General features: G+C 62.0%; 49 protein-coding genes (1 of these 49 only partly in view). 24 read left to right on the forward strand and 25 right to left on the reverse strand.

Annotated features, from left to right (window positions below):
- From AC07RO_RS16195 to tssA, 8 genes are all read right to left on the reverse strand, one after another.
- A protein-coding gene (locus tag AC07RO_RS16195; protein ID WP_495086543.1) for a sigma-54 interaction domain-containing protein crosses the window boundary here: on the reverse strand, positions 1 to 696 show its start. It extends 822 nt beyond the left edge of the window; only the first 696 of its 1,518 coding nucleotides appear in the window; the start codon lies at positions 694 to 696; the stop codon falls past the left edge of the window.
- A gap of 10 nt (positions 697 to 706) precedes the next feature.
- Complete coding sequence (gene tssH / locus AC07RO_RS16200) at positions 707 to 3,286, reverse strand: type VI secretion system ATPase TssH (protein WP_495086544.1); 2,580 nt, start codon at positions 3,284 to 3,286, stop codon at positions 707 to 709.
- The gene (gene tssG, locus AC07RO_RS16205) at positions 3,283 to 4,305 is read right to left on the reverse strand and encodes a type VI secretion system baseplate subunit TssG (protein ID WP_495086545.1); all 1,023 of its coding nucleotides are present in this window, start codon (positions 4,303 to 4,305) and stop codon (positions 3,283 to 3,285) included. The genes tssH and tssG overlap by 4 nt, the downstream gene beginning before the upstream one ends.
- On the reverse strand, positions 4,269 to 6,056 hold the full coding sequence (gene tssF / locus AC07RO_RS16210; protein WP_495086546.1) for a type VI secretion system baseplate subunit TssF: 1,788 nt from the start codon (positions 6,054 to 6,056) through the stop codon (positions 4,269 to 4,271). Before tssF ends, tssG begins: the two co-directional genes overlap by 37 nt.
- A 108-nt stretch (positions 6,057 to 6,164) precedes the next feature.
- The gene (tssE, locus tag AC07RO_RS16215; protein ID WP_495086547.1) at positions 6,165 to 6,584 is read right to left on the reverse strand and encodes a type VI secretion system baseplate subunit TssE; all 420 of its coding nucleotides are present in this window, start codon (positions 6,582 to 6,584) and stop codon (positions 6,165 to 6,167) included.
- A gap of 13 nt (positions 6,585 to 6,597) precedes the next feature.
- Positions 6,598 to 8,073, reverse strand: a complete 1,476-nt coding sequence (gene tssC / locus AC07RO_RS16220) for a type VI secretion system contractile sheath large subunit (protein ID WP_495086548.1) — start codon at positions 8,071 to 8,073, stop codon at positions 6,598 to 6,600.
- Between the two features lie 25 nt (positions 8,074 to 8,098).
- Entirely contained in the window at positions 8,099 to 8,602 is a 504-nt protein-coding gene (gene tssB, locus AC07RO_RS16225; RefSeq protein WP_192172600.1) for a type VI secretion system contractile sheath small subunit, read from the reverse strand.
- A 26-nt stretch (positions 8,603 to 8,628) separates the two neighbouring features.
- Entirely contained in the window at positions 8,629 to 10,191 is a 1,563-nt protein-coding gene (tssA, locus tag AC07RO_RS16230; protein ID WP_495086549.1) for a type VI secretion system protein TssA, read from the reverse strand.
- A gap of 681 nt (positions 10,192 to 10,872) precedes the next feature.
- On the opposite strand from tssA, the gene AC07RO_RS16235 reads away from it, so the two are divergent.
- Both AC07RO_RS16235 and AC07RO_RS16240 read left to right on the forward strand, forming a co-directional pair.
- Positions 10,873 to 11,391: an Hcp family type VI secretion system effector gene (locus tag AC07RO_RS16235; RefSeq protein WP_192172598.1), complete on the forward strand. Its 519-nt coding sequence runs from the start codon at positions 10,873 to 10,875 to the stop codon at positions 11,389 to 11,391.
- A gap of 178 nt (positions 11,392 to 11,569) precedes the next feature.
- A complete protein-coding gene (locus AC07RO_RS16240; RefSeq protein WP_192172597.1) occupies positions 11,570 to 11,851 on the forward strand; it encodes a hypothetical protein in 282 nt (93 codons plus the stop codon).
- A gap of 11 nt (positions 11,852 to 11,862) precedes the next feature.
- Here AC07RO_RS16240 and AC07RO_RS16245 read toward each other — a convergent pair whose 3' ends face one another.
- Positions 11,863 to 12,690 (reverse strand): EamA family transporter, encoded by an 828-nt coding sequence (locus AC07RO_RS16245; RefSeq protein ID WP_495086550.1) that lies wholly within the window; start codon positions 12,688 to 12,690, stop codon positions 11,863 to 11,865.
- Positions 12,691 to 12,765: 75 nt separating this feature from the next.
- Positions 12,766 to 13,671, reverse strand: coding sequence for a transcriptional regulator GcvA (gene gcvA, locus AC07RO_RS16250; protein WP_282368395.1), 906 nt, complete (start codon positions 13,669 to 13,671; stop codon positions 12,766 to 12,768).
- A gap of 97 nt (positions 13,672 to 13,768) precedes the next feature.
- On the opposite strand from gcvA, the gene AC07RO_RS16255 reads away from it, so the two are divergent.
- The 8 genes from AC07RO_RS16255 to AC07RO_RS16290 all read left to right on the forward strand — a co-directional run bounded on the left by AC07RO_RS16255 (position 13,769) and on the right by AC07RO_RS16290 (position 23,307).
- Positions 13,769 to 14,935, forward strand: coding sequence for a YegJ family protein (locus AC07RO_RS16255; RefSeq protein ID WP_495086551.1), 1,167 nt, complete (start codon positions 13,769 to 13,771; stop codon positions 14,933 to 14,935).
- A gap of 460 nt (positions 14,936 to 15,395) precedes the next feature.
- Complete coding sequence (locus AC07RO_RS16260) at positions 15,396 to 16,556, forward strand: transporter substrate-binding protein (protein ID WP_495086552.1); 1,161 nt, start codon at positions 15,396 to 15,398, stop codon at positions 16,554 to 16,556.
- The gene (locus AC07RO_RS16265) at positions 16,553 to 17,137 is read left to right on the forward strand and encodes an ANTAR domain-containing response regulator (RefSeq protein ID WP_192172588.1); all 585 of its coding nucleotides are present in this window, start codon (positions 16,553 to 16,555) and stop codon (positions 17,135 to 17,137) included. Before AC07RO_RS16260 ends, AC07RO_RS16265 begins: the two co-directional genes overlap by 4 nt.
- A complete protein-coding gene (locus AC07RO_RS16270; RefSeq protein ID WP_192172587.1) occupies positions 17,134 to 17,982 on the forward strand; it encodes an ABC transporter permease in 849 nt (282 codons plus the stop codon). Before AC07RO_RS16265 ends, AC07RO_RS16270 begins: the two co-directional genes overlap by 4 nt.
- Positions 17,982 to 18,908 carry an ABC transporter permease gene (locus tag AC07RO_RS16275; protein ID WP_065988863.1) on the forward strand — a complete coding sequence of 309 codons (927 nt, stop codon included), beginning with the start codon at positions 17,982 to 17,984 and terminating at the stop codon, positions 18,906 to 18,908. The genes AC07RO_RS16270 and AC07RO_RS16275 overlap by 1 nt, the downstream gene beginning before the upstream one ends.
- A gap of 26 nt (positions 18,909 to 18,934) precedes the next feature.
- Positions 18,935 to 20,542 carry an ABC transporter substrate-binding protein gene (locus tag AC07RO_RS16280; protein ID WP_346625767.1) on the forward strand — a complete coding sequence of 536 codons (1,608 nt, stop codon included), beginning with the start codon at positions 18,935 to 18,937 and terminating at the stop codon, positions 20,540 to 20,542.
- A 78-nt stretch (positions 20,543 to 20,620) separates the two neighbouring features.
- Positions 20,621 to 21,568 (forward strand): acetamidase/formamidase family protein, encoded by a 948-nt coding sequence (locus AC07RO_RS16285; RefSeq protein WP_495086553.1) that lies wholly within the window; start codon positions 20,621 to 20,623, stop codon positions 21,566 to 21,568.
- Entirely contained in the window at positions 21,565 to 23,307 is a 1,743-nt protein-coding gene (locus tag AC07RO_RS16290; RefSeq protein WP_495086554.1) for an ABC transporter ATP-binding protein, read from the forward strand. The genes AC07RO_RS16285 and AC07RO_RS16290 overlap by 4 nt, the downstream gene beginning before the upstream one ends.
- A 16-nt stretch (positions 23,308 to 23,323) precedes the next feature.
- Here AC07RO_RS16290 and AC07RO_RS16295 read toward each other — a convergent pair whose 3' ends face one another.
- Positions 23,324 to 23,875, reverse strand: a complete 552-nt coding sequence (locus AC07RO_RS16295) for a cytochrome b (RefSeq protein WP_495086555.1) — start codon at positions 23,873 to 23,875, stop codon at positions 23,324 to 23,326.
- Between the two features lie 190 nt (positions 23,876 to 24,065).
- Here AC07RO_RS16295 and AC07RO_RS16300 point away from each other — a divergent pair, with 190 nt between their 5' ends.
- The 10 genes from AC07RO_RS16300 to AC07RO_RS16345 all read left to right on the forward strand — a co-directional run bounded on the left by AC07RO_RS16300 (position 24,066) and on the right by AC07RO_RS16345 (position 40,842).
- Positions 24,066 to 24,788, forward strand: a complete 723-nt coding sequence (locus AC07RO_RS16300) for a thermostable hemolysin (RefSeq protein WP_495086556.1) — start codon at positions 24,066 to 24,068, stop codon at positions 24,786 to 24,788.
- Positions 24,778 to 26,259, forward strand: coding sequence for an AMP-binding protein (locus AC07RO_RS16305; protein WP_495086557.1), 1,482 nt, complete (start codon positions 24,778 to 24,780; stop codon positions 26,257 to 26,259). Before AC07RO_RS16300 ends, AC07RO_RS16305 begins: the two co-directional genes overlap by 11 nt.
- Positions 26,256 to 26,945 carry an iron-containing redox enzyme family protein gene (locus tag AC07RO_RS16310; protein ID WP_495086558.1) on the forward strand — a complete coding sequence of 230 codons (690 nt, stop codon included), beginning with the start codon at positions 26,256 to 26,258 and terminating at the stop codon, positions 26,943 to 26,945. The genes AC07RO_RS16305 and AC07RO_RS16310 overlap by 4 nt, the downstream gene beginning before the upstream one ends.
- Positions 26,932 to 27,741: an SDR family oxidoreductase gene (locus AC07RO_RS16315; RefSeq protein ID WP_495086559.1), complete on the forward strand. Its 810-nt coding sequence runs from the start codon at positions 26,932 to 26,934 to the stop codon at positions 27,739 to 27,741. The genes AC07RO_RS16310 and AC07RO_RS16315 overlap by 14 nt, the downstream gene beginning before the upstream one ends.
- Positions 27,738 to 28,379, forward strand: a complete 642-nt coding sequence (locus AC07RO_RS16320) for a tetratricopeptide repeat protein (protein ID WP_495086560.1) — start codon at positions 27,738 to 27,740, stop codon at positions 28,377 to 28,379. Before AC07RO_RS16315 ends, AC07RO_RS16320 begins: the two co-directional genes overlap by 4 nt.
- Positions 28,380 to 28,389: 10 nt before the next feature.
- Positions 28,390 to 29,052, forward strand: coding sequence for a response regulator (locus AC07RO_RS16325; RefSeq protein WP_133770422.1), 663 nt, complete (start codon positions 28,390 to 28,392; stop codon positions 29,050 to 29,052).
- Complete coding sequence (locus tag AC07RO_RS16330) at positions 29,049 to 30,425, forward strand: ATP-binding protein (protein WP_495086561.1); 1,377 nt, start codon at positions 29,049 to 29,051, stop codon at positions 30,423 to 30,425. Before AC07RO_RS16325 ends, AC07RO_RS16330 begins: the two co-directional genes overlap by 4 nt.
- Positions 30,426 to 30,552: 127 nt before the next feature.
- On the forward strand, positions 30,553 to 39,198 hold the full coding sequence (locus AC07RO_RS16335; protein ID WP_495086562.1) for a glycoside hydrolase family 94 protein: 8,646 nt from the start codon (positions 30,553 to 30,555) through the stop codon (positions 39,196 to 39,198).
- A gap of 64 nt (positions 39,199 to 39,262) precedes the next feature.
- Positions 39,263 to 39,985 (forward strand): Crp/Fnr family transcriptional regulator, encoded by a 723-nt coding sequence (locus AC07RO_RS16340; RefSeq protein ID WP_495086563.1) that lies wholly within the window; start codon positions 39,263 to 39,265, stop codon positions 39,983 to 39,985.
- Positions 39,986 to 40,080: 95 nt separating this feature from the next.
- Positions 40,081 to 40,842 (forward strand): YoaK family protein, encoded by a 762-nt coding sequence (locus tag AC07RO_RS16345; RefSeq protein WP_346629015.1) that lies wholly within the window; start codon positions 40,081 to 40,083, stop codon positions 40,840 to 40,842.
- 127 nt (positions 40,843 to 40,969) lie between these two features.
- Here AC07RO_RS16345 and AC07RO_RS16350 read toward each other — a convergent pair whose 3' ends face one another.
- The 3 genes from AC07RO_RS16350 to AC07RO_RS16360 are packed head-to-tail and all read right to left on the reverse strand — an operon-like array spanning position 40,970 to position 44,810.
- Positions 40,970 to 42,007, reverse strand: coding sequence for a hypothetical protein (locus AC07RO_RS16350; RefSeq protein ID WP_495086564.1), 1,038 nt, complete (start codon positions 42,005 to 42,007; stop codon positions 40,970 to 40,972).
- The gene (locus tag AC07RO_RS16355) at positions 42,004 to 43,896 is read right to left on the reverse strand and encodes a hypothetical protein (protein ID WP_495086565.1); all 1,893 of its coding nucleotides are present in this window, start codon (positions 43,894 to 43,896) and stop codon (positions 42,004 to 42,006) included. The genes AC07RO_RS16350 and AC07RO_RS16355 overlap by 4 nt, the downstream gene beginning before the upstream one ends.
- A 20-nt stretch (positions 43,897 to 43,916) precedes the next feature.
- A complete protein-coding gene (locus AC07RO_RS16360; protein ID WP_282368474.1) occupies positions 43,917 to 44,810 on the reverse strand; it encodes an SH3 domain-containing protein in 894 nt (297 codons plus the stop codon).
- Positions 44,811 to 45,097: 287 nt separating this feature from the next.
- On the opposite strand from AC07RO_RS16360, the gene AC07RO_RS16365 reads away from it, so the two are divergent.
- From AC07RO_RS16365 to AC07RO_RS16380, 4 genes are read left to right on the forward strand one after another with little or no spacing between them, the layout of a single operon-like run.
- Positions 45,098 to 45,373 (forward strand): metal/formaldehyde-sensitive transcriptional repressor, encoded by a 276-nt coding sequence (locus AC07RO_RS16365; RefSeq protein ID WP_423574317.1) that lies wholly within the window; start codon positions 45,098 to 45,100, stop codon positions 45,371 to 45,373.
- Between the two features lie 20 nt (positions 45,374 to 45,393).
- Positions 45,394 to 46,329, forward strand: a complete 936-nt coding sequence (dmeF, locus tag AC07RO_RS16370) for a CDF family Co(II)/Ni(II) efflux transporter DmeF (RefSeq protein ID WP_495086566.1) — start codon at positions 45,394 to 45,396, stop codon at positions 46,327 to 46,329.
- A 32-nt stretch (positions 46,330 to 46,361) separates the two neighbouring features.
- A complete protein-coding gene (locus AC07RO_RS16375) occupies positions 46,362 to 46,718 on the forward strand; it encodes a hypothetical protein (protein ID WP_495086619.1) in 357 nt (118 codons plus the stop codon).
- Between the two features lie 2 nt (positions 46,719 to 46,720).
- Positions 46,721 to 46,891, forward strand: coding sequence for a DUF1289 domain-containing protein (locus AC07RO_RS16380; protein WP_346625750.1), 171 nt, complete (start codon positions 46,721 to 46,723; stop codon positions 46,889 to 46,891).
- Between the two features lie 218 nt (positions 46,892 to 47,109).
- On the opposite strand, the gene AC07RO_RS16385 is transcribed toward AC07RO_RS16380, so the two are convergent.
- From AC07RO_RS16385 to AC07RO_RS16435, 11 genes are all read right to left on the reverse strand, one after another.
- Complete coding sequence (locus AC07RO_RS16385) at positions 47,110 to 47,991, reverse strand: NAD(P)-dependent oxidoreductase (protein WP_495086567.1); 882 nt, start codon at positions 47,989 to 47,991, stop codon at positions 47,110 to 47,112.
- A 17-nt stretch (positions 47,992 to 48,008) separates the two neighbouring features.
- The gene (locus tag AC07RO_RS16390; RefSeq protein ID WP_495086568.1) at positions 48,009 to 49,349 is read right to left on the reverse strand and encodes an MmgE/PrpD family protein; all 1,341 of its coding nucleotides are present in this window, start codon (positions 49,347 to 49,349) and stop codon (positions 48,009 to 48,011) included.
- A gap of 61 nt (positions 49,350 to 49,410) precedes the next feature.
- The gene (locus tag AC07RO_RS16395; protein WP_423574292.1) at positions 49,411 to 50,178 is read right to left on the reverse strand and encodes an SDR family NAD(P)-dependent oxidoreductase; all 768 of its coding nucleotides are present in this window, start codon (positions 50,176 to 50,178) and stop codon (positions 49,411 to 49,413) included.
- The gene (locus AC07RO_RS16400; protein ID WP_192172563.1) at positions 50,175 to 51,014 is read right to left on the reverse strand and encodes an N-acyl homoserine lactonase family protein; all 840 of its coding nucleotides are present in this window, start codon (positions 51,012 to 51,014) and stop codon (positions 50,175 to 50,177) included. The genes AC07RO_RS16395 and AC07RO_RS16400 overlap by 4 nt, the downstream gene beginning before the upstream one ends.
- A gap of 80 nt (positions 51,015 to 51,094) precedes the next feature.
- Positions 51,095 to 51,859, reverse strand: a complete 765-nt coding sequence (locus tag AC07RO_RS16405) for a carboxymuconolactone decarboxylase family protein (RefSeq protein WP_192172562.1) — start codon at positions 51,857 to 51,859, stop codon at positions 51,095 to 51,097.
- 148 nt (positions 51,860 to 52,007) lie between these two features.
- A complete protein-coding gene (locus tag AC07RO_RS16410; protein WP_495086569.1) occupies positions 52,008 to 52,397 on the reverse strand; it encodes a cupin domain-containing protein in 390 nt (129 codons plus the stop codon).
- Positions 52,394 to 53,317, reverse strand: coding sequence for an NAD(P)-dependent oxidoreductase (locus tag AC07RO_RS16415; protein WP_346625749.1), 924 nt, complete (start codon positions 53,315 to 53,317; stop codon positions 52,394 to 52,396). Before AC07RO_RS16415 ends, AC07RO_RS16410 begins: the two co-directional genes overlap by 4 nt.
- A 27-nt stretch (positions 53,318 to 53,344) precedes the next feature.
- Positions 53,345 to 54,685, reverse strand: a complete 1,341-nt coding sequence (locus tag AC07RO_RS16420) for an MFS transporter (protein ID WP_346625748.1) — start codon at positions 54,683 to 54,685, stop codon at positions 53,345 to 53,347.
- Positions 54,686 to 54,734: 49 nt separating this feature from the next.
- Positions 54,735 to 55,139: a carboxymuconolactone decarboxylase family protein gene (locus AC07RO_RS16425; protein WP_192172558.1), complete on the reverse strand. Its 405-nt coding sequence runs from the start codon at positions 55,137 to 55,139 to the stop codon at positions 54,735 to 54,737.
- A 92-nt stretch (positions 55,140 to 55,231) separates the two neighbouring features.
- Positions 55,232 to 56,659 carry an aldehyde dehydrogenase family protein gene (locus AC07RO_RS16430; RefSeq protein WP_495086570.1) on the reverse strand — a complete coding sequence of 476 codons (1,428 nt, stop codon included), beginning with the start codon at positions 56,657 to 56,659 and terminating at the stop codon, positions 55,232 to 55,234.
- A 14-nt stretch (positions 56,660 to 56,673) separates the two neighbouring features.
- On the reverse strand, positions 56,674 to 57,555 hold the full coding sequence (locus tag AC07RO_RS16435; protein WP_423574287.1) for an NAD(P)-dependent oxidoreductase: 882 nt from the start codon (positions 57,553 to 57,555) through the stop codon (positions 56,674 to 56,676).
- Between the last annotated feature and the right edge of the window lie 116 nt (positions 57,556 to 57,671).

Here is a 57,671-nt window from a genome sequence, read left to right on the forward strand (position 1 = left end):
CACTTCCTTGCCGGTGCCCGTTTCTCCGCGCAGTAAAACGGTATACGGGCTGTGCAGGACTTTACTGATCATCGAACAGGTGTGGCGCATGGGCGCGCTTTTGCCGATCAACCCATAGGCGCTGATGCTTGGAACACTGACGCGCACGGGTGGTGAATCATCGGTACGTCGTCTCAAGCGCTGAAGCAGCTGCAATTGATGCAGCACGAACGTGCCCAGTCGACCAAGGGAGTCGGCAAAAGCCTGCAGCTCCAGGTGTCGACTGCTCGCGCAGACGAGCAAGCCTTCCACCGCCTGTTGATCACTGACGATGGGCACACACAGCAGGGACTGCCAAGGCTTCGCTCCGGGCGGCAGGAAACGGGTTTCGTGCAGGCTGCCCGGCAAATCGACGAGGCACACAACGCGGTTTTGGCACAGCGCAAACTGCAGCAGTTGCTCACCGTTGTAATCGGTTGGCAGGCTCTGAGCCTCACGGGGTTGCACGCTGCCCTCAAGGCACTCGGCAGTCATGCCCAGACACGTATGGGTCGCGTCCAGCAGATAAAGCTGAGTCAGCTCGCACCCGCTCAACTCGCCGAGTCCGAGCACGAGCCCGCTCAGCAGCGCGGCATCGTCCGCTGCGCGTGCAAGCCGGGCGAATTGCTCCAGAAACGCTTCCGCATAGGCCAGCGGTTGCGGCACCTGAATGAACATAGCGCCCACCTCAGGCAAACTCGCAGGTCACGGCGGCTTCAGCATCAAGCGTTGCGTGCACAGAGGTGAGACGCTGGCCTGCGGCCATGGCGTCGAGCAGCCGGTCAGCCACCCGGGGCAGAACGTGAAGCTCCAGCAAGTGGTCGATCAGACGTGCGCCACTGTCGCCTTGGCTGCAGCGTTCAGCCAGTTGATCGACCAGCGCCTCGGAAAAGGTGAACGTCAGCTGGCGACGGTTCAAGCGCTCGCCCAGACTGCGCAATTTGATCTCGATCAGCTCACGCAGCACCGACCCGCTCACCGGGTAGTACGGGACGACGCGCATGCGTGCGAGCAGCGCCGGTTTGAAATGTTGCGCGAGAACCGGATGAATATGCTCCTCAAGCACCTGCGCGGAGGGACGCGCGCCGTCGGCGCAGAGGTGACTGATGAGGTCGCTTCCAAGGTTCGAGGTCATCAGGATGAGCGTATTGCGAAAGTTGATCTCCCGCCCTTCCCCGTCGTTGGCCACGCCCTTGTCGAAGATTTGATAGAACAGGTTCAGGACGTCTGGGTCAGCTTTTTCGACTTCATCGAGCAGCACCACGGAGTACGGCTTCTGCCGCACCGCTTCGGTGAGCATGCCACCTTCGCCGTAACCCACGTAGCCAGGCGGCGCGCCAATCAGACGCGAGACGGTGTGCTTCTCCTGAAACTCGGACATGTTGATGGTGGTGATGAACCGCTCGCCGCCGTAGAGCAAATCGGCGAGCGCCAGCGCGGTTTCAGTCTTGCCGACACCACTCGGCCCGACCAGCAGGAACACACCCACGGGTGCATCAGGTTTGTTCAGGCCGGCTGCATTAGCGCGCATCGAACGATCAAGAGCGTGGACCGCTTGCCCCTGACCGCGAATGCGGGTGCGCAGGTCAGTTGAAAAGCTGGCGATTCTGGCGTTGTGCTCTCGCGCCAATTGCGCCACGGGCACCCCGGTCCAGGCGCTAATCACTTCGGCGACAAGACGCGGGCAGACTTCAAAGCTCACCAGCCTTTCTTTGGCCTGGGCCTGGGTCAACGTCCTGTGAGTCTCGTGGAGGGCGGCTTGCAGGACTTCGATGCTGTGTGTGTCGTCGGCATCACGGGCCTGCGCCAGTTGCTGACGAAAGTCCAGCAGGCGCTCGGCCAATCCTTTCTGTTCCAACCAGAGCGTTTCGAGAGCGAGGCTTTCTTCATCCGCAGCGCGCAAACGGTTTTCCAATGCATCCAGTGCCGGATGATCGATGGGCAGACCGGCTTCGGCGTCACGACGCAGCGCCTGATGCTGGCGGCTGCCTTCGGCCAGTTCGCTGCGCAGACGCTCAAGGCATTGCGGCGCAGCGGCGAGGCTGATGCGAACGCGCGCGCACGCCGTGTCGAGTACATCGACGGCCTTGTCCGGCAACTGGCGCCCGGCGAGATAGCGAGCGGACAACTCCGCGGCCGCCACCACCGCATCGTCACGCAAATAGATGCCGTGGCTTCCCTCGTAGACGTGAGCGAGGCCCCGCAGAATGGTCACCGCCTCATCGACGGTCGGTTCGTGCAGCCGCACTGGCTGAAAGCGACGGGCCAGTGCCGGGTCCTTTTCGATGTATTTTTTGTACTCGGTCCAGGTGGTCGCCGCGATAGTGCGCAGTTCGCCGCGTGCCAGGGCAGGCTTGAGCAGGTTGGCCGCATCGGAACCCCCTGCATCACCGCCGGCGCCGACCAGGGTATGGGCCTCGTCGATGAATAGTATGATCGGGCTGGTCGACGCCTTGACCTCGTCGATCACGCCCTTGAGGCGCCGCTCGAACTCGCCTTTGACGCTGGCGCCGGCCTGTAACAGCCCCATGTCCAGCGAAAGCACTTCAACGCCCTTTATGGCCTGCGGCACTTCCCCCGCGACGATGCGCAACGCCAGCCCTTCAACGACAGCCGTCTTGCCGACACCTGCCTCCCCCACAAGGATCGGATTGTTTTTCCGTCGGCGAGCGAGAATATCCACCATTTGCCGAATGGCCTCGTCACGGCACAGCACCGGGTCAAGTTTGCCGTCTCGGGCCTGTTGGGTGAGGTTATGGGTAAAGCGCATCAGCAATGACTCGCCGGCCGTACCGTGTTTGCCCGAGTCGGAATGCTCCTTCTGCGACAAGGCGAATGCTTTCAGTCGCTCGGTATTCAGCCGGGCGAGTAATGCCTGATAGCGGCTGCCTGCGTAACGCTCGGGGTTGCGCAACAGCGCGAGCACCAACGCCCCTTGATCGACCAGGGTCTGACTCAATTCTAGGCTGGCGACCAGCAACGCATCCTGCAGCCACTGCACCAGTTCCGGCGCAAACACCGGGCTACGCGAGGCGCTGTCTTCCATCCGCGCCTGCAGCACCGCGCCGAGTTCACCGGCGTCTATATCGGCATCCTGGAGTGCGCGGGAAAGAAGGCCCTGCGGGCGTTCCAGCAAGCACAGCAACAGGTCTTCGACGAGGACCTTGCTGCCGCCCCTTCCCACACAGCGTCCGGCAGCGTGCTCCAGGTCGCGTCGGCTTTCGGGGTCGAGCGCCCGGATAAGTTGTTGCAGATTGACGTTAGTCATCGTTGGGCTGTCCTTAATGATTTGCTCCCCAGGGTCACCACGCCGTCCGCGCGTTCTCGGCCCAGCCAGCTGGTCCATCCCAGTCGACACGCGTTCTGTCCCGCCAGGCGCAGTTCGCGAATTTCTTCACGACGCAGCGCCAGGCGAACGTCGTAATCAAGCGGGTCACGCAGCGTGAATCGCACCAATGCGCACAGCGGTTGGTAACCCGCGCCGATCGGCAGGAACTCGTGAAAGCGCTGCCAGCCAAGCTCTCGGATATGAATACGGAACTTGCCACTGCGGTCCCGAACGTGTTCGCCGAGCACCAAATCCTCGCCTAGCTGGGTGTTGGCCCGGCCAAGGCTGTTGCGCTGCTCTTCGAGAATGTCCACGCGGCGCTCCATGCATTGCTCGATCGTCAGCTCTGCGTGTTTGAAGTAGTACCGCAGCACCGCCTCGATCAGTGCTGCCGAGTGAGCGCGCAGGCTGAGCAAACCCAAGTAAGGCAGCAGTCGCTTCCAGTTCAACTCCCGTGCGCTTCGAATCTCTTCGCTGCCCAGTCCGATCAGCGCGAACAACTGCGACGAAAACGGATCGATCGCGCCGCTTTCAAAACGGGCGTGGTAGCGGTATTTCTTCCAGATCGGCAGCATCAGCCGATGGAGGCGATGGTGGAAAAGATCGAGGAACTGGCGGGTCGGATTGCCCCCCTCACCGTCACCCAGGGCTTGCTCGCTATAGAACGCAGGCAAGGGTGATCCAGACCCGACAAGCCCCAGGAGGTTGAAGCGCAGGCGTGCACGCATCAGCCCGGATTCTTCAAAAAACTCCACGCGGTCCACATCGCTGCCCGGAAAGCCAAGGCTCGGGTTGGCCTGGAATTCCAGCTGGTCATACAAGTCGTCATCGCTCAGACGCGGGTGTGCAGTGCGCAGTCTGTCGATGACCAGCAACACGACCTGAAACAGCGAGTATTCGCGTATGCCGCGGGTCAGCCCGCTCAAAGCAGGGGCTGCAGGCCCATACGGGGTGTCCATTGGTATACCTCTCCTTGTGTGCTTTTTACGCGCAGCTCGTGATACGAATTGAGGCTGGCGTAAAGTGCAAAAAACTCGTTGAGAACGGAGGCGAACACAAACACGTCGCCCTCGCCGATATAGCCTTGCGGGTCGATGGTCAGCTCGGTGCGCAACCCGCGTACTGGCAGCCCTCTGTGCAGCCGGTCGACATGCTGGTGCCTGATCGACTTGAGTCCGCCCAGCAGGCGCTTGCTGACCTTTTCAGCATGCGGGTCGTAATAGCGCGGCAGGTCGTAGGTTTCGAGGATCACCTTCAAGGCGTTTACGTCCGCGAGGGACAGGTAGTTAAGCGACATATTGCTGATCAGCTTCCACAGGAAGTCTCGATTCAGCGGCGGCGCATAACTGGGTGTGGCCGGGGTGATATTGCGGAAGGTCAGAAACTCAGGTGTCTGTTCGCAGGCGATGCAGATGTCGCCAAGCTTGAGCCTGCGCGGCAGGTTCTGGTTGGTGCACATCATCTCGATCGACAACGTTTCAGAGGCTTCGGTGTGACGGATGCCGAAGCTCAGGTAGGTGTCGAGGCCGTCGTGCAACGACGATGAACGCTGACGGATGCTGTAATGCGGACGGCGGTTCGGCACATCGAAGCTGGGGTCATGCTCGAAGGATTCGAACGGCACGTAGGCCTCGTAACCCAGGCCACCGGGCGTCCAGCCAATCACCGACTCGATCGAAAACACGCCACAGTTTTCCATGGCGTAGAGCGCCGGCATCAACAGGTACTCGTCCTGTTTGCCCTCAAGGCGGATCGGCGTGGCATCGTGCTTGAACAGGTTCACGATGGGCGTGCAATGGAGCTTGACGTTGTCCAGTGTCGGTCGCAGGCGCTGGACCCCGCCTTTGCGAATGTCGAATCGCAACTCAAGCCCGCGTATTTGTTTGAGCGTGTCTTCCGCCAGCGCAGCGAGCAGCTCCAGGCCCTCCACGTCCACGAATAGAAACTTGTCCTGAAAGGCGAAGTATTCCTGCAGGTAGCGATAACCGCGGAAGGTGTTCAGCGGGTACGGAATCAGCGCCTCGTCTTCGGCAAACCCCACGGGCTGGATACGATCGCCAGGCATTCTGAATGCCATGGGCATGCCGTTGACGCCGGGTATAGGCTTGCCGTCTCCGTCCAAAGGCACCAGCTCGATGCTCTCCAGATTGCGCAGAAGGCTCAGATAGAGCGTCTGGCTGATGTAGCGCTCGCCCGCAAAATGCAGGCGCAAACGGCTCAGGTCCAACTCACCCAAATGGCCTTCGCCGCTCAGTTCCAGCCGCAAGCTCAACAGCGCGCCGTCGCCCTTGACCGAGTACGTCAGGTCTACCAGATCCAGCGCCTGGACATCGGTTGGGTAGCAGGTGCGAAAGCGGCACTGCACGCCATCGACCGGCAGGCTGTCCACCGGCGTATCCCGCTCCACCCTCAACGCAGGCCCTGCCAGCTTCAACGGGTCAAACTGGAGGATGCTGAAAGCCGGCAGCGGCTGCATGTAATTGGGCCACAGCAGCTGCATCAGCGAATGGCTGAGCTCGGGCAGCTCATCATCGAGCTTCTGCCGCAGGCGCCCCGTCAGAAACGCAAAACCCTCCAGCAACCGCTCTACATCCGGATCCCGCCCGGCCTGCCCCAGAAAAGGCGCCAATGCCGGGCTGCGCTCGGCGAATCGGCGGCCCAACTGGCGAAGCGCCGTGAGTTCGCTTTGGTAGTAGTGGTTAAAGGACATGGTGTTACCTTCGAGCGGAGCTGTTTGGTTCAAGGGTGGGCGTTGCGGGAAACCTGCCTGCTAGCCCTTATGTCATCAGGTAAAGCCACGTGCAGTGGCGTCCTGACATCAGCATTTCCTGTGATTGACCTGTACCTGACCGCCACCCTCCAGGCGTGCGGCGAACGAGACCTGACGCTTGAAACCCTCCACCTCCAGCAACCCTTCAATACTGAAGGCGAGCCGAAGCTGATCGTTGTCATGGGGCAGCGCGATGACCTGGACACTGCTCAGGCGTGGCTCGTAGGTTTCGATGAAGACCTCGATAGCGAGCCGCGCTTTCGTTAACGCGTCATGAAGGCTCAAGCGCATGTCATTGAGATCCGGCAGCCCGTAATCGGAAAGCGTTTGTACGCTGCCCGCCCGGGTGCTGAGCATCTTGGCAAGATGGGCAGCCACCGACGCCGTCGCAGCGTCTTCGCGGCTCCAGCCGACGCGCTTTTCTGCATCGCCACCCAGGCGTTCAAAGAGGCTGCCGTATCCAGTCATGTCTTCAAGCCCTTCACTCTTTGTCCAGCTTGCCCACCAGCGACAGGGTGAAGTCGGCGCCCATGTATTTGAAATGCGGGCGCACGTTCAGGCTGACGCGATACCAGCCGGGCTCGCCCTCTACGTCACTGACGGTGATCTGCGCGGCACGCAGAGGACGACGACCACGGACTTCGGCGCTTGGATTTTCCTGGTCGGCAACGTACTGACGTATCCACTTGTTCAGTTCCAGTTCGAGGTCGGTGCGTTCTTTCCAGGACCCCAGTTGCTCCCGTTGCAGAACTTTCAAATAGTGAGCAAGGCGGTTGACGAGCATCATGTACGGCAGCTGGGTGCCGAGTTTGTAGTTCAGCTCCGCGGCCTTGCCTTCCGCGCTGGTGCCGAAAAACTTCGGCTTTTGTACTGAGCTTGCGGAGAAGAACGCCGCGTTGTCCGAGCCCTTGCGCATGGTCAGGGAGATGAACCCCTCCTCCGCCAGCTCGTATTCACGCCGATCACTGACCAGTACCTCGGTAGGGATCTTGGTTTCGATTTCACCCATGCTTTCGAAGTGGTGCAGCGGTAAATCCTCGACTGCACCACCGCTCTGCGGGCCGATGATGTTCGGGCACCAGCGGAATTTGGCGAAGCTGTCGGTCAGCTTCGTACCGAAGGCGTACGCCGTGTTGCCCCACAGATAGTGCTCATGGCTATTGGCAACGGTTTCCTTGTAGACGAACGACTTGACCGGGTTCTCTTCCGGGTCGTACGGGTTGCGCAGCAGGAAGCGCGGCACCGTCAGGCCCACGTAACGAGCGTCTTCCGACTGACGGAAGCTCTGCCATTTGGCGAACTGCGGGCCCTCGAAATGATCCTTCAGATCTTTCAGGTCTGGCAGGCCGGTGAAGCTTTCCAGGCCAAAGAACCTGGGACCGGCGGCGGCAATGAACGGCGCGTGGGACATGCAGGCGACGCTGGAAACGTACTGCATCAGTTTCACGTCCGGCGAGCTTGGGGACATGAAGTAGTTGGCGATGATCGCCCCCACAGGCTGCCCACCGAACTGACCGTACTCGGCGGTGTAGATATGTTTGTAGAGGCCGGCCTGCATGACTTCGGGTGAATCTTCAAAATCTTCAAGCAGGTCCTCTTTGGACACGTTGAGGATTTCGATCTTGATGTTCTCGCGGAAGTCGGTCCGTTCGACCAGCAACTGCAACCCACGCCATGACGACTCCAGAGACTGGAAGGCCGGGTGGTGCAGAATTTCATCCATCTGGCGGCCGAGCTTGGCATCGATCTCGGCAATCATGCGGTCAACCATTGCCTTCTTGACCGGCTCACCCGCATTTTGCGGTTTGAGCAGCTCTTCGATAAACGCCGACACGCCGCGCTTGGCGATGCCATAGGCATCCTCATCTCGAGGCAAACGTGTTTCGGCGATGATGCTGTCGAGAATGCTGAACTCGCCGGACTCTCTGCTGTGCTGCTGCGATGGTGTAGTACTCATGGTGTTGGCTCCTTGGCGGGTGGACTCAGGTGTCCTGGGCGGCGGCATTCAAACCCAGCTCGCCGAGCACGCGACCGCGTGACTCGTCATCGGCGAGGACGCTTTCGATGGCCTTGCGGAAAGCAGGCGCGTTACCCAGCGGTCCTTTGAGCGCCACCAGGGCGTCGCGCAGTTCCATGAGTTTTTTCAGTTCGGGTACCTGGTCCACCAGCGAGGCGGGATTGAAGTCCTTCATCGATTTGACGTGCAGTTGCACCGCCAGCTCTTCATTGCCTTCATCCTCTTGCAGACGGTTTGGCACGCTCAGCGTGAGGCTCAGAGCCTGCTTGGCCAGTACCTCGTCGAACGTCATCTTGTCGATGCTGATCGGCTTGCGCTCTTCGACTTTTCGCTCGTCTTTGCGCAGGGTGTAATCACCGATTGCGAGCAGCTTCAGCGGCAGCTCAATCTCTTCCTGCGCACCACCCGTAGCGGGTTTGAACGTGACATTGATGCGTTCTTTGGGGGCTACCGATCCTTCTTTGGCCATGGCCGTTCTCCTGGTAATTAGGGCCCTTAGGCCTGTTCAAGTACGACTTCGAGGTCGAGGTGGCAGAGCCTGCGATAAACCTCTTCCTTGCGCTCCCGGGCCCCGGGAACCTGAGGAACCAATTCGAAACAGCTGTGCAAGAGCGCCAGCACTTCCAGCGCAAGATCAGGCTCCCAGGCATTGATGCCTGAGTCCTCCAGCGTCAAGTCGAGGGTTTCGAGTTGGGTCTTGGCGAGTTCGTATTTCCTGGCGGTGAAGCACAACCGCGCCAGGGCGAATTGCCAGAAAAATCGTGCACGCCCGCGCTGAGCGCTGTGCAGGCCTTGCTTGAGCAGCTGTACAGCAGCTTTGAGGCCTTTATCGCGCAACACCGAGACCGCGCTTTCCAGGGCGGCCTCCCAGGCTGGCTGGTTATCAGCGGTTTCGACTCTGCGAGGCGTACTGGCGGCCTGCAGCCGAGGCATGACGGTGGCACTGATCCAGGCGCGAGTCGCTGGATCCGCAAACGGCGTGCCGTCGTGAAAACGCAGCTCGATGACCTCCGGCAGCCGCTGAATCAAGAGCGCGAATTGAATTTCTACCTCGCGCATTGCCAGCTCGGCGTTCAGCGCGTGCAGACACTCCCAGGCCATTTGCTGGCCATCGAACCAGAACGGCGCCTTTGCCAGACTCGCCTCCAGCTCGACCAGCAGATCGGCGTAGTTGCCCTGATCGTATTGGTCTCGATAGCACTTGAGCTTGTCTGCCGGAAGCCCGCGCAGCGCTGTGATGTGCTCTGAGTTGCGCTCTGGCAATGCCTCGATTGGCAGCCACAGCAATGTTCGGTTGAGGCGCAACGCGCGCAGGTCGCTGGCTTTTTGCTTGAGCCACCAGGCACACAACGAGCGTGCGCTGTCCTGCTGAAGTCGCAGTGACTTGTGCGCGTCTTTCTCGCTGTCAATCAGCATCGGTGAGAGGAATGACGGTGCAGGAGGCGGCTTGGCTGGCGCGTCAGCGCCCCCAACGACACCGGCGTCGGGCAGGTTGTCAGTTACCCGTTGGGCCATATTTTTCAAACGCCGGGAGATCGGCAACAGCAAAGGTGCGTCGTCGCCCATGTGCTGGGTAAACACCGCATCAAGGTCTTCGAGGATCTCGACGAGGCGACTGAACAGCGGTAAATGCGCCTTGATTGCGACGTGATCAAAAAGCACGTGCTCAAGGCGGGGAAGCAGCCAGCCGATGGCTGCGGAGCGGGTGCGAATCTTGACGGGATGTACTTCAACCCAATGGCACACGCAAAGATGGTGAATAAGCCCTAGTCCTGCCAACAGCCCTTGGAAGGATTCGCGCTGATACAAGGCCCACGCAAGCCAGGCGGCGACGCGAAGATCTTTGGATTGGGTGCGAAGCAGGTGCTCACTTTGTTCACGCACCTTCTGCCAGTCGATCTGAACCGTTTCGTGCATGGATTGAGCTTTATTAACCTCGCTTTCCAGCGCCTCGTATTCGTTTGAAAAACGAACGTCTTCGCCCGCGAAGCTCTCTGTGGAGATAGAGGCTTGAGCACTTTCAAGATAATGATCGGACAGTGGAGTTGAATAAGACATTCGAGATCTTCAGTGTAAAACCGCGCCGATTTTAGACAATTAAATTGGCGGGCCTAACGGAATTAGAATAAGGACTAGTTGTGCGGCCGACATGTAACAAAACATCTACCCTTCAGAGGCCGGGAATAATACTCAGCGCGAATAACACTATCAAGCCCTCTATAAACGCGATAACCCCACTCATGTTGTAGGAAGTTTCTTCGAATATACGAGACTCAGGGTAACTTCTTTCATACATCTTCTTTCTCTCGTTGCTAAGGCGGCGGGAAATATCCTGTCCAGCGTTCAGGACCGGGAAATCGCGATCATGCAACAGCTGCAAGGGGGCGCGCGTTCTTCCTCAGACAGTCTGCAATCATCCGCGCCGAGCAATGGCATGAGGCCTCCATGCGCAAAAAACTGCGCACTTCTCCACCGATAAATCACTGAATGATACTGGCCAGCCCCTATAGAGCGGACCCTGCAGGTAAGTGAGCAAGAAGTTGCGCAGCACTGCGCAACTTCTTGCGCAGATTTACGCCACAAAGTCGTTCGATAGATGGCAGTGAACCGTTAAACGCCCACCAGACCGATGTTTAACATGAACCAACCCTTACTTGGCACGATGCTTGAAATAACACTTTTGCCCGCCAGGCAAATTCGCTGGCGGGTATTTTAATTTATGAGGCAAGGAGCATTTTCATGGCGACACCAGCATATATGTCCATCACAGGCACCAAACAGGGCCTGATCACCGCGGGCGCGTTCACCGCAGACTCGGTCGGCAACACGTTCCAGGAAGGTCATGAAGATCAGGTCATGGTGCAAGGGTTTCAACATGAAATGATCATTCCGCGCGACCCACAGTCAGGGCAGCCAACCGGTCAGCGTGTTCACAAGCCGGTCAAGATCACCAAAGTGTTCGACAAGTCTTCGCCCCTGTTGCTGGCAGCGTTGACCTCGGGCGAACGCCTGACCGAAATCACCATCCAGTGGTATCGCACCTCGGCAGCGGGCACACAGGAGCATTACTACACCACCAAACTCGAGGACGCGATTATCGTCGACATCAAGGACTACATGCATAACTGTCAGGACCCGTCGAATGCCCACTTCACCCATCTGGAAGACGTGGAGTTCACCTACCGCAAGATCACCTGGACCCACGAAGTCTGCGGCACTTCGGGCTCCGATGACTGGCGCTCCCCGGTTGTTGGCTAAGTTCAGCTGACCATCAAAATCCCGGCTGGTAATACTGGCCGGGATTTCTGAGCCTTTGCGGCGCGGGCTAGCGGATTTTGCGGCAGATGCGCTGTCCAACCCCATGTTCGTGGGATCTAGCAGCAAACTACTCCCGCGTCTTTTCAGCCCGCGACCGCTGTGCTTGCCTGGAGGCTCAATGAATCTGCACACGCCCCTGACCGATGACGCAGGCTCTGCGCCTCAGCAGGACTGGTTCTCACATGAGCACTACGCCCGGATCGGCGAGCTGATTGCCCGGCTCAACACCAGTGACACTCGGGAAAGCGTGTCGCGTTACCACGCCATGGCCGAGGGGTATTTGCTGGGACTGCTGGACAGCTATCACGTCAGCGTCGAGCATCACGACGCCGTACGCCAATACCTGCACAACCTCGCCATTGCGCGGTTGAAGGCGGTCAAACCGAAGCTGCGCAAGTAACCATGCGCCGCTCAGCCAATGATGATCGTGCCGGCCGCAATGACCACGCACGCAAGGATCTTGCGCACGGTCAGCGACTCGCCCAAAAACAGATACCCGAGCAAGGCGGCAAACAGCACGCTGGTTTCACGCAGAGCCGACACCGCTCCCATGGGCGCAAGGGTCATCGCATAAATGACGATGCCGTAAGCGAGCAGCGACACCACACCTCCGCCCAACGAGGCGACCAAACCGGGCCGGACCGTCAATAGACTGCGTGCGTCCCGCAGACAGATATAAGTGATCGGCATCATTACGCCCCACAGGGCGCACATCCAGGCGGTGTACGCCATCGGCGCGCCGGACAGACGCCCGCCGATGCCGTCCGTCACGCTATAGGCCGCGATGAAACACCCGGTGCCCAGCGCATAAGGGAGGCTGGTCATGTCCAGTTTCCGGCCCTTGAACGCATGAGAAATAATCCCCGCTGACACCAGTGCGATGCCGATCATCGCGCCGGTCTCGACCACCTCCCCCGCAAATATCGACGCACACAGCGTGATCAGCACCGGCGATGAACCCCGTGAGATCGGATAGGTTTGCCCGAGGTCGCCGCTGCGGTAAGTACGTACCAGAAACAGGTTGTAGCCGATATGCAGCAGCGCCGAGAGCACCGCGTAAGGCCAGCTCTCCGGCGCCGGGGCGTCCATGAACAGCGCCCCGGCAATGCTGACGATGGCCACCGCCACGCACATGACGGTCATCGACCAGAGTTTGTCGCCACCGCCGCGCAGCAAGGCATTCCAGCTGGCGTGCAGCAACGCGGCGAAGAGGATTAGCAGGATGATGTGAGTAGGCATGCCCGATAGTAGTCAGTCGACGCCGGGAAACAAAAGCGACGTTTCTTCATCCAGCCATGAGCAAATACTCATGCCTCAGCCGTAGGTCTTCCCCGCCGCTGTCGACTCATCGAGCAGCCAATCGCGAAAACTGGCCACGTGTGGCTGGGTTTCGACCCCTTTCGGGCAAACGAAGTAGTAGGCCACCGGTGAGGGAAACGGCACGTCGAACAGCCTGATCAAACTGCCGTCGCGCACCTCTTTTTCCACATGCCCACTGCGAACGAGGGCGATGCCCTGCCCTAACAAAGCCGCTTCCACAGTCATGTTGGTGTCGGGAAAACGCACGCTTTCCTTCAGCGAAGTCACGCCCAGGCCGATGTTCTGGAACCAGACTTCCCATTTTGGCACCAGATCCGAACCGTCCCTGGCGAGCAGCGGATAGCGCAACAACTCGGCCGGCTCCCGGGGCATGCCGAAGCGCTTGAGCAAGTCAGGGCTCGCCACGGGAAAAATGTGTTCCCTGAACAGAAACTCCGAGTGCAGCGCGGGGTAGTTACCGCCACCCAGACGGATCGCGACGTCGGGATCGCCGCTGGCAAACTTGATGGCGGTGTCGGTGCTGTCCAGCGTGACGAGGATTTCCGGGTGCAACTGGGACAGATTGGGCAAGCGCGGCAACAGCCATTTCAGCGCATAGGAATAGGTCGTGCTGACCTTGAGCCTGACGCGGCCGTTCTCTTCACGAAGGTCCGCAAGCGTGGCCTCCAGGTTCATGAAAAACGTCCGCACGATCGGCGCCAGGGCCGCACCCGCCGGCGTCAGGCTCAACGTCTTGCCGCGCTGAAACAGCTGCACGCCCCAGATGTCTTCCAGATGTTTTAATTGGTGACTGACCGCACTTTGGGTAACGTGCAGCTCCTCGGACGCGGAGGTAAACGTCCCGTGACGGGTGGCGACTTCGAAGGCGCGCAAGGTGGCGGTGGGTGGCAGATCTCTCATCTCATCAGGCCTCAGGGGCGTGAACGAAGCCGCACACACCATGAATGATGGCTCATGGTAGAACATTATGCAGATTGACAGAGGGAACGACTCACTTATGACCGGACAGATCATTTACAGCGTGAAAGGCGAGAGCGACGAACTCAAGGCGGCGGTCGCCAGCGCTCAGGCCACCTTCAAGTTCTTCTGGCGCGAGCTGTCTTGGGAGGCACGCAGAATCGTCAAAAGCCTGGACATTGCGGCGGTCAAAATGTCTTTCGTGCTGGACGCCGACGACCCCGACATCCCTGCCGTCGAAAACATGTGGGTCACCGACATCGAGTTTGACGGGGAGTCCATCAGCGGTGTGCTGAAAAATGAACCTCGCTGGTTCACCTCACTGAAGGCGTCCGACCCGGTGACGCTGCCGCTGGCGGCCCTCAACGACTGGATGTACGTCCGCGGCGGGCATGTCTACGGCGGCTTCACGGTCGATGCGCTGCGCAGCGGGATGTCCACCGAGGAGCGCGACGCCCATGACCGGGCCTGGGGCCTGGATTTCGGAAAAGCCGGCAGCGTTGAAGTGGTGCCCGCTGAAGAAGGCCAGACGCCGCGACTGCTGTCCCGGAATCTGGACCGTGCGCAAGATCGACAGACCCTCGCCGCCCTGGAACGTAGCGAGCACCCGATGGCGCTGAACATGCGCGACCAGGTCGAAGAAGGATTGCGCCAGCATCCGGAAGTGATCCGGGAACCGGACGCCGGCGGATGGCTGCTCCTGCACCGCGAAGTGCTGGCGGGCAATGACACGGTGGTTCGTGCACTGCTGCGCCACGGTGCAGATCCGCTCACATCCAACTGCAACGGCCAGACCTCGCTGGCGCTGGCACGCGCCGCAGGATGGCCCCGAATCGTGGATCTGCTTGAGGGAAAGGACACCGACTACCAGGGTCCGGTCGAGTCCGGAGGTTTTCCTGTCTGGCCAATCGGCCTGGCGCTGATTGCGGCGGCGCTCGCATGGCTTTATTACTTGGTGATCGAACCCGTACGCGCGGCGGCCGCCGGTCTTAGCAACCAGATCCCGGGCCCGATCAACTATGCGGCTGCGTTGCTGATACTCGGTTTCGGCTTGGCGGGCATGGGCCCCTGGTACTACCGATTGCGCCTGCGCACCCCGAAAGCGGGAAGCAGCCGCGTGCTGGATCTGGTGGCGATGATCGGCGTCATGGGGCTTGGCCTTGTGCTGCATGATTATTTAGGCAGCTACCTCATCAGTCATCGGTAGTGACGTGGCGCGACCGACACCTAAAAAACCATACCGCCTGTGACATCGAGCGGAGCCCTACCCACGTCTCACGGAAGCTGCGCGCGTTCATTGATTTCATGAAAGCTCGATTGAACGCCTGAGCAGGCTGCACGCCCTTTCTACGGGTCCGGGTCTGGCCGGGATATAGGACCGGCTTCAGCCGGGAAGGCGTCAGGTGCCACACCGCATCCGCCCTGCTCCCCTTTGAGGCTCTTCATCACCGAGCGCCCCACTGCGGAGCAATGCTGTACAGACCACTGCCAGCGAAGGCCATCAATACGGGCGGTATTTACTTGGCACGCTTATTTCATGGTCAAAATAAACGGCAAGCCGGACCCCGGTCCTTAAGTCTCGTCCACATACGCGCCTCGAATGCGCCAGGTATCGAAGCCTGATCGACCCCTACCGGTTGATCGGGCTTTTTTTATGGATGCTGTCCATGCCGAACTTTTTGACTCCCGACCTGCGTCCCACCGTTCACGTCGGCTTCCTGCTCTCGACCGAAGGCACCTACCGGCGCATGGGCCGCAGTGCCTTGCTCGGTTTGCAGGACGCGCTGGCCGAAGTCAACGCCGACACCCGGCGCCGCGTGCAACTGGAGGCCATTTGCGTGGACCCCCAAGGCGATCCGGCCGCCTACAGCAGTGGCGTCGCGCAGCTGCTGGGTGCGGGCGTCCGGCACATCTTCGGCACCACGCTGTCGGCGAGCCGCAAGGAAATCATCCCGGACCTGGACCAGCACGGTGCGCTGCTCTGGTATTCGAGCCCGTACGAAGGCTACGAAAGCAGCGAGAACGTGTTGTACCTCGGCGGATGCCCGAACCAGACGCTGTTGCCGTTGCTGCGCTACGCCCTGAGCCAGTTCGGTCGGCGGGCGTTTCTGCTCGGCTCCAACTACGTCTGGGGCTGGGAAAGCAACCGCATTGCCCGGGAAGTGCTGGAAGCCAACGGCGCCGAAGTGCTCGGGGAAAAGTACTGGCACCTGGGCGCGACTGGCTTCGACACGCTGATCGAAGGGCTCATTCAGGACTCACCGGCCTTCGTGCTCAACAACCTGGTGGGGGAATCGTCCTACGGGTTTCTGCAGCAACTGGATCGGGCCTGCGAGCGCCAAGGCCTGCGCCTGCCGGTGCTCAGCTGCAACCTGACCGAAGCGGAGCTCGATGGGGTCGGCCCGATGCAGGCGCTGCGGCTGCTGTCCTGCGGGCCGTTTTTTGAAACGCTGAACCCCGCGTTTTGCGAGGGTCAGCAACGCCATGGCCCGCGCACCTGCTCGCATTATTACACCAGCGCTTACACGGCGTTGAGGGTGTTCGCCGACGCTTTGCACGCCAGCGAGGATGCATCGCCCAAGGCGATTTGCGAGCACCTTTACAGCCACCCGGTTGCCAGCGTGCTCGGCACCGTCAGTCTGTCGGCGCGCAACCATCACAGCGCCCTTGCCAGTCATATTGCCGAACTGCGCGGGGGTCGCTTTGAAGTGGTGCAGTCGGCGCCTCACCCCATTGCCGCCGACCCTTATCTCACTGTTACGGATGTACACGCCGATGGGGTCGGCCGACACGCCACCCCGGCACCGCGCTTGAGGATCGTCAAATGAACACACGCGCCTTTCCTGCTTTCGACCAGGGTCACTTGCTGCTGATCGACTGCGATGAACGCAGTCAGGCCAATCTGGGCAAGAGCCTTCAACGCCTGGGTATCCACTCGCAAGCACTGGATCACGATGGACCGTGTGACACCCAAGGCTGTTTCGCGGCGATCCTTGAAATCGAACATTTCGCCAGCCCCCTCGCCGTTGAGGCGCTGAATGCGGCCAGCATTCCCATCGTTGCGCTGACGGCCCACGAAACCCTGTCGCAGATCCAGCGCGCGCTGCAGCTTGGCGCCACGGCATTGCTCAACAAACCCATCAGCCAGGGCTCGGTGTACACCACGCTAATGATGGCGGTGGGATTGCGCGAGCGGCAGCGCGCCGATGCCGAACGGCTCAACGATTTGCAACAGCGCCTGGCACTGCGTCCGCTCATGGCCCAGGCCCTGGCGCGCTTGATGGTGACCCAGCGCATCAACGAGGCGACGGCTTACGAGCGTTTGCGCAGTCTGTCGATGCAGCTCAACCGGCCGATCGAAACGCTGTGCGTCGACCTCCTCGCGGCGCGGGACGAGGACCGCGCATGAACACCCTCAAGGCCCTCTTGCGTCGACCGGCCGTGGCGGTTTCGCTGCTGTTTATCGTCACCGTGGTGCTGCTCGCGGCGCTGGCCCCGTGGATAAGCCCCTTCGACCCGGACGAGCAATTCGTCGAAGGCCTGACCCTGGAAGGCGCACCGATGGCCCCGGCGACGCCGTACTGGATGGGCACCGACCTGCTCGGCCGGGACCTGCTGTCGCGGTTGATTTTCGGCGCGCGCACCTCGCTGTTCATTGGCGTGCTGGCCAACGGGCTGGCGGTGCTGATCGGCACACTGGTGGGCCTGACCGCAGGCTTTGTGCGCGGCTGGCTCGGCAGCGCGTTGATGCGCCTGACCGATCTGATGATGGCCTTCCCCGCCCTGCTGCTGGCGATTGCCCTGTCGGCGATTTTCCAGCCCAGCGTGTGGATCGTTGCCATGGTCATTGCGATGGTCAACTGGGTGCAGATCGCCCGGGTGATCTATGCCGAAACCGTGGCCCTGAGTGCGCGTGATTTCGTCGCCGTGGAGCGCACCCTCGGCGCCAGTTCCCTGCGCATCCTGTTCTCCCATCTGTTGCCCCATCTGCTGCCGACCATTCTGGTGTGGGCGACGCTGGGCATTTCCACCACCGTTTTGCTGGAAGCCACCTTGTCGTACCTGGGCGTGGGCGTGCAGCCACCGACGCCGAGCTGGGGCAACATCATTTTCGAGAGCCAGACGTACTTCACCTCCGCGCCTTGGCTGGTATTCATTCCGGGCGCGGCGATCATCCTCTTGTCTCTGGCGTTCAACCTGGTCGGCGACGCCCTGCGCGACGAACTCGACCCCACACTCAAGGGGCGTCGCTGATGCTGCCGTTCATTTGCCGCCGGGTCGGTTACGCGCTGCTGATTCTGCTCGGCGTGACCTTCATCACCTACCTGTTGCTGTTCCTGCTGCCTGCCGACCCGGCGCGGCAGATCGCCGGGCGCAGCGCAACCCCTGAAGTGGTCGCGGCGATTCGGGCGCAACTGGGGCTGGACCTGCCCTTCTATCAGCAATACCTGAGTTACCTGGGCAACCTGCTCCACGGCGACCTTGGACGCTCCTACATCCAGCGCACCGCCGTGAGTGAACTGATCGGCGCGCGACTGCGGCCTTCGCTGGAACTCATGGCCGCAGGCATCGGCTTCGAGCTGTTGATCGGCATCAGCCTGGGCATGCTCGCGGCGCTCAAACGCGACAGCTTCGCCGACAAGCTGCTCATGGCGTTTTCCTTCGTCGGCGTGTCGGCGCCGCAATTCATCGCCGCCATGCTGTTCCTGTACTTCTTCGCCGTGCAACTGGGCTGGTTCCCGCTGGGGGGCTATGGCGGCGCCAGCCATTTGATGCTGCCGGCGCTGACCCTCGGGCTGCTCGGCAGCGGCTGGTATTCGCGCATGGTCCGCTCGTCGATGATCGAAGTGCTGCATCAGGATTTCATCCGCACGGCACGGGCCAAGGGCCTGAGCCGGGCGCGGATCGTGTTCGTGCACGTGCTGCCCAACGCGATCGTGCCGGTGATCCCGATGATCGGCATCGACATCGGCGTGTTCATGGGGGGGCTGGTGGTGGTCGAGTCGGTGTTCGGCTGGCCGGGCATCGGTCAGCTCGCCTGGCAGTCGATCCAGCAAGTCGACATCCCGGTCATCGTCGGCGTCACCACGCTGTCGGCGGTGGCCATCGTGCTGGGCAACCTGCTGGCGGATCTGGTGATCCCCCTGGTGGACCCGCGCATCGACATCAAGCAGCACTGAATCCATCAACACAACGGGGCACAACAATGAAGATCAACGCGCTGACCCTGGCCGTGGCGGCCACGCTGTTTACCACGCCACTGTGGGCCGACACGCCGAAAAGCGGCGGCGATGTGGTGGTGACCTACCAGAACGATGTCGCGACGCTGGACCCGGCGATTGGCTACGACTGGCAGAACTGGTCGATGATCAAAAGCCTGTTCGGCCGCCTGATGGACTACAAGCCGGGCACCACCGAGCTGGTGAAAAGCCTCGCCGAGGACTACAGCATTTCCCCCGACGGTCTGGTGTACAGCTTCACCCTGGTCAAGGGCGTGAAATTCCAGAACGGCCGTGAGCTGGTCGCCAATGACGTCAAGTACTCCCTGGAGCGCACCGTCAACCCGAAAACCCAGAGCCCGGGCGCCGGTTTCTTCAGCTCCATCGTCGGTTATGAAGACGTAACCGGCGGCAAGACCACCACCCTCAGCGGCATCAAGGTGGTCGACGACCAACACCTGACCATCACGCTGAGCGCACCGAACGCGACCTTCCTGCACATCATGGCCATCAACTTCGCCTCGGTGGTGCCCAAGGAAGCGGTGGAGCAATGGGGCGCCGACTTCGGCAAACACCCGGTGGGCAGCGGCGCGTTCAGCCTGGCCGAGTGGAAACTGGGGCAGAAGCTCGAACTGGTGAAGAACCCGAATTACTTCCAGAAGGGCCTGCCCTACGTCGACAAGATCACCTTCGAAATCGGCCAGGACCCGACCGTTGCGCTGCTGCGCCTGAACAAGGGCGAAGTGGACATTGCCGGCGACGGCGTGCCGCCTGCGCAGTTCCTGCAGTTCAAGAACGACCCGGCCTCCAAACAATTGCTGGTCACCGGCAATCAGCTGCAAACCGGCTACGTGACGCTGAAAACCACCCTGCCGCCGTTCGACAATCTCAAGGTGCGCCAAGCCATCAACATGGCCATCAGCAAGGAACGCATCGTGCGCATTATCAACGGGCGCGCAGTGCCGGCCAACCAGCCGCTGCCGCCGGCGATGCCCGGTTATGACACGCAATACAAGGGCCTGCCCTACGACGTCGAAGGTGCGAAAAAACTGCTGGCCGACGCCGGTCTGGCCAAGGGTTTCGACACCGAGCTGTACGTGATGAACACCGACCCGCAACCGCGCATCGCCCAGTCGATCCAGCAGGACCTGGCCAAGGTCGGCATCCGCGTGCAGATCAAATCCCTGGCCCAGGCCAATGTAATTGCCGCGGGCAGCTCCAAAGATCAGGCGCCGATGGTGTGGTCCGGCGGCATGGCCTGGATCGCCGACTTCCCGGATCCGTCGAACTTCTACGGCCCGATTCTCGGGTGCACCGGAGCGGTCGAAGGCGGCTGGAACTGGTCGTTGTATTGCAACAAGGCGCTGGATGAACGCGCCGCCAAAGCCGACGCCATGGCACGCCCGGAACAACAGGCCGAGCGCACCGAGGCATGGAAGAAGATCTTCACCGACGCCATGGCCGATGCGCCGTGGGTGCCGATCTTCAACGAGCAACGCTTCACCGTGCGTTCCAAGCGCATGGGTGGCGACGACGCGCTGTACGTCGACCCGGTCCACGTGCCGGTCAACTATGACTACATCTGGGTGAAGTGATCTCGCGCTGGCCTGTTCCCGGTAGACGCCGGGTCACAGGCCATCACGCCCTGCCCCTTAGCAACGAGGACCGCACCCATGTGCCAGAACTGCCTGGTCAAGACCATTCACAGCGTCAACAGCCACTTCGGCTGGGACCACAGCTTTACCCCGGTCGAGCGCGTGGCGCCCGGCACCACCTTGCAGATGAACTGCCGGGATTCGTCCAACGGCTATTTCACTGCGCAATCGCAAGTGGCCGACGTCAGCGTCATGCCCTTCGACCAGATCAATCCGGTCACCGGACCGATCTACGTCGAGGGTGCCGAGCCCGGTGACATCCTGAAAATCACCCTGGACAGCTACAAGCCCGGCGGCTTCGGCTGGACCGCCAACATTCCCGGCTTCGGCCTGCTCGCCGATCAGTTTCAGGCGCCTGCGTTAGCGCTGTGGCACTACGACACGCAGACCCTCGCCCCCGCCGCCTTCGGTGATTTCGCCAAAGTGCCGCTCAAGCCGTTCGCCGGCACCGTCGGCGTGGCGCCGGCCGAGGCCGGGCTGCATTCCATCGTGCCGCCGCGTCGGGTCGGCGGCAATCTGGACATCCGCGACCTGGCGGCCGGCAGCATCTTGTACCTGCCGGTGGAAGTCGCCGGCGCGCTGTTTTCCCTCGGCGACACCCACGCGGCCCAAGGCGATGGCGAGGTCTGCGGTACCGCCATCGAGAGCGCCATGGACGTGGTGGTCAAGCTCGACCTGATCAAGCAAACCCCCTTGGCCACGCCGCGTTTCAGCACCCCCGGCCCAGTGACGGGGCACCTGGACAGCGCCGGCTATGAGGCCTTCACCGGCATCGGCCCGGACCTGATGCAAGCCGCCCGCCAGGCCGTCGCCAACACCATCGACTGGCTGTGCCGCGAGCACCGCATGCCGGCGGAGCAGGCCTACATGCTGTGCTCGGTGTGCGGCGATCTGCGCATCAGCGAAATCGTCGACCTGCCGAACTGGGTGGTGTCGTTCTACTTTCCGAAAGTGGTGTTCCAGTGAAGCCAGCCGAGCAGCCGAGTCTGTCGGTGGAGCGGCTGAGCATCGACGTCGGTGGCGGCGCGTCACGGCGTCGGGTGGTCGATGAGTTGAGTTTCGCCCTGTATCCGCGCCGCACCCTGTGCATCGCCGGCGAATCGGGCAGCGGCAAATCGCTGTCGTCCCTGGCGATCATGGGCCTGCTGCCCAAGGCGGCCAGCGTCCCCGGTGGCGCGATCCTGTTCGATAACCGCGACCTGCTGAGCCTGCCGGAGCGAGAGCTGCAACGCCTGCGCGGCAAACGCATCGGCATGATTTTTCAGGAGCCAATGACGTCGCTGAACCCGCTGCTGACTGTTGGCCAACAACTGGCGGAAACCCTGCGCCGGCATGAGGCGTTGAGTCGCAGCGAGATTCACCAGCGCTGCCGGGCCATGCTCGACGCCGTGCGCATGCCCCAGGTCGACAAACGCCTGACCCAGTACCCCCATGAGTTATCGGGCGGCATGCGCCAGCGGGTGATGATCGCCATGGCGATGCTCTGTCAGCCGGAAATCCTCATCGCCGACGAGCCCACCACCGCGCTCGATGTGACGATTCAGGCGCAGATTCTTGAGCTGATGCGCGAGTTGCAGCAGCAGTTCGCGACCAGCCTTTTACTCATCACCCACGACATGGGCGTGGTCGCCGAAATGGCCGATGAAGTGGTGGTGATGAATCAGGGCCGCATGGAAGAGCGCGGATCGTTGCACCAGGTGTTCACCGACGCGCAAGCGCCTTACACGCGCAAATTATTGGCCGCGGTGCCGGTACTGGGCAGCGCGCCGCCGCCTGATGTCATGAAGGAACAGCCGGTGGTGCTCGCCGTCAAGGACCTTAGCGTGCGCTTTCCTCTGCGCCACGGCTGGTTCGAAACGCCGCGCACGGTGCATGCGGTCGAGGGCGTGAGTTTCGAGCTGCGTCAGGGCGAAACCCTAGGGCTGGTCGGCGAAAGCGGCTGCGGCAAATCCACCACCGGCAAAGCCCTGATGAACATGCTCAGCTACCAGGGCAGCGTCAAATTGCTCGGGCAGGAACTCAACGGTTTGCAGGGTGACGCGTTGCAGCGGGTGCGCCGCGACGTGCAGATGGTGTTCCAGGACCCGTATGCGGCGCTCAATCCGCGCAAGACCGTGTTCGATCTGGTGGGCGAGCCGCTGCTGATTCACGACAAGATGCCCGAATCCCAGCGGCGTGAGCGCGTGGCGCAGCTGCTGCAGCAGGTCGACCTGCCACGGGACACCCTTGAACGCTATCCCCATCAGTTTTCCGGTGGGCAACGCCAGCGGATCTGCATCGCCCGGGCATTGGCACTGAATCCCAAAGTGATCATCGCGGACGAATCGGTCTCGGCGCTGGACGTTTCGGTTCAGGCTCAAGTGCTGGAGCTGCTGGAACGGCTGCGCGCCGAGCATGGGCTGAGCTACCTGTTCATCTCCCACGACATGGCCGTGGTCGAACGCATCTGTCACCGCGTGGCAGTGATGTATGGCGGCCGCATCGTCGAAATCGGCGCCCGTGATCAGGTGCTGCACAACCCGCAGCATCCTTACACCCGACGTTTGCTGGCGGCAGTGCCGGTGCCGGAAGTGGGCCGGCGCCGGGATTTCAAGAGCTTGCTCAAGGAGCTGGAACGGCCCGATCCGATCAAGACAAAGGACTTCGTCGCGCCGGTGCAGCGGTTTTCGGCGGTGGCGGCAGATCACTGGGTCGCGGTGGAGTGATAACAGCAGTGACCGCTTAACGCTTTTCGCCCGTCCACGGCAGCATGCGGCGCAGGGTGTTGTCGCGGACAAGGTAATGATGAAAGAGCCCCGCTGCCGCGTGTACGCCGATCAACCAATAGCCCAGATTCCCGGCCCACTCGTGCCAGCCTTTGATTTGTCTGGCCAACTCAGGGTCGACGGACACGGGCGCGGGCAGGAAGAAGCCGAAGTACGGCATCGGCTTGCTACCCGCCGCCAGCATCAGCCAGGCCAGCACCGGTGTCGCGATCATCAGTGCGTACAGCAGCCCATGAACGAGGTGGGCCATTCTGAGCTGCCAGGTACGAGGGGCCGGCGTGATGGGTGGCGCCTGGTACATCAGCCTGCCCAGCAAACGCAGCCAGACCAGTGCAAATATCGACAGACCGAACATGCCGTGCATGCCTGACAACAGCGAGCGCAACGTGCTTCCTCGAGGGGCGAACCCCTTAAGCTCGATACAGGCGTAAACGCCGACGAACAACGCCAGCATCAACCAGTGCAGGGACATCGACAGTCTGGCGTATCGGTGTGGGGTTGAGATCATGTTGGGGGCGCTCGCTGAGTGGGAGGATGTTGCTGATTTCCGCGCACCTTGAGGCCACTGTCTTAAGGCAGTCTGAAGACGTCGCGCAGGTTGCGAAAACGCCAGGCCAGATGAATTTCTCTACCTTCAGACTTCGTTAAGAATCGACACCGATACTCCACCCCATCACCACTGGGGAGGAGCCACACCCATGCAGGGTCTGGACTGGAATAACCGATTACCACAGCACTCAATGCCGTCCGGTGCGCTGCCTCTGGATTGCCTGCCTATGGGATTCGGCACTGCGCAATCACCGCCCCTCACGCTCAATCGTGCCTTGACTCAGGAGCCACTGCGCGACGCCTACGAGACGTTCATCCAGCATCGCTTTCGCCAGGCCCACAACGCCGAGATCCGTAGCTTCATGCCGGAGCTGTTTGGACTCCACGACAACACAGGCACCCTCTGCGCCGTGGCCGGCGTGCGGGTGGCGACCTCCGGGACGCTGTTCCTGGAGAACTATCTGGATCAGCCTGTCGAGCAGATGATCGAAACCAGCGCCGGCAGGCCAGTGGACCGTCAGGGCATCGTCGAAGTGGGCAACCTCGCCGCCAGCAACCTGGGCAGCGCGCGACTGAGCATCATCACTGTGACCTGGCTGCTCGCCATGAGCGGCCTGGAATGGGTGGCATTCACCGGCAACGCCGGACTGGTGAACAGCTTCAATCGCCTTGGCCTGCGACCCCTTACGCTTTGCGTTGCCGACCCTCTGCGCCTGGGTGACGACAGGCACGCGTGGGGCAATTACTACGATTCTCAACCCAGCGTGCACGTGGGAGACATCCGCGCAGGCTTCCTGCACTTGAGCAGCAGCGGCGTGTTTGAACGCTTCGGATTACCCCTGACACTGGAGGACAGTTGCCATGTCGCCTGAACTGACCGGCTTCCGCCAGCGCATCACTGACCTCGCCGCCGCGCAGCCCGATGCGTGTGCACTGTGGGGCGATGACCTGAAATTGAGCTATGCCGAGCTGGACGCAGAAATCAATCTGCGTCAGGAGAGGCTCAAGGACCTGGACGCCCGGGTCGTGGCCCTCGCCCTTGAGAATGGCCCGGACCTGCTGATTTGGGACCTGGCGATTCTGTTCGCAGGCCTGGCCTGTGTGACGCTGCCGCCGTTCTTCAGCGCCGCCCAGCGCCGTCATTGCCTGGAGCAGAGTCTGGCCGACGTGGTCATTGCTGACGACGGCTACTTTAGTGAACTCGCTCCCTCGGCATTCCGTCATGAGGAGGGATTCTGGCGGCGCGTGAACCGTCAGCCGTCGCCCCTGCCCGTCGGGACGGCAAAGCTCACCTTTACCTCTGGCACGACCGGCACCCCCAAAGGTGTCTGCCTGGACGCCGCAAGCGTACTCGCCGTGGCATTCGAGCTGCAGCGCGCCAGCGAATCTCGCCAGCCCGCCCACCACCTTTCACTCTTGCCTCTGGCGATCCTGCTCGAAAACGTTGGCTGCTACGCCGCGCTTTACGCCGGGGCCATGCTGAGTCTGCCGAGTCAGCGAACCCTGGGCATCCAAGGGGCGAGTGGCGTGGAGTTGCCGCGCCTGCTGTCGACGTTGGCGGTGCGCCAGCCCCACAGCATGATCCTGGTCCCGCAGCTGTTGCTGCTGCTGGTCAGCGCTTGCGAGATGAACGCGTTTAACCCGGCAGCGTTGCGTTTCATCGCAGTGGGCGGCGCCAAGGTCACCCATGAACTCTTGCTGCGCGCCGAAGCCCTCGGCATTCCGGTGTACGAAGGCTACGGCCTGTCGGAGTGCGCGTCGGTCGTGGCCCTCAACCGCCCCGACGCCCACCATCCCGGCAGCGTCGGCAAACCCTTGCCCCATGTGCAGATACGCCTGGCCGAAGACGGCGAGGTCCTGATTGGCGGGTCGCGGATGCTGGGCTATCTCGGCGACGCGGAACCCACACCCGAGTGGTGGCCGAGCGGTGATCTCGGTGAATTCGACGCCAACGGCTATCTCTACCTTCACGGCCGCAAGAAGCATCAGTTCGTGACCAGCTATGGTCGCAACGTCAACCCTGAGTGGGTCGAGGCCGAACTGACCCAACGCGGTCGGATCGCTCAGGCGTTTGTCTACGGCGAAGCCCTGCCTCGCAATCATGCGCTGCTGTGGCCACTGCGCCCGGACACCACCGACGCGCAAATACACAGCGCTGTCGCCCAGGCCAACCAGGCGCTGCCCGACTACGCACGCGTCCACAACTGGACGCGTCTCGATCAGCCTTTCACCACCGCCAACGGCATGGCCACCGCCAACGGCCGACCCCGGCGCGACGCCATTCTGGCGAATTATCGACATCTGTTCACTGAGCCCACGCGAGCAAAGGACCTTCAATCATGAGTTTTTTCGAAACCCTGCAAGACGCCACCCGCACCGAGCGCGAGACCTTGTTCAATCTGCCCGTCATCCATGAGGCGCTGCACGGTGAGGTCTCGCTGGAGAGCTATCGCGCCTTCCTGACCCAGGCCTACTACCACGTGCGGCACACCGTGCCATTGATGATGGCCTGTGGCGCGCGCCTGCCTGCCCGGCTGGAATGGCTGCGTGGCGCGGTCTGCGAGTACATTGAGGACGAATACGGCCACGAGCAGTGGATCCTCAACGACCTGCGCGCCTGCGGTGGCGATGCCGATGCCGTGCGTTACGGCACGCCTGGTCTGCCCATCGAGCTCATGGTCGCGTACCTCTACGATCTCATCGCGCGGGGCAACCCGGTGGGACTGTTCGGCATGGTCAACGTGCTGGAAGGCACCAGCATCGCCCTGGCGACCCATGCCGCCGGCAGCATTCAGCAGCGCCTGGCATTACCGGCCACTGCGTTCAGTTACCTGAGTTCCCATGGCAGCCTCGATGTCGGCCACATGGAGACCTACCGCGCGCTGATGGACCGTCTCGAAGATCCGGAGGATCAGGCGGCCGTGATCAAGGCCTCGAAAGTGGTGTACGGCTTGTACACCGAGATGTTCCGCCAGTTGCCCCTCGTACACGCCGAACCCGTGAAGGAACTCGCCCATGCGTCTGTCTGAAACCCGCGTCGTCCTGACCGGGGCCAGTGGCGGCATCGGCATGGCCATTGCCCAGGCGCTGTGCAGCCATGGCGCCGAAGTGCTCGCCGTCTGCCGCCATCAGGAGCCGCTGTTGCCATTGCAACAGCAGTACCCGCATCTGTTGCACTGGGTGAAGGCCGATCTGACCACCGCCGAAGGTCGTCAGCACGTGCTGATGACCGCGCAGGCGATGGAAGGGGTCAACCTGCTGATCAACGCCGCCGGTATCAATCATTTCGCCATGCTGGAACAGTTGCCTGGGCCCGAGATCGATTCGATGCTCGACATCAACCTGAACGCGCCGATTCAGCTCACCAGCCTGTTATTACCACTGCTGCGCCAGGCCAGCCGCGCCATGGTGGTGAACGTCGGTTCGACCTATGGCTCGATCGGCTATGCCGGTTACGCCACGTATTGCGCGAGCAAGTTCGCGCTGCGGGGGTTTTCCGAAGCCCTGCGCCGTGAGCTGGCGGATACGCGGGTCGGCGTGTTGTACGTCGCCCCGCGCGCCACCCGCACCACGATGAACAGTCCTGCCGCGCGCGCGCTCAACTCTGCACTGAAAACCGCCGAGGACGATCCGCAGACGGTCGCCGCCGCCGTTGTCCGTGCGATCGTGGGTAATCAGCGCGAGCTTTATATGGGTTGGCCAGAACAGTTCTTTGTCCGCCTCAACAGCCTGCTGCCCGCCGTGGTGGACCGTGGCCTGCGCAAACACTTGCCCCTCATTCGCCGACTCAGCAGCGCCCCCTTCGAAAAGAGCACCAAACCATGAAACGTCTACTCGTCGTACTGCTCGCCACACTCGCCCTGCCCGTGTGGGCACTGGATGCCCCTGACCAGCAACGCCTGACCGGGATTCAGCAGGAGTGGGCGCGAATTCAATACCAGTTGCCGGACGATCAGCGCGTTGCTGCATTCGAACAGTTGGCCGCCAAGTCCTCCGCTTTTACCCAGCAGCGTCCCGCCGTCGCCGAGGCCTGGATATGGTCGGGCATTGTCACCAGCAGTTGGGCCGGTGCCCAGGGCGGGCTCGGTGCGTTGAGCAAGGTGAAAACCGCGAAAGCCGATCTCGAAAAAGCCATGACGCTGGACCCCAATGCCTTGCAAGGCTCCGCCTACGCCAGCCTGGCAGCGCTTTATGATCGCGTGCCGGGATGGCCGATCGGGTTCGGCGACCCGGATAAGGCACAAGGACTGCTGGAGCAGGCGCTGAAGCTCAATCCTGACGGTATCGATCCGCTTTATTTCTGGGGCGATCATCTCTACCGCCAGGGCCACTACGCTCAGGCGAAGGAAGCGCTGGAAAAGGCTTTGCTCGCCGCACCCCGCCCCGGCCGCGAAGTGGCGGACAGTGGACGCCGTAAAGATATCCAGCTATTGCTGGTGGACGTAAACAAAAAACTGAAATGACGGAGCATTCATGCGTTTGCTGCTGGTTGAAGACGATGTTGCCCTCGGCGAGGGCATTCATCAGGCGTTGAGTCGCGAAGGCTACACGGTGGACTGGGTGAAAGATGGCGCCAGCGCCCTCCATGCCTTGTTGAGCGAAGTCTTCGACCTGGCCATTCTCGATCTTGGATTGCCCAGGCTGGACGGCCTGGCAGTGTTGCGGCGCCTGCGGGAAAGCGGCTCGGCGCTGCCGGTGCTGATCCTGACGGCACGGGACGCCACCGAGGACCGCATTGCCGGCCTCGACGCGGGGGCCGACGATTACCTGATAAAGCCCTTCGACCTGTCAGAACTCAAGGCTCGCCTGCGGGCGCTGTTGCGGCGCAGTGCCGGCCGCGCGCGGGTCACAATCGAGCACGCGGGCATCCGCCTGGACCCGGCCACCCAGCAAGTCAGTTACAAGAACGAACCCGTCGCCCTCACCCCCAAGGAATACCAGCTGTTGTATGAACTGCTCTCGCCACCGGGCCGGGTGATGACCCGCGAACGCTTGATGCAGTTGCTGTACGGCTGGAACGAAGAAGCAGAGAGCAACACCCTCGAAGTGCACATCCATCACCTGCGCAAGAAGTTCTCCAGCGAGCTGATCCGCACCGTACGCGGCGTCGGCTACCTGGTGGAGGATCGCCCGTGACGTCGATCCGTCGCCGCACGCTGACCCTGATCCTCGGACTGGTGCTGATCGGGCTGTTGATCCTGACGCTGGTCAACCTCCATGACAGCAACCACGAAATCGCCGAAGTCTACGATGCCCAGCTCGCCACCAATGCCCGGTTGCTGCAGGGCGTGATGCGCATGCCCCTGGCGCGGCAGGAGCACGCGCAATTGTACCAGGCGTTCAATGAGGCCCTGGCTCAGGCCGAACCCCGAATCGACGGCCACCCCTACGAGAGCAAAATCGCCTTTCAGGTCTGGGACCTTCAAGGCCGGCTGCTGGTGCACACCCCCAGCGCGCCGAGCCTGACCCGTGCGCCGCAGTACAACGGCTTCAGCGACATCAATGATCTGGGCAAACATGAGTGGCGCACCTTCGTGCTCAGGGACGAGCAACACGACCTGCTGATCTGGGTCGGCGAGCGCGACGACGTGCGCTCGGACCTGGTCAACCGCATCGTTCGCCACACGGTGATCCCCAATCTGATCGGCAGCCTGCTGCTGATGGGCGCGATCTGGCTGGCCATTGGCTGGGGACTCAAGCCGCTGGCCGATCTGGCCGCCACGCTGCGCGGTCGTCATCCGGGCTCCCTCGAACCCTTGCAGCTGGCCCCGCTGCCCAGCGAGCTGGAGCCCATGCAAGCGGCCCTGAACAGATTGCTTGGACAGATTCAGGAGGTGCTGAGCCGCGAACGGCGCTTCATCGCCGACGCCGCCCATGAAATGCGCACCCCGCTGGCGGTGCTGCGTGTGCATGCGCAAAACGTGCTGGAGGCACACGATGAGGCACAGCGCGACCAGTCCCTGAGTTACCTCATCGTCGGCGTCGACCGCACGACACGGCTTGTCAATCAGTTGCTGACCGTCGCCCGGATGGAACCCGGTGCCGGCGCGGTGCTCACCCGCAATGCCGATATCGTCGCAGCTGTCCGCGAGAGCCTGGTGCAAATGACGCCGTGGGTATTGAGCCGGGGGCTGGAGTTGGTGTTCGACTGCGATGAACCTTCCCTGATGGTAAGAACCGATTTCGCCGCCATCGACATTGCCCTGCAAAACCTGGTCACCAATGCGGTCAATTTTTCGCCCTTGAACGGTCAGGTGGTCGTCACCCTGGGGGTGAGCAATGGCTATTTCCAGCTCAGCGTTGCGGACGAGGGACCCGGCATTGACGAAGCCGAGCGGGAGCGTCTTTTCGAGCGGTTCTACAGTCGCGGCAACGATCAGGGGGCCGGGCTGGGCCTGACCATCGTGCAATCGATTGCACGACGCCTCGGCGGTGAAATCATCCTGGAGAACCGCGCAGGAAAAGGCCTGCGCGCGACGCTATGTGCGCCAGCGAACAGACAGCCCTGAGAAAGCGTACTCACACTGTCGTGGCTTGAACGCTTCGTTCACCAGGGCACATCGGTGCCGGCGCTCCGCTGTGCACACCGCCCAACACGCTGCGTCCGCCGGAGTGCAAGTCATTTAAGGGAAACTAATGACGAGCACATGGACACGCACCAAACAGGCGATCTCCCGGGTCAGGCTGGCGGGTCGCGCCGGGACCCATCCGAAGCTTGCGTTCGCCTACGAACGGCTGCTGCGCGCCGAACTGTTCAACGCCGACCAGATGGCCAGCCACGGCATTGCCCTGGCCACCCAGCATCAGCTCGGCGCAGTCACCACGCGGGACTTTCTGCTGGGCAGGCTGGATGACAACGAGGCATTGCTCAAGGAGAGCTGCAGTGCGTTGACTCAAGCCCAGGCGTCCGAGCGCCGTATGACCCCTGCCGCCGAGTGGCTGCTCGATAATTTTTTCCTCATCGAAGATCACATCCGCACCGCACGGTCCCACCTGCCCAAGGGTTACAGCCGTGAGTTGCCGCGCCTGTGCAATGGGCCTTCCAGCGGCCTGCCGAGGGTTTATGACATTGCCCTTGAGACGATTTCCCACGGTGATGGCCGCTTTGACGAATTGAGCCTCAAGCGCTTCGTCGTCTCTTATCAGACGGTCATGCCGCTGACGCTGGGCGAGTTGTGGGCCATTCCGATCATGCTGCGCCTGGCCTTGATCGAGAACCTGCGGCGGGTGGCCTCACGGGTCATGGCCAACTGGGACGATCGTAATCTGGCCGATGACTGGGCCGAGCGGCTCATCGAGGTGTCCGAGCACGATGTGAAAAGCGTGGTGCTGAGCGTCGCTGACATGGCCCATTCTGCCCCGCCCATGACCGCTGCATTCGTTGCCGAGTTCGCCCGCCGGCTGCAGGGTCAAAGCGCTGCCCTGGCGCTGCCGCTCAACTGGATCGAGCAGTTGCTCGCCGAGACCGGTTCGAGTATCGAGCGGCAGGTGCAATTCGATGCGCAGCAGCAGTCTGCGGATCAGATGTCCATCAGCAACAGCATCGCGAGCCTGCGCCTGCTGTCAGCGACCCCCTGGCGTGAGTTTGTCGAAGCCATGAGCCATGTGGAGCAGACCCTCCAACAGGACCCGGCCGAGGTCTATCCGCGCATGGACTTCGCCACCCGCGACAGCTATCGCCACGTCATCGAACGGCTGGCCCGGCGCAGTGGACGCACTGAGATGTCCGTCGCGCAGACCGTTGTAGCGCTGTCCCGGGAACACCGGAATGCTTCAGCCGGAGACGGTCTCACCCGCCATATCGGGTTTTTCCTGGTGGGCCCCGGAATCGGCGTTCTTGAAGAAAACCTCGGCGCCCGTGTGCCCTTTCACGAACGCTGGAAACGCCTGCTGCAAAGCTCACCGCTGACGTTTTACCTGGCCCCCGCCGGTGCCCTGACGATTATTTTTGCGCTGCCGCTGCTGTCCTCGGCACACCGTGACGGACTGCCTGATCTCGCGCTCATCGCACTGGCAGTGCCTTGCCTGGTCATGACCAGTCGCCTGGCCTTCAGCCTCATCAACTGGCTGGTCACGTTCAGCCTGCTGCCCGCCATGCTGCCGAAGATGGATTACGCCGACGGCATTCCCGATGAGGCGCGCACGCTGGTCGCCGTTCCGACGCTGATCGGTTCGCGCCCGGACGTCGACGAATTGGTCGAAGGCCTGGAGGTCAGGTTCCTGGCCAATCGCGACAGCAATCTTTTCTTCGCGCTGCTGACCGATTTCCTCGATTCACCCACTGAAGTGCAAGCGCCGGATGCCGACCTGCTCGCCTATGCCGCAGAGGCGATCAATCGGCTCAACGGCAAGTATGCGGACGAATTGCCGGCGCGGTTTTTCCTGCTTCACCGCCCTCGCCGCTGGAGCGCCAGTGAACACGCGTGGATGGGCCACGAGCGCAAACGCGGCAAGCTGACCGACCTCAACGCGTGGCTGCGTGGCGCGGGCGAAGACCGTTTCACCACCATCGTGGGTGACACCTCGGCCCTTGGTACGGTGCGTTATGTGCTGACCCTTGACACCGACACCCTGCTGCCGGGCGAGGTGGCCCGCCAGTGTGTGGCCGCGATGATGCATCCGCTCAACCGCCCGGTGTTCGATGCAAGCCGTGCGCGTGTCATTTCCGGGTACGCGCTGCTGCAACCCCAGGTCGGCATCAGCCTGACCAGCACCCCCCGCTCGATCTATTCGCGCCTGTTCGGCAGTGGCGGCGGCGTTGACCCCTACACCCGGGCGGTCTCGGACATTTATCAGGACCTGTTCAAACAGGGCTCCTTCATTGGCAAGGGCATCTACGATGTCGATGCGTTCACCTGTGCGCTGGAGGGCTGTCTGCCGGACAACCAGGTTCTCAGTCACGATTTGATCGAGGGCTGCTACGCCCGGTCGGGCCTGCTCAGCGACGTGCAGTTGTACGAGCAATACCCGTCTCGCTACAGCGTGGACGTCAAACGACGTCATCGCTGGATTCGCGGCGACTGGCAACTGATCCCCTGGATCCTGCCCTGGACCCTGAATACGCGCGGCGAATGGGCACGCAACCGTCTCGACGTCATGGCCCGCTGGAAAATCCTCGACAACCTGCGCCGCAGCCTGGAGCCGGCGGCCGTGTTGCTGATGCTGGCCTGGGGTTGGTTCGCCAGCAGTGAACCGCTGGCCTGGACCTTGGCGGTGGTTGGCCTGCTGGTCATGCAACCGCTGCTCAGGACCCTTACTGATGGGTTGCAACCGCCGTTGAACGTGCCTTATCGGCAATACCTGGCCGCGCTGTGCCGGAGTCTGGGGCAAGACCTCGCCCAGATCGCTGCCACCGTCGCATGGTTGCCGTTCGAGATGTATTACAGCGTGGGCGCCATTGCGCGCTCGCTCTGGCGCATCCTGTTCAGCCGCCGCCTTTTGCTGCAATGGCAACCCTCCCGCGAAGTCGAGCGCAACACGCAAAACCCGCTGCCGGCGCTCTACCGCGAGATGTGGATCGGCCCTCTGCTCGCCCTCTGCGGATTCGCCGGCTTGCTGACTGACCCGCTCGCGCTGGCGATCGCCATGCCGTTCCTGCTCGCCTGGGCTGCCGGCCCCTGGATCGCCTGGCGCCTGAGCGCGATGCCGGAAAATGCCGTGTTCGAGCCCTCGGTGGAGGCATTGCGCTTCCTGCAGGTGCTCTCGCGGCGGACGTGGGCGTTCTTCGACGAACTCGTCGGCCCGCAGGATAACTGGCTGCCCCCTGACAATATTCAGGAAGAGCCGAAATCGGTGATTGCCCACCGGACCTCCCCGACCAACATGGGCATGGCCTTGCTTGCGCACCTGGCGGCCCACGACTTCGGCTATCTCAGCACCGACCGACTGCTGCAGCGCTTGGCCGCTTCGCTGGACACCATGGACAGCCTGGAGCGTTACCAGCAGCATTTTTACAACTGGTATGACACGCAGACCCTCAAGCCCCTGCGCCCTCAATACATCTCCACCGTTGACAGCGGCAACCTGGCCGGGCACCTGCTGACCCTGCGTGCGGGTTTGATCCAGCTGCCCGACGCTGCGGTGTTCGATGCTGCCATGCTCAAGGGGCTGCGCATCACGCTGGACACCCTGCTCGAAACAACGGACGCCGCCGGCACCTTGACCGCGCTCTATTCCCTGCTCGAAGAGCCCCTCGAAACCGATGAAACCGGTGCGCTGTTGACGGCGTTACAGACCGTCCGTGCTCGGGTGGCGGCCATGCCGGCGGGCAGCACCGAAGACAGCGCATATTGGCAAACCGCGTTGCTCGCCCAGTGTGATGACTGGATCGCGGCCCTCGAACGTTATCGACTGCCCACGCCTTCGATCGGTCGACACCCCCGTCGCCGCACGCTGCGGGAGCTGTCCACACTGGATGAAGCTGACTGGGCTGCGGAGGATCACCCGCGCATTGACGCGGTCCGCCAGGCCGCCCTTGACGCCATCGCCCGGATCGATCGCCTGATCCTGCTGACGGGGGATCTCGCGCAGATGGACTTCTCCCTGCTTTATGACCACAAGCGCGACTTGTTCGTGATCGGCTACAACGCCGACGAGCGTCGCCTGGACACCGGCTATTACGACCTGCTGGCGTCGGAAGTACGCCTGACCAACTTCGTGGTCATCGCTCAGGGGCAGATTCCGCAGCGGGCATGGTTCACCCTCGGGCGACTGCTCGGTGACTGCGCCGGCGTACCGACCTTGATGTCCTGGTCCGGCTCGATGTTCGAATACCTGATGCCCATGCTGGTCATGCCCAATTACGACGGCAGCCTGCTTGACCAGACCTGCCGGGCGGCGGTGGCCGTGCAGATCGAACACGGGAAACGCCTGGGCATTCCGTGGGGGGTATCGGAATCGGGTTATTACACGCTGGATGCGCATTTCAATTATCAGTACCGGGCGTTCGGCGTGCAGGCCCTGGGCCTCAAGCGCGGGCTGGGCGACGACGTGGTTGTTGCGCCTTACGCCAGCGTGCTGGCCTTGATGGTGGACGCCGAGGCGGCCTGCAAAAACCTGCAGCGTCTTGCCCGCAAAGGCGCCTGCGGGCGCTACGGATTCTACGAAGCGATTGATTACACCGAAGCGCGTCTGCCAAGGGGCCAGCGTTATGCCTGGGTGCAGTCCTTCATGGCCCACCATCAGGGCATGAGTCTGCTGGCCTTGGCCAGTGTGTTACTCAATCAGCCCATGCAACGGCGGTTTGAATCCGACCCTGCCCTGCAGTCGGCCCTGCTGCTATTGCAAGAGCGGGTGCCCAAAGTGGCAGCGCCTTACCTGCAAACCGCCCAGCAGCCGGCCGCCGGGGATACAGGCGCCGGCCAGGAGAATGACCTCAGGGTGTTCGCCAACCCGGGGCTCAAGCGCCCGGCGGTGCAATTGCTGTCCAACGGCAAGTACCACGTCATGCTCAGCAGCGCAGGCGGGGGTTACAGCCGCCTGGAAAACATGGCCGCCACCCGCTGGCAGGAAGACACCACTCGCGATCACTGGGGCACGTTCTGCTACTTGAGGGACGTTGCCACCGGCGCCGTCTGGTCGACCGCCTTTCAGCCGACCTTGCACCGGGCCGAGAGCCACGAGGCTATTTTCAGCGATGCCCGTGCCGAGTTTCGCACCCGGGAACTGGGTTTCGACACCCATATGGAAATCGTCGTTTCCCCTGAAGACAACATCGAACTGCGCCGCCTGCACGTGACCAACCGAGGGGAATCTGCGAGGACGCTGGAGATCACTACCTACGCAGAAGTGGTGCTGGCTTCGCCGGAAACGGACGCCATGCACCCGGCGTTCAGCAAGTTGTTCGTGCAGACCGAGCTGCTGCTGCCGCTGCAAGCCATCGTTTGCAGTCGTCGGCCCCGCGCCAGCGATGAGCACACGCCGTGGATGTGCCACCTGCTCGCGGCTCACGGGGTGGATATTCAGGCCATTTCCTACGAGACCGACCGCGCGCGCTTCATCGGTCGCGGCCGCAGCACCCAGTCGCCGGCAGCGCTGGACCCGGACTGCGAGCAACTGTCGGGCAGCGCCGGCCCGGTCCTGGACCCGATTGTCGCCATACGCTGCCGGATCACTTTGCAGCCCGGGCAGCAAGGCACCATCGATCTGGTGACGGGCGTCGCGGACAGTCGCGACGACTGCCTCTCCCTGATCAACAAATACCGGGATCGGCACCTGGCGGATCGGGTTTTCGATCTGTCATGGACCCACAGTCAGGTGCTGCTGCGTCAGCTCAACGTTTCCCCCGCCGATGCCCGTTTGTTTGAGCAGATGGCCTCGTCACTGATTTACGCCAACGCAGGCCTGCGCGCCGACAGCACCGTGCTGGCGGCCAACCTGCGCAATCAGCAAGGCCTGTGGGGGCAGTCGATTTCAGGCGACCTTCCCATCGTGCTGTTGCAGGTCAGAAGCCTCGAGAATATCGAGCTGGTCCAGAAGATGATTCAGGCCCACGCCTACTGGCGCCAGAAAGGCCTGCTGACGGATCTGTTGATCTGGAACGAAGATCAGGTGGGTTATCGCCAGCAACTGCAGGACGCGATCATGGGACTGGTCACTTCCGGCAGCGAAGCCACGCTGGTGGACCGGCCGGGCGGCCTATTCGTGCGGATGGCGCAGCAGATGTCGAACGAGGACCGCACGCTGATCCTGTCGGCTGCGCGCCTGGTGTTTTCCGAAGGACTGGGGACGCTTGCCGAACAGGTTCAGCGCCGCCGCGTGGTCCGGGTGCACGCGCCGTTTGTAGCGACCCGCCTTTATATGCCAGTGCCATCGAAGGCCCTTGCCCCGTTGCCCATGTCGCTGCCATTGAGCAACGCCTACGGTGGATTCAGCCAGGATGGGCGTGAGTACATCATCAACGCACCGGCCTCCCATCCCACACCAGCGCCTTGGGCCAACGTGATTGCCAATGCCCAGATGGGCACAGTGGTCTCGGAGTCCGGCAGCGCCTACACCTGGGCCGAAAATGCCCACGAATACCGCCTGACGCCCTGGCACAACGACCCGGTGAGCGACCCCGTCGGCGAGGTCATTTACCTGCGGGATGAAGACACCGGGCATTTCTGGTCAGCCACCCCCCAACCTGCCTCGGGCACTGGCGCTTACCGAACGCGCCATGGCTTTGGTTACACCGTGTTCGAGCACGAGGAAGACGGCATTCAGAGCGAGCTCTGGGTTTACGTGGCGCTGGATGCGCCGATCAAGTTCTCCAGGCTGGTGCTGCGCAATGTGTCGGGGCGTGAGCGCAACCTGACGGTGACGGGCTATGTGGAGTGGGTCCTGGGCGATCTGCGCAGCAAATCAGCCATGCACGTGGTCACCCATTCGGACCCTGCCAGCGGCGCATTGTTTGCGCGCAACGCCTGGTCGGTGGAATTCAGCGAGCGTGTGGCGTTTTTCGATACCGACTCCGTCGATCACAGTGTCACGGCGGACCGTACCGAGTTCATCGGACGTTGCGGCAGTTTGCAGTCTCCCGCCGCGATGCGGCATAAGGGGCTGTCCGGAAAAACCGGTGGCGGTCTGGACCCGTGCGCCGCGATACAGGTGACGGTGGCGCTCGCACACGGCCAGGGCACGGAAGTGATCTTGCGGCTGGGAGCGGAGAAAAATCCCCAGGCGGCCACTCAGTTGGTGCAACGCTACAAAGGCGTGCAGGTGGCGGCGGCGGAGTTGCAGAAAGTGAAGGATCACTGGCGCTCGGTGCTTTCCGTGGTTCAGGTGAAGACGCCCGTGCCGGCGCTGGATGTGATGCTCAACGGCTGGTTGATGTATCAAGTGATCGCCTGCCGGTTCCTTGCCCGCAGCGGCTATTACCAGTCGGGCGGCGCCATCGGCTTTCGCGATCAGCTGCAAGACAGCATGGCGATGATTCATGCCGACCCGGCGGCGGCGCGGGCGCATCTGTTGCTGTGCGCGAATCATCAATATGCCGAGGGCGATGTTCAACACTGGTGGCACCCGCCCCTCAATCGAGGGGTGCGCACGGCCTGCTCCGATGATTTCCTGTGGCTGGTGGCCGCCACCAGCCGTTACGTCGAGGTCACCGATGATCTGTCGGTGCTGGACGAACCCGCCGGCTACCTTGATGGGCGTGCGCTGGGTCCGGGTGAGGAATCCTATTACGACTTGCCCGGAGTATCGCCGCTGCAGGAGCCGCTGTATCGGCACTGTGTCCGCGCCATCGAGCACAGCCTCAGCCGTGGCGAACACGGTCTGCCGCTGATGGGCAGTGGCGACTGGAACGACGGCATGAATCGTGTGGGCTATCTCGGCCGGGGTGAAAGCGTCTGGCTGGGCTTTTTCGGTTGTCAGGTGCTTGAACGCTTCGCGCGGCTCGCCGAACGTCACGGCGACAGCGAATTCTCAGCACGCTGCGGCGAACAGGCGAAACAGCTGCGAGACCACCTGGAAGCCTCTGCCTGGGACGGCGCGTGGTATCGCCGCGGCTGGTTTGACGACGGGCAGCCGCTGGGCTCCTCCGTCAACGATGAGTGTCGGCTGGATTCCATCGCCCAGAGCTGGTCGGTGTTGTCCGGCGCCGGATCACCCGCCCGCCAGCATCAGGCCATGCAGGCGGTGGATCAGTACCTGGTCAAACCCGACATCCGCGCGGTCCTGCTGCTTGATCCCCCGTTCGACAAGGGCCTGCAAGACCCGGGCTACATCAAGGGCTATGTGCCGGGCGTGCGCGAGAACGGTGGGCAGTACACCCACGCGGCTGTCTGGGCGGCAATGGCCTTTGCGCAGCTGGGCGACACGACCAAAGCCTGGGAGCTGTTGCACATGATCAACCCGGCCGACCCTCTCAACAGCGCCAGGATCGACACCTATAAAGTCGAACCCTATGTGATGGCTGCCGATGTCTACGGCGTTGCGCCCCATGCAGGACGGGGCGGCTGGACGTGGTACACCGGCTCCGCTGGCTGGATGTACCGATTGGGCGTCGAGTCGCTGCTGGGGCTTCAACGCACCGGCAATCTGCTGCAGCTGAACCCTCTGATGCCGGCGGACTGGCCCGGGTTTTCCCTGAGTTATCGCTTTGCAGGCACGCAGTATCACTTCGAGGTGGTCCGCGGCGATGCCCAGGGCAACTCGATGACTCTGGATGGCGAGCCGGTCGAGGGGGACACACTGACGCTGGTGAATGATGGCGTGGAACGCCGGGTGCGCATTGAGTGCGGCGGCTCGCGGCCCGCAGCGTCAGCGGCAGTGGAATTCGCGAAGGCGGCCGATGATTGACCTCCAGTGCCGGCGCCGCGCTGGAGTACTCTCTGTTGGTCGTCCCCTCTTCCGGAGTTCCCGTATGTGCACCGCGCCCCAGCCGATCGACAATCACTTGCTGGCTGCGCTGGCCGATGAAGAATTCAGTCGGCTGGCGCCGCATATGGAATGGGTGGATCTGCTATTGGGCGAGGTGTTGTATGAGCCCGGGGACACCTTGCGTCATGTGTACTTTCCCACCGACTCGATCGTGTCCCTGCTGCAGGTCACCGAAAGCGGCGCCTCGGCAGAGATCGCCGTGGTCGGCAACGAAGGGCTTGTCGGGATCGCGGTGTTCATGGGCGGCGAAAGCACGTCCAGCCGCGCGGTCGTGCAGAGTGCCGGGGGAGCGTTCAGGCTGGCCGGCCATAAACTCAAGGAAGAGTTCGATCGTCACGGCGACCTGTTGCTGCTCATGCTGCGCTACACCCAGGCTTTGATTGCGCAAATGTCACAGACCGGCTTGTGCAATCGGCACCATTCGATCGATCAGCAGTTGTGCCGCTGGTTGCTGTTGTCGCTGGATCGGCTGGCAGGCAATCAGCTGACCATGACCCAGGAACTCATGGCCAACATGCTGGGCGTGCGCAGAGAAGGCGTGACCGAGGCGGCGGGCAAACTGCAGCGCCAGGGCATCATCGAATACAGCCGGGGCCAGATCAAAGTCCTTGACCGCTCGCGACTGGAACGGTTGAGCTGCGAATGTTATTCAGTGGTGAAGGCCGAGTCCGACCGCTTGCTGAGCTACACCCGACAACGTGAGTGATCGGGTCATCATTAGGGTCTTGAAGGCTCGATACGGTGATTGCACAGATCGGATAAAAACGGCCTCAGGAACTTCAGCATCCACGGGACCCTTTGATGGCGATCAGATACATCCGCAGCCTGACCGGCAGAAGACGCACCCCCGCCGCTAACCGGCACCTTGGCTTCGCCCTGGCTTTTGTGGCCGGGGCCATCAATGCCGGGGGCTTTCTGGCGGTTCAGCAGTACACCTCGCACATGACCGGCATCGTCTCGTCCATGGCCGACAACGCGGTGTTGGGTGCGTACGAACTGGTGGTGCGCGGCGGCAGCGCCCTGCTGTCCTTCATGGCAGGGGCGGCCTGTTCAGCCATCATGGTCAACTACTCCCGCCGCAGACGCCTGCACAGCGCGTTTGCGCTACCGCTGCTGTTAGAAGCTTTTTTGCTGATCTGCTTCGGCTTTCTGGGCGCCAGGCTGGCGGCGGTGGACGGCATGATCGTGTCGCTGACCGTGATGCTGCTGTGCTTCATCATGGGCCTGCAAAATGCCCTCATCACCAAGGTTTCCAAAGCCGAAATCAGGACGACGCACGTTACCGGCATCGTCACTGATATCGGCATTGAGCTGGGCAAACTCTTTTACTGCAATGGCGCCACCCCGCCCGGGCAGCCGCGAGTGCTCGCGAACCGTGCGCGCCTGAAAATATTGGCCGTACTGGCCTTGAGCTTTTTCGCCGGCGGGGTGGCGGGTGCGTACGGGTTTAAACACGTCGGGTACATCGCCACTGTGCCGCTCTCGCTGGTCCTCGGAGTACTGGCCGTTGTGCCTGCGCTGGACGATGTGCGGCGGTATGTCCGCCGTGCAGTGCGTGGGTGACCTGTCGGCAGACGTGCCCGTACAGGATCGACACGCCAAGCGAAGCAGCCGAACGGTTGCCAACCGCTTCTACAAGTGAGCACGCACGTCATCCTGATCACAGAAAGCAGTGTCAGTCCCGCTGAACCTACAGCGAGCTCACCTCCGGATTCAGCCGCTCCAGCACCTGCCTGCTATTGCCGCCGCCAAACAGACTCATCAGGTCCATGACCCGGACCGGGTCTTTGGGGTCGACGCTCAGCTGGATGCCGTCGTTTTTGCCTTTGAACAGTTTGACCATCAGCTCGCAGCCATCACTGAGCATCGGGGCTTTTTCCCGCATCCCGCTTTCACAACTTTTCTGCCAGTTATCGAGGCTTTTCTCGAACCAGGCCTGGCGCTGTTTGTCGGCACTGCCGGCAGTCGGGTCCAAGGGCGTGGCGTAGCGTTGTTCGAGCAATGCGCTGCGTTTGACCATGCCCTTGTCCTTGAAACTGACGTTCAATTCGCTTAATTCAGCTCGGGCGAATGCGGCTTGCACGCCTTGTGCTGCACCGCCGAGCAACCCGTAGACGGCCATCTCGCCGCCGCGCTGCAAATCGTTGATCGTACGGTGAAGGTCCTTGACGTTATCCATGCGGTAGCTGGCGCTAAAGGTGAACAGGTCTGGCATGTCCAAAAAGGTCTCACCGGTGGCGCGGGTAGCGCCGTCATCCAGGTCCAGAAACAGCGTGAGGTCGAACGGTTTGAGCTCGTTGCGGCCGCTGCTTAATAACGGGCCAAAATTATTCATGCCCCTTGAGCCACCGCCCATCCCCATCAGGCCGGCCATTCCGCCCAGGTCCTGCAAACTTTGCAGCGAGCTGCTGGAAGCCTGTATGCCGCTGGCTTCGATGCGCACACGACTCCGGCTGTCGTTGTTGATCAGGTCGGTCACGATGACTTTATCGGCGCGCAGACCGCCCGCCTTCCCCTCGCCAAACTCGACGCCCTTGATCACGACCTTGCCGCCAAAGGGCGAGGAGCTGACCGAGGCCCAGCTGACTGTGCCGCTGAGATGGTTGTCATACACAAAGTCATCGAGGCGCTTCTGGGCCTGTTTGCCGGCATAGGCACACAAGCCAAAGTAGCCCGCAGCGAGTATCGCAACAGCCGCAGCCGGGACAAGCAGTTTTTTCTGGATCATTGCACATCCCCCTGAATGTTCCGGTCAGGCCAGGCCTGTTTGAATACCTGGCGCGCCGCGTCGGGCGTCCAGCTGTCGTCGCCCAACTGCATGCGCATGATTTTCAGCGGATCACGCAAATCGGTGCAGCCATCTTCGGCGCAGGCTTGCAGGTAAGTCACCGCTACCAGGGTCAGCGGCAGGTCCTCGCTGTCTCGCTTGACCGGGTCCACCGTGACCTCGCCTTTGGCCAGGAACCAGCCCTTCTCAGGCTTCAGATTGGGGCCAACAATGTCCAGTTGTGACTCATAGGGGTAATCGGTTTCCCAGCGTCCATCCGTCTTGCCGACGATGTGCACGATCTGGCTGTAAGCAGCTTTGCCGCCGGCTACCAGCCGCGCATAGCCGCCCCCGGAAGTGGGCGCATAGCTGACGTCGGTCAGCAGGCGAGACTGGATGTATTTAGCGTCGCTGCTTTCGGTTTTCAGCTGGGCAAACTGCTGGAGCTGGGTCTGGGCCTGGTAGCCGGCCTGCTCAAGTTTTCTCTGCTCTTCGTACTGGCGCTGACGGTCCGCAGCGCGTTGTTGCTCAGCGACCTGCGCTTCATGCATAAACAGGTAGTTGTTGGCGTTTTGCGGGTTGAACTGCCAGCTTTTGGTGCCCCAGTTCCGGTTGATATTGGATTCATACAGCCAGCTGTCACGGTCATTCTTCACAAGGCCCTGCGGTACATCTCGAACGGCGATGAAGTTGACGTTCGGGGTTTTCGGCTGGACTTGGTCCAGAGCGCTCAGGGCGGTGAATACCGTGGTCTTAATGGTTTCAAGCTGGCGGAAAAGCTCCTGGTTTTCGGTCACGGCCACCAGCGCCGGACTGCGCGTATCCCAATAGCCACTCCAGCTGTAAGACGCTCGCAGCAGATAATGTATGCCACTGGCCGGGTCACTGGTGAGCAGCATCAGGGCGTTTTTCTGGTCATCAAAGCCTACGATAGGAAGCTGCGGCGCTTGTTTGTTGAACGGGATGCCTCGATGAAAACTGCCTTCATATTCCTTCAGCTTCACCCCGTCTGCCCGTAGCACCACCACTGCACCCTCACCTGCAGCGTAGCCATCGGAACCGCAGGTGACACCCGTGGATTTTGCACTCACGAAGCGGGTGTCGCCGTCTGGCTTGTAGGTGGTACGAAACAGGCAACCGTTCTGGTCTTTGAGTTCCAGGAAAAAGGTGGCAGCCTTGATCGCGTCGGCCTCGGACGGTGGCGTCCAGCCGGATACCGCAAAAGCCGGCGTCACGGGAGTGATCGTTTTGGGCACAGGGGACGGCGGAACCGGCGCCGATTCAGACGGTTGTGGAGCTGCGGCGGCGGGCACAGGCGGTGGGACTGGATCTGCAGCCACAACGGGTGCAGGAGCCGGGGATGGAACTCGATCTTCCGTCACAGCCGGTGCAGGAACTGGCGGCTGGACTGGGGCCACAGCAGCAACGGGTGCAGGAACGGACGGCACCGGGGCCGGGTTTGGCTCGGAGACAGGCGCAGCGGCAACCTCGGCTGCTGGCACGGCCGGCATGTCAGCCACGACGACATGGCTGGACCATTCTTCCGCCTTGGCAGCCACCCCATTGGCAACGATCTGGCCTTGAGCGTTGTAGCTTTTCCAGTTCACCGTGGCAGCACTTGGGCACTGGCTGGCCAGCAGGCCGCCGAGTTTGGGCAGCAGGCGCGCGACGACATCGTTGTCCGCCTTGCCGGCGAAGGCAAAACGCAGCGCCAGCGGATTCGTGCACCACGGCTGATTGTCGGCATGGTCCACGAAGACTTCGACGTTCTCGCCTTTGGAAAAGGCCAGCCGGTAGGCAGCAGCATGGGCATTCGGGCACACGGCAAGCGCCAACAGGGTCAGTGGCAACAGTTTGCTTACGCTGCTCATCAAATCAGTTCCCAAGCGCCGTCACCCGCCTGGCAGGCCTTGACGGTTTGCTTCTCAGCCTGACTGTCCTTGGCTTTGACGTCGTAGGTAATCGTGCGGCACGTCGTCTGCGCGGTCAGTTTGTCTTCCACCGGTTTGGCATCGATGGCGTCAAGGTCCACGCCTTGCTTGGCAGCGCTGGCAACGTCGAGGTTGTCCAGGTCAGTGGCGTTGTCGGCGGAGCCTTGTGTGGCAGCACTGCTGGCAACCGCCATGGGTTTGGGCGCAACGGCCTCCACCAGAGGGGCATACACATAGCCTACGGTGACGCCACGGCGGCCGACCATGATCCAGTCATTGTGGGTGCGGCCCAAGGCGGTGAACGTCGAACTCGGGGGTAACCCACCCACTTTTTCGGCGCTGCTGTCCGGCGCGCTGCGCAGGTTGGCCGACTTGATGGTGCGGTAGGGTTTATTGATCACGGTCATGTCGGTGACCGGCTGAATCTTCGGCAGGCGCTTTACCGCCACCTGCCGCGACTGCGTTTCGGTACTCACCGGGGTGATCTGCGCGCTGCTGCCGCTGTGATTGGACTGCCAGGTAGCGGCCTGGCCGTCCTGGTTTCTGTTGAGGACTTGCTGGGTTTGTGCAGCGAGGGCGAGACGGTCGGTTTCATCCATCTTCGCGCCGATGGTTTTGCCCAACAATGCGCCAGCCAGGCCGCCGATCAACATCGCTGCGGTTCGGCCGCCTCCGCCGCCGATGCGGCTGCCGATCAGCACACCAGCGGCGCCGCCGATTACGGTGCCAATGTTTTCCTTGTTAGCCCAGTCGGGACCCGACGTGGCGCAACCGGATGAAAAACCAATGCTCAACACGAGCAACGCAGCAGTGGCCTTTTTTGCCAAACCCATCGCACAGTCCTCTGAGGTGAAGGAGAGATATGCAGGGATGAGTTAGCACGGTGAAATCGTTGATTGGCCTTCATCCCTGAAGAAGTGCGCGGATTACACACAAATTCCAAAAGAGTCACAACCGTTTTTATGGCTGACAGGCGGTTCGGGGGAAGAACAGCGGGCTGCGACTGGAGCAACAGCCTTTACGACTGCATCAGCCAGCCAACGCTCCGCTTCCAAACGAGCCTTGCATAGGGATAGGGGGTACCCCTATGCTGCATTCCGTCTTGGCAGGGGTGCATCCGATGGGTCATATCGCAGCAAACAAAAACGATCTTCTCAAGCGTGTTAAGCGCATCGCCGGACAACTCCAGGCCGTCGAACGGGCATTGGAGTCGGATCTCGACTGCGCCAGGACACTGCACCTTGTCGCCGCCACTCGCGGGGCCATAAACGGCTTGATGGAGGAGATCATTGAAGACCACGCCCGCGCGCATATTGCGGATCCTGATCTCAGCGACGCTGAGCGCAACAAAGGTGTCGAAGAGCTTCTTGAAGCCATTCGTCGTTATTCCAAGTGAACATATCCCGGCGCTCACTCATGAACAGCAGCATCAACTACGGACACGACCACGTGTTCCTCGGCTCAGCCCACGATGAAAATGCCCGGCGCACACTGTGGGTGGTGGCCCTGACGGTTGTGATGATGGTGGGTGAAATCGCCGCCGGGTATGTCACGGGCTCGATGGCGTTGCTGGCCGATGGTTTTCACATGGCCACCCATGCCGGTGCATTGGGCATCGCCGCGGCCGCCTATGGGTACGCCAAGCGTAACGCGTCCAGCCAGCGTTACAGCTTCGGCACAGGAAAGGTTGGAGATCTGGGCGGGTTCGCGTCGGCGCTGATCCTCGGTATGGTTTCCCTGGGAATCGGCATCGAGTCCGTCATGCGCCTCTTGCAGCCAACGGACGTTCAGTTCGGCACCGCTACCCTCATCGCGATTGCCGGGTTGATGGTCAACATCGTCAGCGCCCTGTTGCTAGGCCACGGGCACAGTCATGAGCACGACCATGACCACCACCATGATGATCACGGCCATAACCATGCCCATCATGGCAACGACAACAATCTGAAATCGGCCTATGTCCACGTCCTCGCAGACGCGCTGACGTCGGTGCTGGCCATCGCTGCACTGCTCGCCGGTCGCTACCTGGGCTGGGTGTGGCTGGACCCGGCCATGGGCATCGTCGGCGCCATCGTTATCGCGCGGTGGGCATGGACCTTGATGAGAGTCACCGCAGGCGTATTGCTCGATCAGACCGACGCACACGTGGCCGAGGAGATCCGCCAGTTGGTTGAAGAACCGGGGGATGCCACCATCACCGACTTGCACGTCTGGCGGGTTGGCCCCCAAGCCCATGCGGCCATCGTCAGCGTCCTTGGCGCTGCCACCGCGAACGCCGACACCATTCGAGAACGCCTCCAGCCGGTCCATGAGGTCAGGCATCTGACGGTCGAATTTCGATCGGTTGATTGAGCACCTCTGCCCCTAATCAAAAGGAAATTGCGATGCCACCCGGCAAACGTGAACGGGCGCGAATCGAACGTCGGTTAATTGCGACGCTGACCGACGCGTGCGAAACCGCAAAAGGTGAAATCAAAGGCTTCACCTGGCTGACCCACCTTGCTGACCTGGAGGCGTTGGCTGAAACCCTGAAGGTGATCTGGGTGTTCGAAACGCTGGCGGACAGGAAGCTCGCCCAGGTTGAAGCGAAGGCTCGCCTTTTTGAGCTGACGGCCATTGCGCTGAATGAAGCCGGCATCGATCTGAAGCTGTCAGATCGCAATGTCCGCTTTGATTCTGAGGAAGAATGCCAGCGCAGTCACAGTGGCAACTGGCAGACGCGACTGGCTAAGGATCACTGACGATGGCGAAGGAAATCGAAAACCCGTGCATCGCTGTGTGCCAGCTCAGGGGTGATCTGTGTGTGAGTTGTGGCCGGACCAAGGAAGACATCAGAAAGTGGAAACGCATGAAGCGCCCTGAAAAGATGGCGGCCGTGCAAAGAGCGAGCGCGCGTTTGAAAGCGTTGAAATAGGCATGGGGAGGGTCGTTCCTCCTGAATGGCCGCCGTGGGTCCAGCGTGCAAGTAGCTGGGCCATGAACGGCCCATCAAAAGGTTTTACCCTGGAGCAAGCCAACAAAATCAGGCGTCCTGCAGAATCAGGCCATCGCCCTTCTCCGCCACCGGCGATGCCTGGGAGCGATGACCCTGATGGCCCCAGACCGAGGCGCTCCATACCGGTTGCTGAGGTCTCAACGATTCGACCAGCCCTCCACGGTGCGCACCAGATCGGTGAGGTCACGTCCGCCGCCGTCCTGTTGCGCGGCTACGTTCCACAGTTGACGCGCCGCGTTGCCCAGCCACATCGGCACGCCCAGCGCCTGGCATTCTTCAACGGCCAATCCGATGTCCTTGCACACGCTTGAAATCGGAAAGCCAAAGTCGAAGGTGCCTGGCAGGACGTGTTTGGGAAATTTGTCCATCGTCGCGCCGTTCTTGCCGCTGCCCGCGTTGATCACCGCCATCATGACTTCGGGGTCCAGCCCGCCTTTCACGCCTGCGACGAAGGCTTCGCTGGTGATGGCGAACGCGGTGGTCGAGAGCATGTTGTTGAGCAGCTTGAGCAACTGCCCCTGCCCGGGCTGTTCGCCGACGATGAACACCTTGCCGAACACGTCGAACAACGCACGCACTCGCTCGACTGCCGCCGGTTTGCCCGCCACCATCAGCGCCAACGTGCCCTTTTCTGCGCCCGCTGCACCGCCGCTGACAGGCGCGTCAACGGTGTCGATGCCTTTCGCCGACAGCCCTTGGGCGACTTCATGCTCGGCCCGGGAACCGACGGTGGAAAGGTCCACCAGAATGCGCACCCTGTTGCCCTCGACGATCCCGTCCGCGCCCAGCGCCACGGCCTTGAAAATGGCCGGGCTCGGCAAGCTGGTGAAGACGATTTCGGCGCTGTCGGCCACTTCCCGTACGCTGCCCGCGACTCGCGCACCCAACGCGCCGAGTTCATCCAGCGCGCCTTGATCCTTGTCGTAGATGACCAGCGAGTGGCCCTGCTCCAGAAGCCGGCGCGCCATCGGCCGACCCATGACGCCGACGCCGATGAAGCCCAGTAGGTGATTGCTCATGATGGATTTCCTGCCTGTCAGAGACTCGCCAGACGCATCAGCGCACCGGCATCGTTTGAGTGTTCCAGTTTCCACAACGCGTCGATCAACGGTTGCGGCTCGCACCCCGAACGGCCATAGGCGTTGAGATCGCGCAGTTTGTCTTCGAGAAACTGGTCACTGAGCGGCGCATCGAGGCTGCCGAGGGAAACGTTGAGGTTTCGGGTGAGGACCGAGCCTGAGTGGAAGACGATGCGCACCTGTGCCGACTCCACGGGGTAATCGGCGTCATCCACGAACTGCAACCGCCCGTAAAGCGCGCGCACCCGTTGATCGCTGACCGCTGCGTCGCTGAATTCGGCCAGCCCCGCCCTGCCCGTCGCCAGGCTGACGGCGACGGCATGTTGCGCGCTGACCTGGGATTCCCGGCCAAGGCGTATGTCGGGCCGGTCCGTGCGTTGGCGCAATAAAGGATGCCCCGTGAGTTCGATGCGCTGAATGTCCTCGAGCGCCCAGCTGCGATCCCGCCCCAATTCGAGACAAGCCTGAATCACCGGGTTGAGCACCACGCCACATGGATAGGGCTTGTAGGTGTTGGCCGACAAGGCCCAGCGCTCGCCCAGCCCTGCGCTTATTTCGTCCAGCCGTGGCTGCTCGCCGAAGACGTTCAGAAACCCCCGCTCCCCCTCCAGCGGCTGGTCTGGCCCGGCGAACCCCTCTTTTGCCAGCAAGGCCGAGAGCAGGCCATTGCGCGCGGCGTTGCCGACGCCGATGCTCTTCGCGGCGCTGCCGAGGGTTTCCACCAGCCCGCTGGCCTGTGCGCTGGCATTGCCAAACGCCCACACCAGTTGCCGGGCATCAAGGCCCAGGACCTTGCCGACAGCGGCGGCCGCGCCGAAGACGCCGCAGGTCGCGGTGATGTGCCAACCACGCCGGTAATGTTCGGGGGAAATGGCCATGGCGATGCGGCACTCGACTTCGACGCCCAGCACGAACGCCAGCAGCAGCTGCTCGCCGCTGATCACGCGGGTTTCCGCCAAAGCGAACAGCGCCGCAGCCACCGGCGCCGTGGGGTGCAGGATCGTTGGAATGTGCGTGTCGTCGTAGTCGAAGACGTTGGCGCTCATGGCGTTCAGCGACGCCGCGCTGAGCATGTCCATGACCTCAGCGCGGCCAATCAAGTGAGCTTCGCCACCCCCGTTGAAGCGCGAAAACAGTGTCGCGGCCCTGACGACGTCCGGGTCGCTGCAGCCTGCGAGGGACACCGCGAAATAGTTGACCAGCGCTCGATGGGCTTCATGTCGTACGTGGGCGGGAATGTCCGACCAGGTCGCGCGTTCGATGAACTGCGCGAGTTGATGGCTTAGGGTTTGAGTCATGGGGTATCCATTTTCTTAAGGTCTGACGCTGTCACCACTGCGGGTGCTTTTGGTGCATGGCTCACCCCGCCATCCACCCATCATCCACCGGCAACGTCGCGCCGGTGATCGAGCTGGCCGATTCGCTGCACAGGTAGACGATCAGATCGGCCACGTGACTGGCCTCGATGAAGCGCCCGGTGGCCTGTTTGCCTTGCAGGAATTCCACGGTCGCGGCCTGCCGGTCGAGCTGTTTTTCGGCCATCAGCGCAGTCAGTCGGCTTTCGATGTTGGGTGTCAGCACCGAGCCAGGGCACACTGCGTTGCACGTAATGCCCTGCCCCTGGGTTTCCACCGCCACGGCGCGGGTCAGGCCCAACAGCGCGGTCTTGGTGGTTACGTAATCGATGCGGTTGGCGATGGCTCGCGATCCGTAGGCCGACGACAGATTGAAAATCCGCCCCCACCGCCGTTCACGCATTCCCGGCAACACCCGCTGAATCGCCAGAAACGCCGCCGTGACATTCACCGCCAGGGCCTGATCCCAACGCGCGAGGGGAAACTCATCCAGGGGGGCGAAATGCCGGATCACCGCGTTGTTCACCAGCACGTCAACCCGCCCTGCCGATGCGATCAACGCCTCGACGCCCGCTGGCGTGGACAGGTCCGCCTGCACATAACGCACCTGCACATCGTGGGAGCGCAGCAGATCCTCACGGGCCTGGCGCACCGCGTCAGGCGCGGCCAGACCGTGCAGGACCACGTCATACCCCGCTGCGGCCAGGCCTTTGCCCATCGCCAGCCCGAGGCCGTCCGACGACCCGGTCACCAGTGCCGTGCGCCCATTCATACTCCGGCTCCGTGGGCGTCGATACGCACCGCGAACGAGGGATCGCTCGCATCAACGGGCGCGAAGCGATTCATCACGTCAGGGTCATGGCCAGGAATCACCACCGCACCGGGACGCTGCAACCATTCGCGAATGCGCTCGTAGCCCCGGTACATGTCCGCCAGGCTGTCAAGCACCGCGAACGGCCGGTCCTGCTCCAGTTCGTCGTAATAGTGAATAGCGTCCGAGGCGAGGATCACCGGGCCTTCAGGCATTTCCACCACCACGGCCATCTGCCCCGGCGTATGGCCGCCGAGTTCGTACAGCTCAATGCCCGGAATCAGCGTGTTCTGCGGCGTGTCGAGCAGTGTGATGCGGCCTTCGCGGTGCAGCGCCTGAATGCGTTCGATGTCCAGCGGGTCGATGTGGTGGCCGTACTGCGGGCGTTTGCCCATGTCGGTGCCCCAGAATTCGAACTCTTTGCGCGACATGACGATCTTCGCGTTGGGGTACAGGCCCAGGTTCCCGGCGTGGTCGTAATGGGCGTGAGTCAGTACCAGCAATTTGACGTCTTTGGGGTCGATGCCAAGGCGAGCCAATGCATCTGCAGGCGCGACCACGGGTTGCCGTTTACGGGCGATTGCTGCTTCCGGGCTGAAACCGGTGTCGATGACGATGGTCTGCTCGGCGCTGCGGAAGATCCAGAAAAAATAGTCCATGGTCATCGCCGCGTCCGGTTCGCGGTAAGCGCCGAAGTTGTAATAGCACTCGCTTTTGGTGGTCTGCCGGGTGCCGTACCGCACCACAATCACTTCGGGGTCGGTCCAGTCCGGTCTGACGGTCGATGGCGTGTTCATGGGGAAACTCCAGATAAGGTCTGTGTTCAGGGCCTGATGGCTTGCGGCGTCGTTATTGTTAGAGGAGTCGGGACGCAGCGTTATCGAGGATTATTGGGCGCCGCCTCCAGAGCCTGCTCCAGCAACGGCGCTGCCAGCTGCGCGCCATGGATGCCGATGACACTGACGATCTCCAGCATTTCCATGATCTCTTCCCTGGTCGCGCCGTAACGCAGCGCGTTGCGCATGTGCAGCTTGAGGCCCGGCACATAGAGGTGCGTGGCGGCAGCGTCGAAGGCGCAATACATCAGCTCCTTGACCTTGGGCTCCAGCACGCCGGTGCGCCATGGCACCGAGGAAAATTCGACGTAGGTTTCGAACATCTCCGGGTCCAGTTCCAGCAGGCCCTCCCAGGACGGATGCCAATAGCCCCGGTTTTCGATGAAGCTCGCCTTGAGGGCTTCGCGGCGCGCATCCAGGGGTGCCGGGCCGTTGCGCATGCCCTCTTCTTCCAGCACTTCCAGCAACACCGGCACCCCGACGTTGGAGGCGTGAATGCCGACCGTGCTGATCAGTTCCAGCACCTCTGTCAGTTCCTCGCGGGTCGCGCCGTGCTGAATGGCCGCATGGATGTGTTCCTGAATGCCGGGTTGGAACAGGTGTGTGGCGTTGGCACTGGCGACGAGGGCGACGAACGACTTGACCTTGTGCGGCAGGTGATTCTTCTGCCAGGGCACTGAGGCGAAACCGGCGTAGGCTTCGACAAAACCGGGGTCCAGACGCAGCAGGCTGTCCCAGCCGGCATTCCAGGTCCCGTGACGTTCAAACGCGGCTTTGGCCTGTTGTTGTTTTTCGGTGAGGCTCATGGTGTTCCTCGCTGAACATTGAAGAGCGTTGCATGACCTGCGGGCGCCAATTCATTCACGATGGGCCGGAACATCCGACAGGCCTTTGTCGTCTGCCCTATCGATTCGCAAATGAATTCGCTCTGACAGGGGATGACGGCGTTCAGGCTCAATCCGCCCCACGCAGATAATCCACATCTGCCACCGATTCCTGCCACACGGTCTTGCCGATGGACGTGGCGGTGTGGACCATGAAGTTCGTGGTATTGGCGCCGTGCCAGTGCCGCTCATTGGGGCCGATCCACACGGTGTCGCCCTGGCGGATGGGCTGTGGCGCGCTGCCTTCCAGACAGATCCAGCCGCTGCCCGACGTCACGTACAGCACCTGCCCCTGTTCGTGGTAATGCCAGTAGGTGCGCGCGCCGGGGCAGAACGAAACGTTGTTGATGGTCACCCCATCCGTGGTGGGCATGACCGGGTCGGCCCAGACCACGCCGGTGAACGTCGCGCCACGCTGTTCGGAAATCGCGCCTTCGACAGCGCCGTGAAAAACTTTCATGCCTTGTCTCCTTTCTTGTTCTCTATGGCCGATTCGTGCAGGCGTACCCCACCGGACAGGTCGCCGATGGCGTCTACCACGCGGTTGCTGATCAGGTCGCCGTAGCCGAGCGCCGTTTGCAGGCCGAAGCTCGCCAGCGGACCCGATGCATTGAGCGAGGCGACCCCCAGTTCGCGGACGCGATCCAGGTACAGCACCACGTCCTTGGTCATCAATTTGCCGGTCAGGCCGCCTTCAAGGTAATTGCCATCGACGATGTGCGGGAAGCGGTTGAGCGTGGCGAAATTCACCCCACTGCTGCTGTTCAACACGTCGAGCAAGCGATGCAGGTCGAGGCCCGCCTTCTTGCCGGCAACCATCACCTCCGCCGTGGCCGCCAGGCTGACGGCGTTGAGGAAGTTGTTCAGCAGTTTGGTGGTGTGGCCGGCACCGCTTTCGCCCATCAGGAACACCTTGCTGGCGATCGGCTTGAACACCCACGCCAGGGTGTCCACGGTCGCGCTGTCGCCACCGACCATCAAGGTCAGCGCGCCCTTCTCCGCTGCTGCCGCGCCACCGGAAATCCCGGCGTCGACGTACTGCACGCCGCGCTCGGCAAACAGCCCGTGCAAACGCATCGTCGAACTCGCCGCCGCAGTGCTCAAATCAACGACCACCTGCCCCTCGCGACAATGCTCCAGGAGTCCGTTCGGCCCTTCGACGACGGCCTCGACCACCTTGCTGTCTGGCAGCGACAGCAGCACGACGCCGGCCTCGGCCGCCACGTCGGCGACCGATCCGGCCACCTGCGCGCCAGCGGCCTTGACCCGCTCGCCGTCGGTGTCATACCCGAGCACGCTCAGCCCGGCATTCACCAGGCAGCGCGTCATGCGCCCGCCCATGTTGCCCAGACCGATGAAACCCACGGTTTTGCTATTCACGACAGCTCTCCTCACGTGCAGAGAATTCTAGAAATCCACGTCTTTGGTTTCCGGCCCCATGTAGGCGCCGATGGTCGCGATCACGCCGCCAATCACCAGCAGCACGGCCGGGGTAACGGTGAACGGCATGAATTCGCCCAGCCAGGCCATGTAGAAGGCGTAGAACGACGGGATGATCACTGACAGGCTGAAACCGACACCGAAGCCGGTGGCGCGCACGTCGGTCACGAAACGCTCGTTGATGTAGGTCACGATCACGCCCCATGGCGCGGTCACCAGCACCGAGAGCACGCAGACCAGCGTGATGATCACCGGCAACGTGAGCCCCTGGACGTTGGCCAGGACGTACATGATCGCGGCGCCCAGGGTGGCGATGATCGGCCCGAGAATGATGAAGAAGCGCCGACGGCCGATCTTCTGCCCGATCATGCCGGACGCGATATAACTGAAGAACAGCACCGAATAGGCGATCAGCAGCGTCCCGGTGACCTCCATGCCCGAGAGGTGCAAGGTGTTGCGCAGCAAGCCGGTGGGCAGAAAGATGGTGATGATGTTCTGGGTCAGCCAGAAGCCGGTCATCATCAGCAACACTTGCAGCAGGTTGCGCCCGCTTTTGCCCCGCAGCAGATCGGTGAGCGGCAGCTTCTCGCGGGGTTTGTTGCCCGCTTCGCTTTCCCAGATTTCCGATTCCGACACCGCGTAGACGTAGTACAGCGCCAACATGCCCGCCAGCACGGCACCGATCACGAACGGAATGCGCCAGCCCCATTGCACGTAAGGCGAGCCGGGCCCATCAAGGGGGAACAGCATGAACATCAGCATCGCCACCAGGTTGATGGTGACGTAGGCCAACGGGAAGCCGGCGATAATCAAGCCGCCCACGAACCCGCGTTGGTGCTTTTTCGAATACTCAATCGCCAGCGGCATCGCGCCGGTGTAACCGCCGCCGAGAAAAATGCCGTCGACGAAACGCAGCAGCACCAGCAGCCAGTACGACGCGATGCCGATGCTTTCATAACCGGGCAGCAACGCGATCAGAAGCGTGACCACGCCGAAGCCGGATACCGAGTAGATCGACGCCATGCGCCGCCCGGTCTTGTCAGCGATCATGCCGAACAGCAAGGCGCCGATGGGGCGGCCCAGCAGCGTGGTGATGAACACCAGCGAGGCCAGAATCGCCGCCATGCCGGGCGACAGTTGCGCGGGCTGGAAATAGAACAACACCGGGGACAACACCACCACCGGCAAGTAGATGTCGAACATGTCGATGTATTCGGAGAAAAACGCGCCCTTGATGGCGTTCCTCCTCTTATGCTCGATCGACTGTTCGGTTTCAGCCGCCGATCTGGCTGGGGCGTAGGTGCTCATGACGTTTTCCTTATAGTTATTGTCGGACGCAAGCATGGAGGTGGAACGATCAGCTGGCGGTTTCGGCCTCATAGGCCTTGATCGCCTCGGACGCCACACGGAAGGCCGCCAGGCCCAGTGGCGCGCCGCAGTACACCGCCGCCTGCATCAGCACGGCGCGGATTTCTTCCCGGGTCACACCGTTGCGCAAGGCGCCGCGTACGTGAACGCCCAGTTCATGGTGCTGGCTCATGGCAGTCAGCATCGCGATGTTGATGATGCTGCGGGTCTTGAACGAGAGGGTCGGGTCGCCCCAGATCTCGCCCCAGCAGACCTCCGTGACCATCTTCTGCATGGGCCGGTTGAAGTCGTCGGCCGCCGCCCAGGATTTCTCGACATGGCGGTCACCGAGCACTTCCTTTCGATTATTGAAGCCCTGGTTGAAGCGTTCGTTGTGGTTCGCATTGTCACTCATGTTCTTCTCACCTTTTTCGTACGATCGACTGATTGTCATACAGTTGAAATGGGCAAATTTTTTTCAGCCGTGCGGCGAAGCGGTTGGCCGGCTCAGTTGCCGTAGCCCACCACAGACTTGACTTCCAGGTACTCGCGCAAGCCGTACTCGCCCCACTCGCGGCCATTACCGGAGCGCTTCACGCCCCCGAACGGCGCGGCGAAATCGGCTGGCGGGTAATTCACATGCACGCTGCCGGCCTGTAACTGGCGGGCAACCTGACGCGCACGCTGTTGATCGGCCGATTGCACGTACGCCGCCAGGCCGTAGTGGGTGCCGTTGGCGATGGCGAGTGCGTGCGCTTCGCTGTCGTAAGCAATCATCGACAGCACGGGCCCGAAGATTTCTTCCTGAGCAATGGTCATGTCCGGCGCCACGTTGGCAAACACGGTCGGTCTGGCGTAGTAGCCCTTCTCGATGCCCGGCGGCAGTCCAACCCCACCCGTCACCAACTGCGCACCTTCGTCGATACCGCTTTGAATCAGTGCCTGCACCCGACGCCATTGCTCCCGATTGACCAGCGGGCCGAGCTGGGTATTTTCATCCGTCGTGGGCCCGACGCTGTAGCCTTCGGCGGCAGCCTTGGCAATCTGGATGGCGTCGTCCATCAGGTGGCGCGGGATCAGCATGCGCGTCGGGATCGAGCACGACTGGCCGCTGTTGGTGAAACAGGCGGCGACACCGCGGGTCACGGCATCCTGCAGGTCAACGTCGTCCAGCAGGATGTTCGCCGACTTGCCGCCCAGTTCCTGTGCCACGCGCTTGACCGTATCGGCGGCCGATCTGGCCACCAGCACGCCCGCGCGGGTCGAACCGGTGAACGACAGCATGTCGATGTCCGGGTGTGCCGACAATGCCGCGCCCACTCCCGGCCCGTCGCCGTTGACCAGATTGAACACACCCGGTGGCACGCCCGCCTCGTCCAGCACTTGCGCAAACAGCAGGCTGCTCAGCGGTGAATATTCGCTGGGCTTGAGGACCATGGTGCAACCCGCCGCAAGGGCAGGCCCGACCTTGACCACGATCTGGTTGATCGGCCAGTTCCACGGGGTGATCAGGCCGCAGACACCCACGGGTTCATGCCGGATCAAGGTAGTGCCCCGAGTTTCTTCGAACTGAAAGCGTTTCAGCACATCGATCAGTTGATTGAGGTGCAGCCAACCGCGCGGCACCTGAAACTTGCGGGAAAACGTGATGGGTGCGCCCATCTCGACGCGCATCGCCTGAGCGAATTCTTCTTGACGACGCTCGTAGATCGAGACGATGCGCTGCAGCAGCGCGATGCGCTCGGCGACGGACGTCCGGGCGTAACCCGGCAGCGCTTTGCGAGCGGCAGCCACAGCCCGGTCAACGTCGGTGGCATCGCCCAACGCCAGGCGCTCGACCACGGTTTCGGTGGCCGGATCAATGACGTCGAACCACGAGGGCGACGCCGGTTCGACCCAGCGCCCGTCGATGTAAAACCTGTCAGCGTTCGACATGGCATCGGGCTCCTTCACTCGCCTTCTCTGGCCAGCATGCGGTACATCTCGGTGTGGTCCGTGGCAGGCGTGGCATCCTGCGCCACGTCGTTCCAGACCTTGATCGCGCTCTGGCCGAAGAGCATCGGGTAATCCAGCGCGTCCGAAAGCCCCTTGGCGATTTTCAGATCCTTGTTCATCAGCTGCATCGAAAAGCCCGAACCGAAGGTGCCGCTGAGCATGAATTGCCTGGCTTTGTTCAGCGAAGTGTTACTGCCGCCGCTCGAGGCATTGAGCACGTCGACCATGACGCCGGGGTCAATGCCGAAGCGTTTGGCGACATGCAGCGCCTCAACCGTGGCCATCAAGCCCGCTGCCGACACGAAATTGTTCAGCGCCTTGGCCGCATGACCCGAACCGGCGTCGCCGATGTGCAGGATGTTCTTGCCCATGGCGTCGAGCACCGGGCGGCAACGCTGCAGGACCTCGGCATCGCCCCCCACCAGAATCGCCAGGCTGCCGTCCACGGCGCGCTTCACTCCTCCCGAAACGGGCGCGTCGAGGTAGTGCAGGTTGAGTGTCTTGAGACGCTGCCCCAGTTCACGGGAACGCGCGGGTTCCGAAGAACTCATGTCGATCACCACAGCCTGCGGCGCGAGGGACGCGGCCCAGCCGTCTTCGCCCAGCAACACACGCTCGACGATGTCCGAGTTCGGCAGCATGGTGATGAGGATGTCGAGGGATTTAGCGTTCTCGGCGGTGAGCGCGCTGGCGTTCAGGGTCGCCTGCACATCACGCAGACGGCCGGCGTCGGCGTCAGCGAGAAACAGTTCAAAGCCGGCTTTGGCCAGGCAGGCCGTCATGGGAGTGCCCATCATGCCCAATCCGATGAAGCCGATACGTTGCGGTTGCGTCATGTCCGTGCCCTTTGATTTTTATGTTCTTGTCAATGGCGTCGAGGCGGCGTCAGCCTTTCCTGCGTGACGTTCACCAGCAGGTGAAATAAAACTATAGGGCTGTCATACAATCGGTC

The organism is Pseudomonas sp. GW821-FHT07F05 (assembly GCF_059418765.1).

What these genes read in the sequence shown, in the direction of transcription:
- tssH (WP_495086544.1), bottom strand. Translation starts at nt 3,286, where the DNA reads ATGACTAACGTCAATCTGCAACAACTTATCCGGGCGCTCGACCCCGAA.
- tssG (WP_495086545.1), bottom strand. Translation starts at nt 4,305, where the DNA reads ATGGACACCCCGTATGGGCCTGCAGCCCCTGCTTTGAGCGGGCTGACC.
- tssF (WP_495086546.1), bottom strand. Translation starts at nt 6,056, where the DNA reads ATGTCCTTTAACCACTACTACCAAAGCGAACTCACGGCGCTTCGCCAG.
- tssE (WP_495086547.1), bottom strand. Translation starts at nt 6,584, where the DNA reads ATGACTGGATACGGCAGCCTCTTTGAACGCCTGGGTGGCGATGCAGAA.
- tssC (WP_495086548.1), bottom strand. Translation starts at nt 8,073, where the DNA reads ATGAGTACTACACCATCGCAGCAGCACAGCAGAGAGTCCGGCGAGTTC.
- tssB (WP_192172600.1), bottom strand. Translation starts at nt 8,602, where the DNA reads ATGGCCAAAGAAGGATCGGTAGCCCCCAAAGAACGCATCAATGTCACG.
- tssA (WP_495086549.1), bottom strand. Translation starts at nt 10,191, where the DNA reads ATGTCTTATTCAACTCCACTGTCCGATCATTATCTTGAAAGTGCTCAA.
- AC07RO_RS16235 (WP_192172598.1), top strand. Translation starts at nt 10,873, where the DNA reads ATGGCGACACCAGCATATATGTCCATCACAGGCACCAAACAGGGCCTG.
- AC07RO_RS16240 (WP_192172597.1), top strand. Translation starts at nt 11,570, where the DNA reads ATGAATCTGCACACGCCCCTGACCGATGACGCAGGCTCTGCGCCTCAG.
- AC07RO_RS16245 (WP_495086550.1), bottom strand. Translation starts at nt 12,690, where the DNA reads ATGCCTACTCACATCATCCTGCTAATCCTCTTCGCCGCGTTGCTGCAC.
- gcvA (WP_282368395.1), bottom strand. Translation starts at nt 13,671, where the DNA reads ATGAGAGATCTGCCACCCACCGCCACCTTGCGCGCCTTCGAAGTCGCC.
- AC07RO_RS16255 (WP_495086551.1), top strand. Translation starts at nt 13,769, where the DNA reads ATGACCGGACAGATCATTTACAGCGTGAAAGGCGAGAGCGACGAACTC.
- AC07RO_RS16260 (WP_495086552.1), top strand. Translation starts at nt 15,396, where the DNA reads ATGCCGAACTTTTTGACTCCCGACCTGCGTCCCACCGTTCACGTCGGC.
- AC07RO_RS16265 (WP_192172588.1), top strand. Translation starts at nt 16,553, where the DNA reads ATGAACACACGCGCCTTTCCTGCTTTCGACCAGGGTCACTTGCTGCTG.
- AC07RO_RS16270 (WP_192172587.1), top strand. Translation starts at nt 17,134, where the DNA reads ATGAACACCCTCAAGGCCCTCTTGCGTCGACCGGCCGTGGCGGTTTCG.
- AC07RO_RS16275 (WP_065988863.1), top strand. Translation starts at nt 17,982, where the DNA reads ATGCTGCCGTTCATTTGCCGCCGGGTCGGTTACGCGCTGCTGATTCTG.
- AC07RO_RS16280 (WP_346625767.1), top strand. Translation starts at nt 18,935, where the DNA reads ATGAAGATCAACGCGCTGACCCTGGCCGTGGCGGCCACGCTGTTTACC.
- AC07RO_RS16285 (WP_495086553.1), top strand. Translation starts at nt 20,621, where the DNA reads ATGTGCCAGAACTGCCTGGTCAAGACCATTCACAGCGTCAACAGCCAC.
- AC07RO_RS16295 (WP_495086555.1), bottom strand. Translation starts at nt 23,875, where the DNA reads ATGATCTCAACCCCACACCGATACGCCAGACTGTCGATGTCCCTGCAC.
- AC07RO_RS16300 (WP_495086556.1), top strand. Translation starts at nt 24,066, where the DNA reads ATGCAGGGTCTGGACTGGAATAACCGATTACCACAGCACTCAATGCCG.
- AC07RO_RS16305 (WP_495086557.1), top strand. Translation starts at nt 24,778, where the DNA reads ATGTCGCCTGAACTGACCGGCTTCCGCCAGCGCATCACTGACCTCGCC.
- AC07RO_RS16310 (WP_495086558.1), top strand. Translation starts at nt 26,256, where the DNA reads ATGAGTTTTTTCGAAACCCTGCAAGACGCCACCCGCACCGAGCGCGAG.
- AC07RO_RS16315 (WP_495086559.1), top strand. Translation starts at nt 26,932, where the DNA reads ATGCGTCTGTCTGAAACCCGCGTCGTCCTGACCGGGGCCAGTGGCGGC.
- AC07RO_RS16320 (WP_495086560.1), top strand. Translation starts at nt 27,738, where the DNA reads ATGAAACGTCTACTCGTCGTACTGCTCGCCACACTCGCCCTGCCCGTG.
- AC07RO_RS16325 (WP_133770422.1), top strand. Translation starts at nt 28,390, where the DNA reads ATGCGTTTGCTGCTGGTTGAAGACGATGTTGCCCTCGGCGAGGGCATT.
- AC07RO_RS16335 (WP_495086562.1), top strand. Translation starts at nt 30,553, where the DNA reads ATGACGAGCACATGGACACGCACCAAACAGGCGATCTCCCGGGTCAGG.
- AC07RO_RS16340 (WP_495086563.1), top strand. Translation starts at nt 39,263, where the DNA reads ATGTGCACCGCGCCCCAGCCGATCGACAATCACTTGCTGGCTGCGCTG.
- AC07RO_RS16345 (WP_346629015.1), top strand. Translation starts at nt 40,081, where the DNA reads ATGGCGATCAGATACATCCGCAGCCTGACCGGCAGAAGACGCACCCCC.
- AC07RO_RS16350 (WP_495086564.1), bottom strand. Translation starts at nt 42,007, where the DNA reads ATGATCCAGAAAAAACTGCTTGTCCCGGCTGCGGCTGTTGCGATACTC.
- AC07RO_RS16360 (WP_282368474.1), bottom strand. Translation starts at nt 44,810, where the DNA reads ATGGGTTTGGCAAAAAAGGCCACTGCTGCGTTGCTCGTGTTGAGCATT.
- AC07RO_RS16365 (WP_423574317.1), top strand. Translation starts at nt 45,098, where the DNA reads ATGGGTCATATCGCAGCAAACAAAAACGATCTTCTCAAGCGTGTTAAG.
- dmeF (WP_495086566.1), top strand. Translation starts at nt 45,394, where the DNA reads ATGAACAGCAGCATCAACTACGGACACGACCACGTGTTCCTCGGCTCA.
- AC07RO_RS16375 (WP_495086619.1), top strand. Translation starts at nt 46,362, where the DNA reads ATGCCACCCGGCAAACGTGAACGGGCGCGAATCGAACGTCGGTTAATT.
- AC07RO_RS16380 (WP_346625750.1), top strand. Translation starts at nt 46,721, where the DNA reads ATGGCGAAGGAAATCGAAAACCCGTGCATCGCTGTGTGCCAGCTCAGG.
- AC07RO_RS16385 (WP_495086567.1), bottom strand. Translation starts at nt 47,991, where the DNA reads ATGAGCAATCACCTACTGGGCTTCATCGGCGTCGGCGTCATGGGTCGG.
- AC07RO_RS16390 (WP_495086568.1), bottom strand. Translation starts at nt 49,349, where the DNA reads ATGACTCAAACCCTAAGCCATCAACTCGCGCAGTTCATCGAACGCGCG.
- AC07RO_RS16395 (WP_423574292.1), bottom strand. Translation starts at nt 50,178, where the DNA reads ATGAATGGGCGCACGGCACTGGTGACCGGGTCGTCGGACGGCCTCGGG.
- AC07RO_RS16400 (WP_192172563.1), bottom strand. Translation starts at nt 51,014, where the DNA reads ATGAACACGCCATCGACCGTCAGACCGGACTGGACCGACCCCGAAGTG.
- AC07RO_RS16405 (WP_192172562.1), bottom strand. Translation starts at nt 51,859, where the DNA reads ATGAGCCTCACCGAAAAACAACAACAGGCCAAAGCCGCGTTTGAACGT.
- AC07RO_RS16410 (WP_495086569.1), bottom strand. Translation starts at nt 52,397, where the DNA reads ATGAAAGTTTTTCACGGCGCTGTCGAAGGCGCGATTTCCGAACAGCGT.
- AC07RO_RS16420 (WP_346625748.1), bottom strand. Translation starts at nt 54,685, where the DNA reads ATGAGCACCTACGCCCCAGCCAGATCGGCGGCTGAAACCGAACAGTCG.
- AC07RO_RS16425 (WP_192172558.1), bottom strand. Translation starts at nt 55,139, where the DNA reads ATGAGTGACAATGCGAACCACAACGAACGCTTCAACCAGGGCTTCAAT.
- AC07RO_RS16430 (WP_495086570.1), bottom strand. Translation starts at nt 56,659, where the DNA reads ATGTCGAACGCTGACAGGTTTTACATCGACGGGCGCTGGGTCGAACCG.
- AC07RO_RS16435 (WP_423574287.1), bottom strand. Translation starts at nt 57,555, where the DNA reads ATGACGCAACCGCAACGTATCGGCTTCATCGGATTGGGCATGATGGGC.